Source organism: Chitinophaga sp. YIM B06452, from assembly GCF_039655965.1.
Taxonomy (GTDB): Bacteria; Bacteroidota; Bacteroidia; order Chitinophagales; family Chitinophagaceae; genus Chitinophaga.
Window position 1 is genome coordinate 1 of the sequence record NZ_JAWLKY010000001.1, and the last position, 57,671, is coordinate 57,671.

Annotated in this window: 34 protein-coding genes (1 of these 34 running past the window's edge); 10 read left to right on the forward strand and 24 right to left on the reverse strand. The window is 51.7% G+C overall.

The window, feature by feature from the left end:
• The 5 genes from R3I13_RS00005 to R3I13_RS00025 all read right to left on the reverse strand — a co-directional run.
• Window positions 1-6,050 (reverse strand): DUF11 domain-containing protein (locus R3I13_RS00005; protein WP_346315846.1); only part of this gene is annotated, 6,050 nt, incomplete at its 3' end.
• Between the two features lie 786 nt (window positions 6,051-6,836).
• Entirely contained in the window at window positions 6,837-8,240 is a 1,404-nt protein-coding gene (locus R3I13_RS00010) for a RagB/SusD family nutrient uptake outer membrane protein (RefSeq protein ID WP_346315847.1), read from the reverse strand.
• A 7-nt stretch (window positions 8,241-8,247) separates the two neighbouring features.
• Window positions 8,248-11,766, reverse strand: coding sequence for a SusC/RagA family TonB-linked outer membrane protein (locus R3I13_RS00015; protein ID WP_346315848.1), 3,519 nt, complete (start codon window positions 11,764-11,766; stop codon window positions 8,248-8,250).
• Between the two features lie 17 nt (window positions 11,767-11,783).
• Window positions 11,784-12,818, reverse strand: coding sequence for a FecR domain-containing protein (locus R3I13_RS00020; RefSeq protein ID WP_346315849.1), 1,035 nt, complete (start codon window positions 12,816-12,818; stop codon window positions 11,784-11,786).
• Complete coding sequence (locus tag R3I13_RS00025; RefSeq protein WP_346315850.1) at window positions 12,815-13,537, reverse strand: sigma-70 family RNA polymerase sigma factor; 723 nt, start codon at window positions 13,535-13,537, stop codon at window positions 12,815-12,817. The genes R3I13_RS00020 and R3I13_RS00025 overlap by 4 nt, the downstream gene beginning before the upstream one ends.
• A gap of 437 nt (window positions 13,538-13,974) precedes the next feature.
• Between R3I13_RS00025 and R3I13_RS00030 the strand changes: the two genes are divergently transcribed.
• Together R3I13_RS00030 and R3I13_RS00035 are read left to right on the forward strand one after the other, a co-directional pair.
• Window positions 13,975-16,884 carry a tetratricopeptide repeat protein gene (locus R3I13_RS00030; RefSeq protein WP_346315851.1) on the forward strand — a complete coding sequence of 970 codons (2,910 nt, stop codon included), beginning with the start codon at window positions 13,975-13,977 and terminating at the stop codon, window positions 16,882-16,884.
• Between the two features lie 185 nt (window positions 16,885-17,069).
• Window positions 17,070-19,499, forward strand: coding sequence for a transglycosylase domain-containing protein (locus tag R3I13_RS00035; protein ID WP_346315852.1), 2,430 nt, complete (start codon window positions 17,070-17,072; stop codon window positions 19,497-19,499).
• Between the two features lie 49 nt (window positions 19,500-19,548).
• Here the strand turns inward: R3I13_RS00035 and R3I13_RS00040 are convergent, their stop codons facing one another.
• The 4 genes from R3I13_RS00040 to R3I13_RS00055 all read right to left on the reverse strand — a co-directional run bounded on the left by R3I13_RS00040 (window position 19,549) and on the right by R3I13_RS00055 (window position 25,457).
• Window positions 19,549-20,745 carry an AAA family ATPase gene (locus tag R3I13_RS00040; RefSeq protein ID WP_346315853.1) on the reverse strand — a complete coding sequence of 399 codons (1,197 nt, stop codon included), beginning with the start codon at window positions 20,743-20,745 and terminating at the stop codon, window positions 19,549-19,551.
• 118 nt (window positions 20,746-20,863) lie between these two features.
• Window positions 20,864-21,784 (reverse strand): M20/M25/M40 family metallo-hydrolase, encoded by a 921-nt coding sequence (locus tag R3I13_RS00045; protein WP_346315854.1) that lies wholly within the window; start codon window positions 21,782-21,784, stop codon window positions 20,864-20,866.
• A gap of 56 nt (window positions 21,785-21,840) precedes the next feature.
• The gene (gene yidC / locus R3I13_RS00050) at window positions 21,841-23,682 is read right to left on the reverse strand and encodes a membrane protein insertase YidC (RefSeq protein WP_346315855.1); all 1,842 of its coding nucleotides are present in this window, start codon (window positions 23,680-23,682) and stop codon (window positions 21,841-21,843) included.
• 119 nt (window positions 23,683-23,801) lie between these two features.
• Window positions 23,802-25,457: a CTP synthase gene (locus R3I13_RS00055; protein WP_346315856.1), complete on the reverse strand. Its 1,656-nt coding sequence runs from the start codon at window positions 25,455-25,457 to the stop codon at window positions 23,802-23,804.
• A 341-nt stretch (window positions 25,458-25,798) separates the two neighbouring features.
• Between R3I13_RS00055 and R3I13_RS00060 the strand changes: the two genes are divergently transcribed.
• The gene (locus R3I13_RS00060) at window positions 25,799-26,323 is read left to right on the forward strand and encodes an acyl-CoA thioesterase (protein ID WP_346315857.1); all 525 of its coding nucleotides are present in this window, start codon (window positions 25,799-25,801) and stop codon (window positions 26,321-26,323) included.
• A 153-nt stretch (window positions 26,324-26,476) separates the two neighbouring features.
• On the opposite strand, the gene R3I13_RS00065 is transcribed toward R3I13_RS00060, so the two are convergent.
• The 3 genes from R3I13_RS00065 to R3I13_RS00075 are packed head-to-tail and all read right to left on the reverse strand — an operon-like array spanning window position 26,477 to window position 29,988.
• Window positions 26,477-27,058, reverse strand: coding sequence for a bifunctional precorrin-2 dehydrogenase/sirohydrochlorin ferrochelatase (locus R3I13_RS00065; RefSeq protein WP_346315858.1), 582 nt, complete (start codon window positions 27,056-27,058; stop codon window positions 26,477-26,479).
• A 4-nt stretch (window positions 27,059-27,062) separates the two neighbouring features.
• Complete coding sequence (gene cobA / locus R3I13_RS00070) at window positions 27,063-27,839, reverse strand: uroporphyrinogen-III C-methyltransferase (protein WP_346315859.1); 777 nt, start codon at window positions 27,837-27,839, stop codon at window positions 27,063-27,065.
• Between the two features lie 28 nt (window positions 27,840-27,867).
• Window positions 27,868-29,988, reverse strand: coding sequence for a nitrite reductase (locus tag R3I13_RS00075; protein ID WP_346315860.1), 2,121 nt, complete (start codon window positions 29,986-29,988; stop codon window positions 27,868-27,870).
• A gap of 583 nt (window positions 29,989-30,571) precedes the next feature.
• Here R3I13_RS00075 and hxpB point away from each other — a divergent pair.
• Window positions 30,572-31,231 (forward strand): hexitol phosphatase HxpB, encoded by a 660-nt coding sequence (gene hxpB, locus R3I13_RS00080; protein ID WP_346315861.1) that lies wholly within the window; start codon window positions 30,572-30,574, stop codon window positions 31,229-31,231.
• A gap of 58 nt (window positions 31,232-31,289) precedes the next feature.
• Here the strand turns inward: hxpB and R3I13_RS00085 are convergent, their stop codons facing one another.
• From R3I13_RS00085 to rpsA, 3 genes are all read right to left on the reverse strand, one after another.
• Entirely contained in the window at window positions 31,290-32,825 is a 1,536-nt protein-coding gene (locus tag R3I13_RS00085; protein ID WP_346315862.1) for a SusD/RagB family nutrient-binding outer membrane lipoprotein, read from the reverse strand.
• A gap of 10 nt (window positions 32,826-32,835) precedes the next feature.
• Window positions 32,836-35,985 carry a SusC/RagA family TonB-linked outer membrane protein gene (locus R3I13_RS00090; protein WP_346315863.1) on the reverse strand — a complete coding sequence of 1,050 codons (3,150 nt, stop codon included), beginning with the start codon at window positions 35,983-35,985 and terminating at the stop codon, window positions 32,836-32,838.
• Window positions 35,986-36,276: 291 nt separating this feature from the next.
• Window positions 36,277-38,175 carry a 30S ribosomal protein S1 gene (gene rpsA / locus R3I13_RS00095; protein WP_346315864.1) on the reverse strand — a complete coding sequence of 633 codons (1,899 nt, stop codon included), beginning with the start codon at window positions 38,173-38,175 and terminating at the stop codon, window positions 36,277-36,279.
• A 184-nt stretch (window positions 38,176-38,359) separates the two neighbouring features.
• On the opposite strand from rpsA, the gene R3I13_RS00100 reads away from it, so the two are divergent.
• On the forward strand, window positions 38,360-39,250 hold the full coding sequence (locus tag R3I13_RS00100) for a rhomboid family intramembrane serine protease (protein WP_346315865.1): 891 nt from the start codon (window positions 38,360-38,362) through the stop codon (window positions 39,248-39,250).
• 300 nt (window positions 39,251-39,550) lie between these two features.
• Here the strand turns inward: R3I13_RS00100 and R3I13_RS00105 are convergent, their stop codons facing one another.
• Window positions 39,551-40,051 carry a DUF4251 domain-containing protein gene (locus R3I13_RS00105; protein WP_346315866.1) on the reverse strand — a complete coding sequence of 167 codons (501 nt, stop codon included), beginning with the start codon at window positions 40,049-40,051 and terminating at the stop codon, window positions 39,551-39,553.
• A gap of 47 nt (window positions 40,052-40,098) precedes the next feature.
• On the opposite strand from R3I13_RS00105, the gene R3I13_RS00110 reads away from it, so the two are divergent.
• Entirely contained in the window at window positions 40,099-40,221 is a 123-nt protein-coding gene (locus R3I13_RS00110; RefSeq protein ID WP_346315867.1) for a hypothetical protein, read from the forward strand.
• A complete protein-coding gene (locus R3I13_RS00115; RefSeq protein WP_346315868.1) occupies window positions 40,218-41,447 on the forward strand; it encodes a 4-hydroxy-3-methylbut-2-enyl diphosphate reductase in 1,230 nt (409 codons plus the stop codon). Before R3I13_RS00110 ends, R3I13_RS00115 begins: the two co-directional genes overlap by 4 nt.
• A gap of 601 nt (window positions 41,448-42,048) precedes the next feature.
• Here R3I13_RS00115 and R3I13_RS00120 read toward each other — a convergent pair.
• The 7 genes from R3I13_RS00120 to R3I13_RS00150 form a co-directional block, all read right to left on the reverse strand.
• Window positions 42,049-42,813 carry a LytTR family DNA-binding domain-containing protein gene (locus R3I13_RS00120; protein WP_346315869.1) on the reverse strand — a complete coding sequence of 255 codons (765 nt, stop codon included), beginning with the start codon at window positions 42,811-42,813 and terminating at the stop codon, window positions 42,049-42,051.
• 36 nt (window positions 42,814-42,849) lie between these two features.
• The gene (locus R3I13_RS00125; RefSeq protein WP_346315870.1) at window positions 42,850-44,823 is read right to left on the reverse strand and encodes a tetratricopeptide repeat protein; all 1,974 of its coding nucleotides are present in this window, start codon (window positions 44,821-44,823) and stop codon (window positions 42,850-42,852) included.
• Window positions 44,824-45,416: 593 nt separating this feature from the next.
• Window positions 45,417-46,106 carry a (d)CMP kinase gene (gene cmk / locus R3I13_RS00130; protein WP_346315871.1) on the reverse strand — a complete coding sequence of 230 codons (690 nt, stop codon included), beginning with the start codon at window positions 46,104-46,106 and terminating at the stop codon, window positions 45,417-45,419.
• An 89-nt stretch (window positions 46,107-46,195) separates the two neighbouring features.
• Window positions 46,196-47,791, reverse strand: a complete 1,596-nt coding sequence (locus R3I13_RS00135; RefSeq protein WP_346315872.1) for a T9SS type A sorting domain-containing protein — start codon at window positions 47,789-47,791, stop codon at window positions 46,196-46,198.
• A 13-nt stretch (window positions 47,792-47,804) separates the two neighbouring features.
• On the reverse strand, window positions 47,805-49,349 hold the full coding sequence (locus tag R3I13_RS00140; protein WP_346315873.1) for a hypothetical protein: 1,545 nt from the start codon (window positions 49,347-49,349) through the stop codon (window positions 47,805-47,807).
• A gap of 69 nt (window positions 49,350-49,418) precedes the next feature.
• Entirely contained in the window at window positions 49,419-51,170 is a 1,752-nt protein-coding gene (locus tag R3I13_RS00145) for a hypothetical protein (RefSeq protein ID WP_346315874.1), read from the reverse strand.
• Window positions 51,171-51,664: 494 nt separating this feature from the next.
• Entirely contained in the window at window positions 51,665-54,196 is a 2,532-nt protein-coding gene (locus R3I13_RS00150) for an ATP-dependent Clp protease ATP-binding subunit (protein WP_346315875.1), read from the reverse strand.
• A 270-nt stretch (window positions 54,197-54,466) separates the two neighbouring features.
• Between R3I13_RS00150 and R3I13_RS00155 the strand changes: the two genes are divergently transcribed.
• From R3I13_RS00155 to R3I13_RS00165, 3 genes are all read left to right on the forward strand, one after another.
• Window positions 54,467-54,841, forward strand: a complete 375-nt coding sequence (locus R3I13_RS00155) for an STAS domain-containing protein (protein ID WP_346315876.1) — start codon at window positions 54,467-54,469, stop codon at window positions 54,839-54,841.
• A gap of 17 nt (window positions 54,842-54,858) precedes the next feature.
• Window positions 54,859-55,767, forward strand: coding sequence for a ribonuclease Z (locus R3I13_RS00160; protein ID WP_346315877.1), 909 nt, complete (start codon window positions 54,859-54,861; stop codon window positions 55,765-55,767).
• Between the two features lie 278 nt (window positions 55,768-56,045).
• Window positions 56,046-56,885, forward strand: a complete 840-nt coding sequence (locus R3I13_RS00165) for a hypothetical protein (RefSeq protein WP_346315878.1) — start codon at window positions 56,046-56,048, stop codon at window positions 56,883-56,885.
• A gap of 647 nt (window positions 56,886-57,532) precedes the next feature.
• Here the strand turns inward: R3I13_RS00165 and dapA are convergent.
• Window positions 57,533-57,671 carry the final stretch of a 4-hydroxy-tetrahydrodipicolinate synthase gene (gene dapA / locus R3I13_RS00170; RefSeq protein WP_346315879.1) on the reverse strand. Its footprint extends 764 nt past the window's final position, so only the last 139 of its 903 coding nucleotides appear in the window; its start codon lies beyond the right edge, outside the window — the gene reads right to left on this strand; its stop codon occupies window positions 57,533-57,535.

Here is a 57,671-nt window from a genome sequence, read left to right on the forward strand (position 1 = left end):
GTGGTTGAATTATAGCTACCTGCGGACGCAGTAAAGCCGGAAGCTGTGTACCCGGAAGGCAGCTGGTCGGTGATCTTGAGCGTGTCGCCCGGAGCAACCGCCTTCGTACCCAGGTTCTTCAGCGTGATCATGAAGTCCAGCGGACCGCCGGGAGTAGCGGTGGCGCTGTTCGCCTTCTTGTTCAGCGACAGCTTATAGCTGGTAGTATCACCACCATTATGCTGCTTCACCTTTACGGAAGCGCTGTTACTGTAGGCATAACCTTGATTCGCGTCATAGGGCCTTTTTCCAAAAATCCTGTTGACTAACAAGGTGCCCTTGAAGTTCGGGTCAACAATGCCTTTTACACGAATCGTTGCCGTTTGGTTTTGTGAAAGGTTCAGTCCCGTCCAGGTCCCGGTTTTTTCATCATAATGGCCCATGCCCGGCTCATAGCTAATCAATTTATAACCCTGGGGAATACTGTCGATAATAACAATGGTATCATTGGGCACGATCGGCGTTGCTTTATCATTGGAAAGGGTGACAATAAAATCCAATGAATCACCGGGCGATACTTCCTGTTTGTCTGGCGTCAGTCGCAACGACAAATCATACAGGCTGCCTTTATCTATTATTACTTTCGCCTCTTCCTTGCCTGGCACCAGCGGGATGGGATCTTTATTAGGATCAGTACCGGTCACCCTGTTGGTAAGACTGGTCCCTGTAAAGTTCCTGCTCAGCATGCCATTTACTGTGATAGCTGCGCTGCCGCCGTGTGCCAGCGTAAGTCCTGTCCAATGCCCGGTAGCTGCATTATAACTGCCCTGGCTGGGCTTAAAGCTTACCCCCTCAAGGCCTGCGGGTAATTGATCTTTAACAATGATGATATCGGCCGGCTTTATTGCATCGCCGCCATTGTGATACAATGTGATCTCAAAGCTGAGGGAATCCCCGGGGCTTACCAGTTTCTTTGCAGTTTTTACAATCTTGGCAAGTGCAAGTTGATAAACCGGTTTAACAGGTTCTACTATTACTTCTGACCTGTTTCCAGGCGTATTTTTGATAGGAATTCCCTTGGGATCGAGACCGCCTACCGTATTTACGAGTTTGCCGCTAAAAGTGCTGCTTACCCGGCCTTTCAGCGTCAGGGTAACACTTTGGCCAGCGGGAAGCGTCAGGCTGGTCCATCGGCCTGATTGAAGATCGTAATTGCCATTGCTGACCTGGTAGCTTTCCACGGTATAAGCTGCCGGCAGGGTGTCTTTCACCGTTACGATAGTATCTGCCAGGTTCAGCTTACCGTTATTGGACAAAGTGATCGTATAGGTAAGCGAACCGCCTGCTTTCACGGTGGACTTGTCAGCTTTCTTAATAAGCCGGAGGTTATACTCCGATGCAGGGGGATTTACCCGTACAGTTGCCCGGGCAATATTATCCGCACTTCCCGCAACATGGATAGGCAGGTTATGCTGGTCACGGCCCATGGCCATATTTGTCATTTCGCCCCAGAAGTCACTCCTCACCTGGCCATTCAGCCGGATAATTGCGCTATCCCCGGCCGGAATTTTGAGGCCTGTCCACTTACCGCTTGCGGCGTCGTATTTACCCGTGCTTGTTACTATATCTTCATTCTTAATTACATAACCTTCCGGGGTCATATCCCGTACAGTGATCGTATCTGCCTCGAAAACTTTATCGTCAAGGTTCTTCAGGATAATTACAAAGCCAAGGGAATCTCCGGAAGTAACCTGGTTCTTGCCCACTACTTTGCGCAGCTCCAGCTTATTCATCCGTTTGGTGGTATCAATTTTCACGACGGCGCGTCCATCGATGGTGTCAATGCCAATATCCGTTCCATCCGGCGCTTTGCCGCTCACTTTGTTGACCAGCGAATCTCCCTTAAAGTCAGGGCTAACCCGGCCTTTTACCAGTAGTCTTGCACTTTGGCCGGAAATCAGTTTCAAACCAGTCCAATAGTGTGTTTTCGGATCGTAGGTACCTGCCGACGGTTCAAATCCACCCAGTTCGAATCCGGCCGGCAGTGTGTCCGTAACCGTTATCTTGTCTGACGGTTTAATATCCACTTTCCCCTTATGGCGAAGCGTGATGGTAAATTCTACCGGGAAGCCAGGTCCCACAGGTTCCTGACTATTCGCAACTTTGGCAAGCTGCATCCTGTATTTCACCTCGTTAACAACCGGGGCAGGCACTATTTCATGCCGGGTGCTGTCAGTCATCACTTCCACTTTGTTGCCAATCTCACCGGTCTTATAGTCTTCCCTGATATGCCCTTTTACCAGCAAACTGATTTTCTCCTGCGGGGCCAGGGGAGCTGATGTCTGAAGCGTTAACGTCTTCATGTCATATACACCGGTATTGCCTGTTACGCTAATATTGTCGATAACGTAAAACTCAGAATCCGGTACATCTTTTACATAAATCTTCTGTCCTGCCGGCATTGCATTATTTCCGCTGTTGACAAGCGTGATCGTATAATTCAATGCTTCGCCGGCATTTGCCTTCAGCTTGTCGGGCTGTTTGTCCCCGCTAAGTTTAAAGCCGGGATTGATCACGGGCGAAGGCGTAATATCGATCGGGGTACCATTCTCGGTTCTGCCGGCAACCCTGTTGATAATGGTATCTCCCCTGTAGTTATTGGAGAGGTAACCTCTTACGATCAATCTTATGGAATCTCCGGGTGCCAGTTCCACTCCTGTCAATACAGGTTCATTATATTGGCCTTTACCGTCTGCTACGGAAATTTCCTGTATGATATAATCCCGGGGGGCCATATCGCGGATATACGTTTTGGCGCCCGCAGGCATAGCTTCGGGGCCTTTATTGTACAAGATGATCGCAAAATCCAGCTGGTCGCCGGCCTTCACATCACCTTCACGGCTCATTGCAAACTTGTGCCCGTACAGGGTATACTTTTCCTTTCCGGCGTTCACGGTGGGAGTGGGCTCTACTTCAAGCGGGATGCCGTTTTCATCCGTTGCCATCACATCATTATTGATCGGCCCGCCTTCATACTCCCCGGTCAGGAAACCTTCCACACGTATTTCAACAGTTCCGCCCGCCGGTATTTCGGCACCACGGAGCGTCGAGTCTTCCATCACATAATAACCGCCTGTGGAGCTGCTTTCGGGCACATACATCCTGTCAATCCTGTACCCTTTTTCTCTTGGCACATCTTTGATGTATAGTTTAGAAGCCGCGGGGAAGCGCTCTGTTCCGGTATTCGTGATAATAATGGTGTAGTCCAGTTTCTGAAGCCTGCCTACTTTTAATTGATCAGGCACCTTTTTGACCTTCAGATGGTAATTGGGCGTTATAGGGGGCGCCTGCCTGATGGGGATCTGCTTGCCGCTCATATGCCAGCCCGATACATTGATATTGACCGGCTGCCCGGCATATGTTGGAGGAATGACGCCGCTGATCACCAGGGTCAGTTTTCCGTTGGGCGGAATGGAGTCACCGGTGAATTCTCCGGTGTTCATGTCGAAGCGTCCGCGGCCCGGAACGGCGATGCTGTCTATCCTGAAATTCTTCAGGTTTTCGGGTATGGCCTTTATTTTCAGGCGGGCCGTATCTGGCAGTGTTCGTAAACCGTTGTTGTTTATAGTCAGTACATATCTTATCCTGCTGCCTGGCTCAACTTTGGGATTTTTATCTTCCGTGGTAACTACTCCTTCCAGCATGGGAGAAGGTAATACGTCCACTTTTATCTCCAGCGGTGCTGTGGGATTGTCGCTGCAAGCATTGACCAATGCCTGGAGGTAATAGTATTTTGTTCCGGTAAAGCCCGCGGGGATCTTCGCCACGGCTTCAGGGCCCGTAGCGAAGGGTGTTTTGCCCAGGTCTTCTTCAGTGTACCATTTATAGATCATGCATTCGCCGCGCTTTTCGTCCTTCACTTTCAGGCGCACTTCTTCACCCTGTTCAACCTGCACGGAGAGCTTATCCAGAAAGGTTTCGATCTTTGGCTGCTGAGACTTCCGTGAAATTTCATAAACACGCGTACCATTTATTCCCAGGTCGGCGCCGACCCCGGTAACACTTACCATGACCCGGTCTACCAACTCTGGTACCGGAATGGCAACCCGTTTGAACGCCATACCGCCGCTCACCCAGGGCACTATATTCTGGAGAGCAAACGCTTCTTTCAGGTCTGTATACCCACCCACCTGTTTACCTTTATAATACATGTATACACGTATAGTTCCTATCTGAACACGAAAGGTTGCGTCTTCACTGAACAGGACAACGGCAGAGTCGCCGGCCTTCAGGGGGCTTGAATCAAAATGTGCGTTTACAGCCTGCCACTGCCCCAGTTGAAGGATATCAGTGTCAAAAGCAACAGCTGTTCCCTCATCCCCGTCTCCTGCATATTGAAGGTTTGACGGCTCCGGGAGGCCCCCACCCAAAAGGGTGGTAACAAAATCCTTAGCAGCGTTCCAAATCTTCTCCGCGACTTCGAATGGGTTTAACGTGAGTACCGACTGAAGAATATCCTTCAGTCCGTTGCCCAGTGTAAGAATCGCGCCTACAGGTGATTTGAGAAGGGAACCGATATCGTCCTGTATACTTTTTCCCCATGTGGGATCCAGTGCTGTCTCGTACGTAATACGATCAGGCCTGTTACATGTTCTCTCTTTTGCCGGGCATGTATTTGTATTACCGTTATTACCCGATGTGCTGTCACTTACATTGACAAAAACGAAGGGAGATTCAGTTATCGGTATAGAAAGGCCCAGTTCATCAGACCCTATCGCGCTGTTCCTGAGTATCCCTGCATAGGAAGTATCCACAACGCCCCGTACTTCCAGGCGAATGGTATCTCCCGGATTGAGCGTAACACCTGTCAGCGACCCGGTTGTTTCGTCATACTTTCCGGTCCCGCCTTGCGGAAGCATGATGCGTTGTATCTGGTACCGCTCAACCGGCATTGGTATATCTTTTACATATATCCTGGCGGAGGGCTGAAGTTTGGCCGCTCCTTTATTTACAAGCAGGATGGAATAATCCAGGCGCCCTGTTTCATCTGTACTGCTCACTTTCGTTTTTGAAGGAACTATGCTGCCCAGCAGCTGAGGCCGGGGGTTTACAATCAGATAAACAGGTATTTTGCTTTGCAGCAAACACCCGTCTTTCTCAATGGTTACATAATAAGTATACCGTTGTTCAGTGACAGACGGCAGCACTTCCGGCTTAAAATCATACCCTGTGTAGATGGGTGCCTGATCACGATACCCGTTAAACCACTTAAACCTGTAACCGAGGTTCCGCTTGTCTTCTTTTACCGAGAAGGTGGCGGTTTCGCCATTCCTGACAACAATTTCACTTTTCCTGAGAATACTGTCCATCCTGGGTATGCCCATTACGCCATACACTTCATACACTTTAAGGGCGGTACGCTCATTCGTTACACCCAGGGGAGCGAACAGCTGGCTAACGTCCAGGGCGAGAAGTCCGGATTTCAGCGTGATGCTGACACGATCTACATCGCCGGGAACTGCCTGCCTGAATACGACAAATGGCTGTCCTCCATTCTGCCACTCATTAATATCAAAAAGGGTCCTGCCTTTTATGTCGTAGGTCCCTGCCACCTGGTTGCCATTTTTATACATCGTTACCATAATGACGCCGGCAATATCCAGCTTAAAGGCTGCCGGCATCTCGCACTTAACAACAACAGTATCAGGGACCCCGTCGCGTACCCGGAGCGGCGTACCAAATTCAATGTTCAGCTCAGAGCTGGCATCAAAAGCGCCAACCGGCCCATTGTTTAATGTAGCTGCCGTTTTCATATTACCGTCAATAGCAAATTCCGGGTTGTTGACGGACGTGCTGCCTATCAGTTTGATCCCCCACTGGGTGCCGGATGCCTTTACCGGCCTGCCGCAGTCCTGCTGCGCATAAGCGGCAAAACCTGTAAACATCAATAGCAACCAGAAGGCCACTTTGCCAAAGAGGGGTCCTGCCTTTACAATGCAGTAGTCAAAAATCTTCCGGGATAATTGACGGATGAACATCTGCGAGTTCGACATGTGTAAATGTGTTTCCATGAAACTTGCCTGTTTATTAGTACTTACTATGTTATTTCAAAATGATACTTCCGTTTTTGCAATAGCCATCAATAGCGCATGCAGCATGCACATGAATGTCCATTCCCCTGATCCCATCAGGAGCCTACGTTGTTTTTTGTCCAGGAAATTTTCTCGGAGCGGTTCGGTTGCGGGGCCCGGCAATGCCAGCTTTATCTCAGGACTACCAGGTGTACAAAAAATATATCCCGTTCGCGGTGCAAATTATTGGAATGAAAAAGTCATGTCATTAAAATTGTTTAATAAGTTCCCCCGGAAGTATATTCTATACTCGCTGACGGGAGCCGTAATATGTCATTAAGCGGACATCGTATTAATGTTTTGATAGAAGGAAGGCAGGTGAGAACACCAACCTATATGTTTACTATCAGACTGCCAGGTACCTAGAGAGATGTACATAGTACCTGAAACCATTAATATGACGTTACACCATACAGAAGATACGTCTGCGTAATAATTTTACCCTTCCGAAATGTTATATTTTTTTTGTTTAGGGGGAGACATTACCGTCAGCGCTGTTCCACGTATAAACTCTTGTAGCGTACTCATAGTAGTTAAATGTTGTATACTGTAGAGACCAGCTTTGTTAAAATTTACCCGCCGGCCGGGATACATTCACAACTAAATAACATATCCGCATAAAATCCAGCGCATATCCGGCTTTCACATCAAGCTGGAAAATGCAAGGGGCGCCATTTCCGGTTATACGCTGCAGGTGGACCTGTTCCGAGAAGAAAACCTGGTTGACTACTTCTCGTTTTGCACCATCCTGGGGTTTGCGTCCATTTCGCTCTGGGGTATGAGCAGCACTACCCGCTTATCTGTCGGGAGCACTTCTAATATAACGCCTGAATCAATTGCAGGCCGTATCATAGGCAAGCCGTTGCGGTAATCATCAAATCCGGTATGTCCTTCAAAGCAAAGCTCGAGGCGCCGTTCTTGCATTATATCTTTCTGAAGCTGTGCCCTGTCCGAATAAGACAGTGCCGGCAGGCCCGCCCGGGTGTGAATAACATTAAGGGCATCCAGGGCTTGTGCGGTACTGCCCATTTTAAACAGCGCTTCCGCCTTGTTCAGATAAGTTTCAGCGAGGCGCAGGTGTATAAAAGGAGAGGTTGATTTATATTTTACAGTTACTGTCTCCTGGGTTGATGGTATTTTCCCAAAAAAATGACGGCGATAATCATCTGGCTTAAAAGCCTGCACGAGGGAATTTGCAGCCTTCAGGCCTCCATAACTTATATCTGCGGATATATTATTATAACGATCCTCATAAGTAGACGCGAAAATGATCTCCGGGTTGCCGCGTTCGCGATTATATAGCGTATCATAAGCCTTCCCTTCCAGTAAGTGAAATTTCCCGGCATTAATTACTTTGTCCGCATACAGCAAAGCCTGTTGATTGGCATCCCGGTCCGGTGCGCCAAATGCACCTCCCATATACAGGTAAACTCTTGAAAGTAAGGCCCAGGCGGCCTCCCTGCCTGCATGTACGTTGGCACGGCCAACGTCTGCGGTCATAATACTATCCGCTCCCTTCAGGTCTTTGATGATCTGTGCATATACTTCACTCACCGTACTGCGGCCGGGAATAAAATTTATATCTGTATTGTTCTTAATCATGACGCCAGGGCTCACTTGCGGACGCTGATGATAAGGGCGGCCGAACAGCTTTACCAGGTTGAAGTAGGTATATCCTCTAAGAAAAAGAGTTTCTCCTTTTGCATGCAACAACAACGCTTCCTGCCTGGAGGACAGATTAACAAACTCCATGCTTTTTTCAAAACGCTCCATTCCCTCCAATACATTATTGCAGGCAATGACCAGGGCGTAAGCATCTTTCCAGTAGTCATCCAGTAAGGGAAACTCCGGGTCCTGCTCATAGTTGAAAACACTAAAATACCTTTCATAGTTGCTTCGGGTCATACGAACCGTATTTCCCCGCAGTTCACTGAAGGCAAGCAGATCAGGATTATTATTTCTCAGCAGTATATAGTTACCGTTCACTGCTTCCATAATACCTTCAAAGGAAGACAGCTGCCCTTCGCTTTCCCTTAGATCATCGGTACTTACAACAAAGTCCAGTTGCCTGCCGCAAGCGGAAAAAAACAGTACCATGAAGAAGAGATAACAGTAGAATGCCTTATTCATTAACTTTTTATTTAAAGTTAAAGCGCAGACTTGCCAGGTAACGCTTCGGTAAACCAAGACCACCTCCCACACCACTAAAGGAACTGAACTGGTCCCCTCCTACATACGCACCTTCAGGGTCAGTCTGCGTGAAATACTTACTGGTAAATGTATAAAGATTGTCAACACTCAGGCAGATTTCCGCTCTTTCTATGAAGCGGCCCAGCCAATTTTCCGGGAGCCGGTAATTCAGCTGGATATTACGTATTCTCAGGAAGCTGTTGTTCTCATAGAAATAGGAATTCCTGATATCAAAAAAGTTAATTCGGGTTGCTTCATATATCGAGGGCATATTCGCCTCCTTATCCCCGGGGTAACGCCAGGGGTGCTGGAATGGAGCATATGCTACCCTGTTTGTCGCTGCAAATTGAACAGGTATGCCATCCCCGGCCTGAAATTCCGCGCGCTCAAAGTTCAGCGAGCGTGTTCCATATACAAATTCAGCCAGCATACTTAATGTAAAGTTCCCATACTTCAGCGTATTCGAAATGCCTCCGTTAAATTTAGGGGTTTTGGTGCCCAACGTTTGGTGGCCTTTTCCATCGGGCCCCAGGGCCTCTTGTATGCTGCCTGTTTTTTCTATGCTGATGATATTCCCATCCCCGTCTCTCACCGGCTTCTCGAACAAAGGCTTGCCGGTTGCCGGGTCTACGCCCGCATAGATAACCCCTTTTAGCGTATTGATGTCTTCCCCCGGGTATAAGTAATACTTCCTCACAGCGCCCTGGGCATTTGCAACATTTCCGCCATAGCCTACTGCCAGCGCGCCACCCTGTACACTGATGATCCGGTTCCTGTTAAAGGCAATATTGAAGCTGCTGGACCAGCTGAATTTATTAGTGGAGATGTTCTGTGTATTCAGGGTTATTTCCAGCCCGTAATTACCGAGTACGCCTGTATTACTAAATTGCCTGGACAGGTTGCCGGCGGCCGCCGACTGAGGCAGTTCCTGGATCAAATTGAAGGAGCGCTTCCGGTAATAGTCCAAACTGATGGCGATACGGTCCAGCAAACCCATATCCATTCCTATATTTAACGTGCGCGTAGTCTCCCAGGTCAATTGCGGATTCCCTGTCTGAAGCGGGTAAACTCCCAGCTCTCCGTAATACCTGTCGTCAGGCAAGCCCTGCGTGCTGTTCAGTCCATAAATGGTCTTGGTAAGGACCCGGTTTCCCATCTGTGAACCGCTCGTGCCGGCATTCACCCTTAGCTTCAACAGGTTGATCGCACGCCGGGCCTGCATAAACGGTTCCTTATTAACCAACCAGGATGCACCTGCCGACCAAAAAGCCGCATTCCGGTTGCCGGGACTAAACTCAGATGAGGCGTCGTTGCGAAGGGAGGCACTGATAAAATATTTATTCCGGTAGCTATAGGCTGCTTCACTAAATAAAGAAAACATCCGGGACTTTCTTTTTCCACCATAAATATCCATCCAGGTCAGGGGAAAATTATGATCGGGGAGCAACGGCAGCTCCCGTGCTGCAACGTCAGAGAGTGTGTTGATGCTTCCCGGTATTAACGCCTCCAGGTTCAAACCTTTCTTTTTACCCAGGAACTGTTGGAATTCCTGCCCGGCTAAAAGCCGGAGCCAGTGTTTTTCATATCTCCGTTCAAGGGTCATTGTGTTTGACGTAATGAAATAATCAAGATCATCCCCGCCGGTTAGCAGGAACCCATTATTGTCCGCACTTAAAAACTTACCCAAAAGAGAACGCGCATCTGCGTTATACTCGCCGGCGCCCCGCATAATATTGCCCGCATTGGCAGATGAAACGCTGAGCCAGTCGGTAAGCCGCCAGGTCAGTTTCATATTCCCCGAAAGATTTTTCTGCCGGTAACGCTTGCTGTTATATTGCCTTTCAAATAAAAAATTAAGCAGTTGTACACCAGGCACGCCTATCAGGCTTAGCGACGGCCTCAGTTCTCCATTTTCGTCATAAGGCGATATCCAGGAGGGCAGTTCGTGCAGACCCGGCGGGACTACCGGCTGCGTTTCATGGTCAAATATGCCATTAAGGCCTATCTTTAGCGAAAGTGCCTTGCTAAGTTCCTGGTCAAAGTTCAGGCGAAAGGACATGCGCCTGAGGCTGTTGTCTCTCAGGGTTCCCTGTTCATAATAGTGACTTGCTGCGAGGTAGTAACGGCTTCGGGCATTACCGCCGCTGGCAGATATATTTATTTCCTGTAAACGGGAACGCACATAATAATATTTGGTCCAGTCAAACGAATGCGCCATCTCCTCCCGGGTTGGTAATGCTTTATTCAACAATTCCGGGAGAGAACTGACATCAAACGAGGCTTTCCATACGTTTCCGTATTCGGCCCATCCCTGCGTGAAAAGTTCCGTTCTTGCATCATATAACTCGTTTGCGTCCATCCACCTGAATTTGCCCCGGTTGGGAGAATTAAGCCCTGCTTTTGCTTCCAGGCTGAACCGCATCTTCCCCCGCCGGCCGCGCCGGGTAACAATCTCGATAACACCCCCCGCGGATCTTGAGCCATAGATGGCCGTGGCCGCCGCGTCTTTCAATACTCTCAGTTCTTCAATATCCTCCGGGTTCACAGCATCTTTCAGGTCAGAATAGGGTGTGATCATCCCGTCAACCACTATCAAAGGCCCCAATACGACATTGGGAGATGCAGGGAAAACAGCATAATTCCTGTTCGTCGGCTGGGTTTGCTGTGTTCCCAGCAGGGAGCTCTGCCCTCTCATCAGTATTTTTCCACCTGCTCCGGCAGGGTTGGCTGAAAGCTGTTCCGTAATATACAGGCCACTCCCTTTTCCTTTGATCATAGACGTGGCATCAGCGCTGGTTACGCCATGCCTCACATCTTCTCCCTTCAATTTCGATAACGCGCCGGTAAGTTCCTCTGCACGTTTAATAGTATACCCGGTTACGACGGTCGTCCCGAGATTTACGACATTTTCTTCTAAAACGACTGCCGGGGGCATTTTCCGGCCGGCCGACACCTGCCGGGCTCTATAACCCATAAGGCTAAAGCTGAGTTGATCGCCGGGAAAGACATGAATGCGATATTCTCCTTTTTCCCCGGTAACACTGCCGGCGCCATTGTTATGATCGCGTACGGTAACGCCCGCCAGGGGTGTTCCCTCATTGTCCAACACCCGGCCAACGAGCAGGAATCCGGTTTCAGCAGGAATCTTCCGTTCTGGTGAGAGTAAAGGAGTGCGTACTGTCACTGTTTTTCCCTGAAGCTCATATTGAAGGCGGGTTTCCTTCCTGAGAAGGTCCAGCATTTCAGGCAGGGTTCTCTTTTTTGGGGGTAAAGTGACCTTTATCCCGGTCGCCATTACTTCAGGCGGATATAACAAAGTAACATTGTACTTTTCCCCGACACGGAGAAAGACCTCTTCAAGGCCGGCTGCGTTGAAGCCCAGCGATAACCGATCCTGCGCCATCGTTTGCCGGGAAAAGAACAGGCCAAGGGTAATGAACGACCAACATGATAAACTTTTAATCATATCATATGATGAAGGGGCTACTTCTGCATACCGGCGATCTCAAACTCATCTCCTTTCTTGGTTACTTTCATATTCAATGCGGCGGAAAGGGCTGTTTCCAGTTCCTCCACGGGAGGGGCCGTTAGTGTTGCGGAGATCCTGTAACGGAATAGGGCAGTATCCTTTACAGTTATTGTGCAACCGTAAAAATCCTCAATCTGCTGCAACGCCAGATTTAAGGGGGTATTGGAAAAAACGAAACGTTTATTTCTCCATGAACTGATGTTAAGCGAATCTACGGCTTTATGCAATACAGGTGCTTTGCCTGGTGTGAATTCCAGCATTTCGCCGGGTTTAAGCAGCTGGTCCTCATATTGCCCGTCCCGGAAGTGGACGCGAACGCTGCCATGTGCTAACATCACATGGGTGGCAGAGCGGCGGGTGTTTACATTAAAGGCGGTGCCCAATACCTCCAGGTCAAGTTGGGGCGTATGTACAACAAAACGGCGGGGAGCGGCGGAAGCCCCCTCCGCAATATGTTTAACATTAAAATAAGCCTCTCCTTTTAACCATACTTCCCGTTTAGATGCACGGTTAAAGTTCTTATGATAAACCAGGCTGCTATTTGCGTTCAAGGTCACGGTTGACTGATCGGCCAGCACAAGATCCTGCACATCAGCCCGGCCTGTCTGCATTGTAAGTTCCCTGCTGTTCAGCCACCACGTTCCCAGCGATAGCACGATCAGCACAGAAGCAGCGGCAGATATCCATATCCTTCTCATCGATATCCGGCGCACAGGCGTTTCAGGCGCTTCCGCAGCAGATTGTATATTTTCCCAGATACGCTGGTACCGCGTATGGTCGGGGGGCGTTTCGACAAACTTTAACCTGCTAAGCAGCCTGTGCGCTTCCCGCACTTCCTGCTCTTTATGAGGATAAGCGTGCAAAAAACTTTGCCAGAATTCCCTATCCTCTGGAAGATCCTTTTTTACCCACTTGAGGAAATTATCGTCCGCCAGGAAATCATCCAGCCCATATCCCGCGTAGGTTCCTATTGAATGATCATTTTTCATAAACCTCTCCTGGTACCATCATTCGAAGGTACAATTTTATGCATTTTATAAAAAAGACAACCCGCCGCAGATATTTTACCCATTGAAAGCTGCAGTTCTTTAAAAATATATATCCCCCCAACGGAAAGAAGCAACAGCAGTGTGATGACCACCATTTCCCTCAGTTTCTCCAGGCCCCTGAAAACCGTTTTATAGGTAGCTCTCACCGAAATGCCCATAATAGCCGCTATTTCATCATATGAAGCATCTGTATAAAAACGCAGGTACAAGGCTTCCTTTTGCCTGGCAGGCAATTGGTGCCAGGCGGTTTTTAATTTTTCATCCACCTCAACTGAACGCTCTTCCATGATCAATTGTGCTTCGAAAGAAGGTTCAGCGCCAGATACCCGTTCCTCTTCCAGCTCACTATGAGCCCTTTTACCTCTTTGGGTTAACTTTCTGAGCAGGATATTCCTGAAGGATTTGATCAGGTAATACTCAACTGCATTAGGGACTGTTAAATTCTCTCGTTTTTGCCAGATGCGAATGAAAAGGTCCTGTATGGCATCGTCAATCAAATCATCTTCCCTGGTGATCCTTTGCCCATAATTAAATATGAGGTGCACATATTTATTATAGAAATAGGCTAAAGCACTCATATCGCCATTTTGTAACATCCTCCATTGCAGCTGCTCCTCAATGTTTTGACTTTTAGACATTGATAATGAGTAAGTTTTCATATAAAGCTAATGAATTTTGACCTATACGGCCAAATAGCTGGTCATCCAATTAACAAAATACAAGGACCTTTGCCCCGTAAAAAGTCTCCGGGCCGGCTTGTGCCTGTTTCGGAGATGGCTTTTTCCTGCTGAAATAAGGTTTAGAGGGTTCTTAACAAACGCCAGGGCTCCGCTTCTTTTCATTAGCGAAAGTTATAATATCCTCGGCTATCCGGAACAAAGTTTGTAAATTGGCCTTTAGTTCTGAAAAAGAAACTTTCCTATCTTTAAAATATTTTTTTCTCTAACAGAGTTATACATAGATTAGTAGTTTTTACTGACCCTGGCTTTACATGAATTGTTCTAGATCCTTATATATACGCGCCTGTGTGTTAAGTGTGGTTTTGTGTTCAGGTGCCCTGGCGGTATTTGGTCAAAATCAGACTGGCGGCAAACCTGTGAAAAAGGAAGACCGCCGCCCCCCTTCCGAAAAAATGCTCGAGAAGCCCTTTTCCGTCACCAGGAGGGTGGTTCAGAACACTGTGACCCGTTACAACTACTATTATCACGCGAAACTCAGGCTGGAAAAGGTGCTTGCCGGCATCAACGCCCAGCGCCAGGACAATTACAATGTATTCCTTCCCTTCTACCCCTTTACCGTAGAAAAGCTCAATCTCAACTCCGGCGAGCTGGATTCCGTAATCCAGAAAGCGTCTGTAGCCGTGCAGATCCACGACCCGCGCGGCCGCTGGATAGACGACTGCTTCCTGCTCATCGGCAAGGCCTACTATTACAAAGGCGACTGGGAGAATGCCAACAATACTTTCCAGTACATCAACACCACCTTCGCCCCTAAAAAGAAATCAGAATACAATACCGTGGTGGGGCGCAGCGAAGACGACCGGCTGTCTATCTCCACCCGGGAAAAACAAAAGAACTGGTTCAGCCGCCAATTCCGGCACAAATCCGCCCGCAATGACGCTTTTCTCTGGCAGGCCCGCGCTTTCCTGGAACAAGGCAAACACGACGAGGCCCAGTCGCTGCTGAACATCCTCGTATCCGACCCTTATTTCCCGAAGCGGCTGAACGGCCAGCTGGCGGAATTGCAGGCATGGCGCTTTTACAAACAGGGCAACTATGCCCAAACCATCGCCCCGCTTGAAGAAGCCATTAAAAAGTCCAACAGCGGCCGCGCCCAGAAAGCGCGCATGAACTTCATACTCGGCCAGCTCTATGCCTCACAGGACCGGCAGGATTCCGCCATCAGCGCCTTCCGCCATGTGATAGCCCTGAAGCCCGACGCTACGATGGACTTCAACGCCCGCGTGCAGATCGCCAAGGCCAACGTAAAAGCCAACGGCGGCAGCCTCGAAGAAAGCATCGCCGCCCTGCAGCGCATGCTGCGCAAAGAAAGGTTCATCCCCTTCCGCGACGCGATATATTACCAGATGGCCGCCCTCTGCGCCAACGAACAGCCCGAACGTGCCATCGCATTCCTGGAAAAATCGCTGAAGGTGGAAAGCGCCAACATGCTCCAGAAAACCCTGACCTACAAAGGCATGGCGGACATTTATTACGCGCGCAAAGATTACGCCTCCGCACAAAAATATTACGACAGCACCTCCCTGGTCATGGGGACTGATTTTGAAGAAGCCAAGCTCGTGGCCGCCCGCAAAGAAGCGCTGGCAGAAGTAACGGAAAAGCTGCGCATCATGCACCTGGAAGACAGCCTGCAAACCCTCGCCGCACTTTCTCCGGCCCTGCGCGACTCCATGCTGGCCAAACAGGTGGCTGCCATCAAAGCCGCCAAAGCCGCTCCTGAAAAGGGCAAAGGCGGCGGCACCACTGACAATGGCGATTCGCAGCCTAAGTTTACCACCAACAGCGGCTACAGCAGCCCCTCCTTCGGCCCCGCTCCCGACGCCGGCGGAGATTGGTATTTCTATAATGCCAGCACCAAAAGCACCGGTTATTCAGAATTCAAACGCCGCTGGGGCAACCGTGCGCTGGCAGACAACTGGCGCCGCAGCCAGAGCCGCAACCTGCTGGCCGCCGGCAACAATGCGGCCGTGCCCGAAACCGCCCCGGAAACCGATCCTGCGGCCGCTATAGCCAGCCTCCCGGCAGACAGCATCAACACCTCGCTGCTGGCAGAAAACCTGCCCAATACGCCTGAAAAGCTGGCAGAATCGCGTACCCGCCAGCTGGAAGCATGGTACGACCTTGGCAAGATCTACAACGACAAGCTGGACGATCCCCGCGAGGCCATTATCACCTACGATTCCCTGCTGGATAAATTCCCCGACAACCCGCGCAGGATCGAAGAATTGTATTCCCTCTACATCTGGCACAACCGGCTGAACCACACCCAGGAAGCCACCCGTTACAAACAGCTCATCCTCACCCAATACCCCGGCACCAACTTCGCCAACATCCTGCAATTCGGCCTGCCGAAAGACGAGGACAAGGCCAAGACCAGCGCCGTGAGCGCCATTTACGAAGCCGCCTACAATGCATACCGCGCGGGCAATTACGATACCGTGGCCGTGCTCCGCAAATACGCCGATTCCGCTTACGGTTACAGCTCCCTGCAAGCCAAATTCGATATGCTGGAGGCCATGACCATCGTTAAAACGGCCTCGGAAGATTCCGGCAAAGCCGCTATAGCAGGGATCATCGCCAAATATCCCGGCGACCTGCCCATCCTGGAGCAGGCCAAGGCCATCCAGGAAGTGCTGAACCGCCGCCAGCAGATCACGGAATACCTCGCACAGCTGCAGGTAACGAGAGACAGCAGCAGCACCGCTGCTGTAGACGAGAATATCAGCATCCGTTATCCCTGGCAAACGCCCAAGCCCAACCTGCCCGATTCTGCTGCAACCGTGGCGAAAGGCGCGGATTCAACGGTAACAACAGGCACGGATTCAGCAGCAGTGGCCGCTGCGGCCCCACCACCGCCACCGCCGCCGCCTGTTACACCTTACGTACTGGGAGACGAAAAGGCAGCCATTCCCCATTTCGTGGTGATGTATTTCAACCGTGTGTCTAAAGTGCTGATAGACGAAGCCGTGGCCCAGTTTTCCAAATACAATGCGGAGAAGCACCCGGCAGACAAGCTGGAAGCCAGCAGCTTCGTACTCACCCCGGCGGAGATCATGGTCATCGTACGGCTTTTCCCGGACGAGGACAAGGCACTGACCTATTTCGATGAAATAGTGCGGCAGGCCCCCACGGACATTGTTCCGCGCATCAAACCCACTGAGTACAAATTCTTTATCATATCCCGGGAAAATTTCATCCTGCTGAACAATACCAAGGACATAGAAGGCTACAAGAAATTCTTCGGCGTGAATTACATAACGGAATAATATTTGCACTCCAATGGAGGAGCACTATGCCTCCCGGCCTATGAAACCCGGGGAAAACTGCATAATTTTGCATTAAACAGACTGTTTCACATATTTTAACATATAAAACCGAGCTTAATAGGATGCCCAGGTCTTAGGATTCTGCGAGGTTTCATCTGTCCATCAAGTAGACGAAAAATATACTAATGAGAAAATCCGTAAAAATATTATGGTATGCCTTTGGCGCCGGCGTGGCTGCATTCCTGCTGCTCCTGCTGCTCATCAACCTCCGGCTGATCGGGCATATGCCCAGCATGGAGGAGCTGGAGAACCCAAGGACGTCCCTCGCCTCCCAGGTAATAGCTGAAGACGGCACCCTGATGGGAAAATATTTATCGATAGACCGTTCCAACGTAGACTACAAGGATATTTCCAAGAACGTGATCAATGCCCTGCTGGCCACGGAAGACCGCAACTTCTACAGCCACTCCGGCATCGACGCCAAAGCCACTGCTGCGGTACCGTTTTACCTGCTCATCGGCAAAAAACGCGGTTCCAGCACCATCACCCAGCAGCTGGCGCTCAACCTCCAGCAGGATACCGAGGGCAAGACCCGCGCCCGCAACGTATTCGTGCGCGGCTTTCAAAAGCTGTCTGAATGGGTGATCGCCATTAAGCTGGAAAGGAACCTCACCAAAAAAGAGATCATCACGCTGTACCTCAACACCGTACCCTTCGGCGATAACGTATACGGCATCGAGAACGGCGCCAGGACCTTCTTCAGCAAAGACCCCGCGCGCCTCTCCGTTGAAGAAGCAGCCACGCTGGTAGGCATGCTGAAAGGCTCCACCCAGTACAATCCCCGCCGGAACCCGCAAATGGCGCGCGACAGGCGGAATACCGTGATCAACAACATGGTGGATGAAGGATACATTACCTCAGCTGAAGGCGAAGCGGCGAAAAGCCGGCCCATCGTGCTGCGTTACAACAAGATCGATCATAACAAAGGTCTTGCCCCCTACTTCCGCGAAGTGCTGCGCGCCGAGCTGAAAACCTGGTGCAAGGAGCACAAAAAAGCAGACGGCACCGAATACAATCTTTACCGCGACGGCCTGAAAATATATACCACCATCAACCCGCGCATGCAGCTGTATGCTGAAGAAGCCGTGGCCAAACACCTGAAAGACCTGCAAAAGGCCTTCCAGCAGCAGGCTAACATCAAAACCGGCAAGATATGGAAAGACCCGCTGGCTGTGAAGGACCTGCCTGTTTTCATGAGAGAAAGCGACCGCTACCGCCAGATGAAGGAAGATGAAGCCACCGACGAAGAGATAGAAAAGGCATTCAACACCCCTACCAAAATGCAGGTGTTTGCCTGGAAAAGCTTTACCGAACCGGACCTCAACGTGACCGATACCGTGATGACCCCGCTGGATTCCATTAAATATTCCAGGGCCATCCTGCAAACGGGCTTCATGGCCATGGACCCGGAAAGCGGTGAGGTGAAAGCATGGGTGGGCGGGCCTGACTTCCGTTATTTCAAGAACGACCACGTATCCAAAACACTGCGCCAGGTAGGTTCTACGTTCAAGCCATTCCTTTATTGTTTTGCGCTGATGAACGGTTTCAACCCCAACACCATGCTGCCGAACGAACCCATCACCATCGGCGACTGGACGCTGACCACCAACTCGGAAGGCAGCGTGGGCGGTTCTATTTCCATGGCGGGCGCGCTGGCTAAATCGCTGAACCTGGTGAGCGCTTACCTTATCAAACAATTCGGCGCGAAAGCTTTTGCCAACTTCGCCAATACCAAGATCGGCTTCCAGTCCAACAAGATAGAACCTTACCCCTCCATCGCGCTGGGTACTTCCACCCTCTCCCTGTTCGACATGCTGAGGGCTTACACCATGTTCCCGGCCAGGGGCGTGATCACCACGCCGATCTATATCACCCGCATCGAAGACCGCAACGGCAACATCCTGGAAACAAATGTGCCGGAGAAAAAAGAAGTGATCAGTGAAATTGATGCCTACACCATGGTGAAGATGATGGAAGGCGTAACCACCACCGGCGGTACCGGGGCAAGGCTGCGTTTCCGTTACAACATCCCCGGTGAAGTGGCCGGCAAGACCGGTACCACCAACAGCAATACAGACGGCTGGTTCATCGGCTACACGCCGCAGCTGCTGGCAGGCGCGTGGGTAGGCTGCGACAACAACTACCTCCGTTTCAACAGCACTGCTCTCGGCCAGGGCGCCAACACCGGCCTGCCCATCTGGGCGCTGTTCATGCAGAAAGTATATGCGGATAAAACGCTGGGCATCGACCCCAACTCCAAATTCCCCATCCCCGCCAATATGCACAACGACCTGTACTTTAACTACGACAGCAACGTGCAACCCGGCGCAGAAGCGGAAGACTACGGCAACGGCGACGCCAGCGACTACGAAACCATAGACCTGCGCGACTACGGCGAACCCACCGAACCTGCAAAGGAAACACCGAAGGACCAGCCGAAAGATCAGCCTAAAGACAATAAAGAAAAAGAGAAAAAGAAAGATGAACCGGCTGCATCTCCCGCCCAGCAAGGGAATCCGAAGGCAGTAATGCCCGCGAAGCCGAAGGGTAATTGATTTTTCTCCTGACGATATTACTGAAAAGGCCGGCGTTCTGCCGGCCTTTTCAGTATAAGAACCCAAATAACCAGAGCGGTACTTTGTTCAAGGCTCCCGCTTCAATATCATCTGAAACAATCCAGGAATGATCAGTGTCTTTAATTTGCACATTCGATTTACCCCTGCCTCCTATTTCGAAAGTATAACGCTCATCTACCAGGAAATCGCCCGCCGGCGGCAAGTCTGCCTGATGACCGGCATTATAAAGCTGATTAAGGAAAAAGGATTCTCTCAGCGTTCCCTTGTCGATATTTTCTACTGACAACACATACTGCAAATTGGTATTTTCCAGGAATATTTTATCCGGCTTTTGCAGGGTACTAATGCTTTTTCCCGCTGCGGTAAGCGTATTAATAAGCCGCGCTTTTTCGAGGTAGTGCATATATTGTACAAGTGTGGCCCTGTTAATGCCTGTTTTCTCGCTGAGCTTGGCAATATTGGGCTTGAAAGGCACATTGGTCGCGAGAATATATAATAATTGATAAACTTTCCTGCTATTATGCGGGTCAAAGCCTTCAATGAATTGCAGATCGTTTTCAATAATCAATTTTACAACCTGCTCCAGCCTGATAAAGTAAGTATCCTTATTTTCAGAAAAAAATGGATAATAACCATACTTCAGGTAATCATTAAAATGCTGCAAAGGCCTGAACTTCGTAAGCCAGTCATTTGCCAGCTGCACATGCTTCTTCAGCACATCTTTCAGCGTTACGGGCGGAATATCCACTACACCCGTAAATGCAAGAAATTCCCTGTAAGAAAGTCCGCACAGTTCGTATTGCACTGCCCTCCTGCTCAGATCAGCATTTTGCCTCAGCAGGTCGGTAACGGAAGACCCCGTAAAAACGATATGCAGGTCCTTATAAAAATCATACAGGTTTTTAATCTCCCGGGCCCAGGCCGGATACTTATGCACCTCATCAATAAAAAGTATTTTACCACCTGTCTGGCGAAACTTCTCTGCAAAATCTACCAACCTGTTTTCTGTAAAATAAATATCATCTAAGGTGATATATACCGCCTCATTTCCAACGCCAAAATGTTGTTTAATGTATTGAAGGAGCAAAGTGGTTTTACCGGTCCCACGCGCGCCCAGGATTCCAATCAGCCTGTCTTTCCAATCAATCTTAAAGGCTAACGAACGGATAAACGTCGTCTCTTGCCCCATAACCAGCAGGTTAGACTTAGCTATAATTTTCTCCATATGTTGAACCATTTCAACAAAAATAGCAAATTTTGTTAGTTGTAACTAACAAAAAACAACAAAAATGCTTATCGAAACTAACAATATCGACTTTCCAGGGAATAACTTCTGATCACATTTATTCCCCCTTATACTCCAGCTTCCCCACCTTCATCGCGTTATTGATCAGCTGCACGGCGATCTCCAATATCCCCGCTTCTTCCTTTGCTTTCACTTTCGGCGCGTCGTCGGTGGGTTTGTGGTAGTCGTCGTGGCCGCCGGTGTGGAAGAATAATACCGGTACGCCGGCCACGTAAAAGCTGTGATGGTCCGAGCCGCCTTTGCCTGCGGCGTCGGTAAAGAATTTAATGCCTTCATATTGCACACCTTTGAAGATCTCCGGCCATTCGGCGGCGGAGCCATACCCGCCGATGCCCACGCCGCGCTCCGGGTTATAGCGGCCTATCATATCCATGTTCAGCATGAAGTGCACATTTTCCAGCGAATCGACGGGGTTTTTCGTGTAGTATTTGGAACCCTGCAGCCCCAGCTCTTCACCGCCGAAAGCGATGAACAGGAAATTGAAAGGTTCTTTTTCAGTATTGGAAGTGTAGTAGCGCGCCAGCTCCAGCAGGCCTGCGATGCCGGAAGCGTTGTCGTCCGCACCGTTGTGTATCTGCCCTGCAGGGTATTTGCCGTCGAACAGGCCGGCGGTGCCAAGGTGATCGTAATGCGCGCCGATAATGATCGTATAGGCGGCGGCGTTGTCAAGGAAACCGATCACGTTGCGGCTGCGCAGGTTGTTATGTTTACCGCGGCTGAAAGTGAAGTCCTGGTACCATTCGCCGTGATTGCCAGGCTCGAGGCCCAGCCCGCGGAATTGTTTCATCACGAATCCGCTGGCTTTTTTCCCGCCTTTTTCTTCTGTTCCGCGGCCTTTCAGTTTGTCTGACGATAAATACTTCACTGTCTCAGTGATCCGCTCTGCTGATGGCCTGTATGGCTGTGCAAAGCTGCTGGCAGCTGCCAGTAATAATCCCGCTAGTAATACAACTCTCATATCATTCGTAAAATAAAAAGGCTCCCTTTCGCGGAGCCTTTTTTAGGATAATTATTTTATTTCTTTTTCGGTTGTTTCTGCATTTCCTGCTGGCGTTTCTGCATCTCTTCCAGCCGCTCAGCCCACTTGCTTTTGGTCACCGGCTTGGCTTTGTTCGCCTGGATCTTAGCGTGGATCTTGTCGTGGTTGATGATGAATGTCTGTATCACCCATTGCAGCAGGATGCTGATCACGTTGCTCAGGAAGTAATAGTACGTGAGCGCCGCGGCCAGTTTGTTGAAGATACCCAGCAGCATTACCGGGAATACATATGGCATGTATTTCATCACAGGGTTGCTCTGGTCCGTCATACCGCGGTTGTAGAACGCCAGTATAAGGCTGGTGATGGTCATCAGGATGGTGAAAAGGCTGATGTGATCGCCGTATAAAGGAATGTCGAAGCCAAAGTTGTAGATGGAATCGTAGGTGGAAAGGTCTTTCGCCCACAGGAAACTTTCCTGCCGCAGCTCAATGGAAGAGGGGAAGAAAGAGTACATCGCCACGAGGATGGGCAGCTGCAGCAGTGCGGGCAAACATCCGCCGAGGGGGTTCACGCCTGCGCTGCGGAAGAGCTTCATCTGCTCCATGCCGAATGCCTGCTGGTCGTCTTTATATTTCGCGCGCAGCTCATCCAGCTCGGGTTTCAGCACTTTCATCTTGGCCGCTGATACATAGCTCTGGTAAGTGAAAGGAGCGATGATGAGGCGGATAAAAATGGTGAGCAGCAAAATGATGAGGCCGTAATTGCTGGTAAGGCCGCCCAGGAAGTCGAACACGGGGATGATGATCCAGATGTTCACATACTTCACGAAAGCAAAGATGCCGGAACCGAGGGGGATGATCTTTTGGAGACCAATGTCCATGGCTTTGAGGGTCTTGTACTTATTGGGACCGTAATACACTTCCACGGGGAAGCTGTAGTTGGATGCGCCGTTGTACGGGATGCTCAGGGTGGTCATCTGCTGGCCTACGATATTGCCGCTTTGCGGTACTTTGGTATGTATTTCCGCTGCTGCGAACTTGTCTTTTTTGGCGATGTACGTGATGTTGAAGAACTGCTGCTTGAAGCTGAGCCACTGGATGGGCTTGCTGAGCTTTTCCTCGCTCCTGTTCTGCAGGGTGAAGTAGTCGTGCCCTTCATCCTCAAAGCGGTAATGCACCTGGTTGTTCATGCGCTCCTGCTCCATGTTGTGCTCCTGGCGGTCGGCCTGGCTGTTCCATTGCAGGTTCAGGTTGCCTTTCGGCAGGATGTTCTGCATGTTCACCAGGTTGATCGTATAATCCACCAGGTAGCTGTCGTTCTTCAGCATGTACTGGTACTCGATGTACTGGTTAGGGCCGGCGGCAAGGCGGTAGCTGATGCTCTGGCTGCCGTCGGGATGTTTTTCCAGCTGGCCGGGGGTGAAGTATACGTCTGAGGTATTGATCGTCTGGTTATTGGGCAGGGGGATCTTCAGGCCGGTCCTGTTAAAGGAGCCTTGTTGCAGGAAGAGGGGCTTGCCGTCGGAGGATTTGAACTCCGTGAGCTGGATCAGCCTGGGTTCGCCGCCTTTATTGCTGAAGGTGATCTTTACGAGCTTGTTTTCCAGGGTGGCAGTGGTTTCAGTGCCGGTAGCGCCTGCTGCAAACGGGCCGTATTCGGCGCTGTAGCGCGCGGAATCAGGCGTAGCGGCGGCGGTGGAATCGTTCAGCGTTGCCACGGGTTTTGCCTGTTCCTCCTTGGGCTTGTTCAGGTTGGCGATGGAATCCTGGCGGGCCTTTTCCAGTCTTGCGTTCTCAGAGCTTTTCTGGTTCCAGAAAATATACCCGATCAGTAAAGCGCCTAATAACACAAAACCGATGACCGAATTTCTATCCATGTCGAAAATTAAAATTTAAGGAGCAAAGGTAATATTTACGGCATAATGATGCACGATTTCTGCCAAAGGAAACTGTTAAATCTCCTCCTGCAGCGACCGTGCATCACTTTAAAATTATTTTATTCATGTATCACTTTCTCTTCGGCCTGTTTAGCCTTGCCGTTTTTGTTTTCGGCAAAGTTCTTGGCGGCTTCAATGAAGCTCACGAAGAGGGGGGCCGGGCTTTCCACCGTGCTTTTCAGCTCGGGGTGGAACTGGCCGCCTACAAAGAAGGGATGGCCGGGCAATTCGATCATTTCCACGAGGCCGGTTTCCGGGTTCTTGCCGGAGGCTACCATGCCTGCCTGTTCCATCTGCTCAAGGAAGTCGTTGTTGAACTCGTAACGGTGTCTGTGGCGCTCGCTGATGGCCGTTGTGCCGCCGTAGATCGCTGAGGCCTGTGAGCCTGGCTTCAGGTCGCAGGCATAGGCGCCGAGGCGCATGGTGCCGCCCATTTTGGTCACCTTTTTCTGTTCTTCCATGAGGTTGATCACCGGGTAAGGCGTTTCGGGGTTCATTTCGGTGGAATGCGCTTCGCGCAGGCCCAGCACGTTGCGGGCATATTCCACCACCGCCATTTGCATGCCCAGGCAGATGCCGAAGAAAGGCAGGTTGTTCTCACGGGCATACTGGATAGCCGTGATCTTGCCTTCAATGCCGCGGTGGCCGAAGCCGGGAGCAACCAGCAAACCATCGAGGTTCTTCAGTTTCTCGCACACGTTTTCAGGCGTAATATGTTCAGAGTGAATATTTTGTACGATCACCTTGCATTCGTTCACCGCGCCTGCATGGATAAATGATTCCAGGATGGATTTGTAAGCGTCCTGCAGTTCCACGTATTTGCCGATGAGGCCGATGGTCACTTTGGACTTGGGATATTTCAGCTTGTCCAGGAACTCGCGCCATTTCACCAGCTCGGGCTCTTTCTCCACGGGCAGGTTCATCTTTTTGAGGCAGATCACGTCCAGCTTTTCGCGCATCATTTCCAGCGGCACTTCGTAGATGGTTCCCACGTCGTTCGCTTCTATCACCGCGTCTACCTGCACGTTGCAGAACAGCGCGATCTTCTTTTTCAGTTCGCGGTACATGGGCTCTTCGGTGCGGCACACGATGATGTCAGGATGTACGCCGTTTTCGCTGAGCAGCCTTACAGAGTGCTGTGTGGGCTTGGTTTTCAGCTCTTTCGCCGCACGCAGGTACGGGATCAGCGTGAGGTGCACCACCAGGCAGTCTTCTTCGCCCAGCTCCCATTGCAGCTGGCGTACAGCCTCGATGTAGGGCAGCGACTCAATGTCGCCCACGGTGCCGCCCAGCTCGGTGATCACGATATCATATTTGCCGTCTTTTCCCAGGAGCAGGATGCGGCGTTTAATTTCGTCTGTAATGTGGGGGATCACCTGCACCGTTTTACCAAGGTAAGCGCCTTCGCGCTCTTTGTTGATCACGGTCTGGTAAATGCGGCCGGTGGTAACGTTGTTGGCCTGGGAAGTGGGCGTATTCAGGAAACGCTCGTAGTGGCCAAGGTCCAGGTCGGTTTCGGCGCCATCTTCGGTTACATAACATTCCCCATGCTCGTAAGGGTTCAATGTACCCGGATCCACATTGATATATGGATCAAATTTCTGAATTGTCACTTTAAAGCCGCGCGCCTGCAATAGCTTAGCGAGGGACGCTGCGATAATTCCTTTACCCAATGAGGAAGTAACACCTCCCGTAACGAAGATATATTTTGCCATAAAAACTAAGTTCCTGAAATTTTTACTTGACCAAAGAGGAAGTGCTGCCGGGACTGTTTGGTGTATCCTGTCAAGTAATTTACTTCCATAAGGTCATGCAAAGATACACAAATTTGCCTCGCACCCAAGTTCAATTTCCCGGGGCACATTCCAAAACCGGCTACAATTCAATACAGCAAAGCGTTTCAGAAAATTAACGAAAAAATAGCGGGTTGTACTTTTCATGCAACGGCAGCATTCTGCCCGTCCTGCCCCCATGGCGGAGCGGCAACGTACCCGGTGCATTGCAGCGGGAATTATCACGGCATTCCCGTAATTTTGCCTCCTGAAATATATTTAATATGACCTTAACGCCAAAAAAGGCACAAGAATCCCTGATCCAGATGACGGAGCTGGTGCTCCCCAACGATACCAACACTTTTGGCAACCTCATGGGCGGAAGGTTGATGTACTGGATGGACATTGCCGCCGCCCTCGCCTGCATGAAACACTGCGCGGCGCCGGTGGTAACTGCTTCGGTAGACAACATTTCTTTCGAAAACCCCATCAAGCTGGGCAACGTGGTGCACATCGAAGCCATCGTGACCCGCGCCTTCAATACATCCATCGAAGTGCATATGAAGGTTTGGGGCGAAGACCCGGTGCTGCAGTACCGCTATAAATCCAATGAAGCGTTCATGACCTTCGTGGCGCTGGACCCCAACGGCAAATCGCGGCCCGTGCCGCCGGTAGTGGCCGAATCGGAAGAAGAAAAGAAACTTTTCGAAGGCGCGCTGCGCCGCCGCCAGCTAAGGCTGATCCTGGGCGGGAAAATGAAGCCCGCCGATGCAGGCGAACTGAAAGCACTCTTTTACGAACAGCAATAAAACGGACTGGCGGGCCTCTTAAAAGCCCGCCGGTTCTTTCTGAAACGTACACTCCTCCCCTCAGTCCCGGACAGCTTCCATCAAAAACGAAGGCTGACCCAAAGCCGGGAAGCCTCAGGTCAGCCTTTTATATGAATCGATCTATCAATCAGTTCAGTCCCTGCTCACCAGCACGCTGGTCAGCTCGTTGAGTTTTTTTACTTTCTCCGCAAAGTCCCCCTTCAGCCGGTCGCGGATGGCCTGCAGGTGATGCAGCACGTTTTCCAGCTGTTCCGGGATCGCCTCGTTCAGCACTTCTTTCAGCCTTTTGGCAATGGTGGGCGATTTGCCGTTGGTGCTGATGGCGATCTTGAGGTTGCCTTTCTGCACCACGGACCCCAGGTAAAAATCACAGAGGGCGGGCGTATCCGCCACATTGATCAGCACTTTGGAGGCCTTGGCCTTTTCCCAGATGCAGCTGTTCAGCTCTTTATCCGCGGTGGCAGCTATCACCAGGTCTTTCCCGAAAAGGTCCCCGCAGGAGAATTCTTTCTGCACCAGCGTTACATTGCCGAAACCTTCGGTGATGATGGCCATTTCAGGGGCAAACCAGGTGGCTACAACGGTTACGCGGGCGGCAGGACAGTTCTGCAGGATGGCGGACACTTTCTCGCAACCTACGTTGCCGCCGCCCACTACCAGCACCTGGAGGTGCTCCAGCTTAAAAAAAACGGGAAACAAGTGATTCTGTTCCATGAGATCAAACGGCTAGTTTATAATTATCGGCCAGTTTGGTCTGCAGTTCCTGGAATGCTTCATGGAAACGCACCACCTCGCCGATCACGATGATCGCGGGGTTCTTCAGCCCTTGCTCTTCCGCAAATACCGGCAGGTCCTGCGCTACGCCTACGCCTATCTTCTGTGAAGGCAGCGTTCCGTTCTGGATAATGGCAGCAGGCACCTGGCCTTTGCCGAGCTTGGCATATATTTCCGCAATCTCCTGCAATTTACTCATCCCCATGAGAATAACCACGGTAGTATCTGCCTGGATAGCATATTCCAGGTCGCGGCTCAGCTTGCCGTCCTGCGTGGTGCCGGTGATCACCCAAAACCCTTCGCTGACATTCCTTGCGGTAACGGGTATTTTATTGACCCCGGGAACGGAGATGGCGCTGCTGATGCCGGGGATCACTTCCGTGTCGATGCCGTACTGCTGCGCAGCTGCCAGCTCTTCCTGGCCGCGGCCGAACACGAAAGAGTCTCCGCCTTTCAGGCGTACTACGCTGCCGTATGTCAAAGCATATTTAACGATCATGCGGTTGATCTCCGCCTGGGTATACACGTGCATGCCGGCGCGCTTTCCTACGAAGCGTTTCAGGCAGTTCTGCGGTGCATGGTCGAGGAGCTCGTTGTTAGACAGGGCGTCGTAAAGGATCACGCGTGCCTGCTGGATGGCCTTCAGGCCTTTCACGGTGATCAATTCCGGGTCACCGGGCCCAGCCCCTACCAGCGTCACTTTCGGTTGTTGTGTTTGCATGATCGTACAATTTTTATGGTTGGGTATATCAGGCATTGGCACTTGCGGCCTGCTTCTCCGTGCGGTATTGCTGCGCTTTGTCGTAGAAGGCTTTTGCCTGTTGGTAATATTGTTTTGCGAAGCTCTCGGTAGGCTCGTGCTGGTTGATCTGCAGCACCAGGCTCTTGAAGCTTTCAGCGGGTACTTTGAATTTGCCGGTTTCGACAAAATGTTTGTCGAAATCGTTCATGATGCCATGCTGTGTGTTACAGTTCACGTTCTCGTCCAGCAGGATGCTTTTGGCCGTCTGGATAAGGCAGGCGTAGGAATGGTAGATGCCGTCGGCCCACGCGTTGTTCGCAAAGCTCTGCGCGGCCCATTCCAGCTTTTCTTCTGCTTCAAACAGCAGGGTGGCGATCAGGTCTATCATCACGCCGGCGCATTCGCCCACGCCGATCGCAGTGCTGAATCCTTCGGCCTGGCCCCAGTCGATGAAGTCGCCGTCTTTCAGGCTGGTGAGGTCCGCCAGGGGCTTCAGCAGCTCGTAGAAATATTTTTCGCCGTTGCGGTCGTAGTAGTCGTTGAACAGTTCCTTGTCCTTCGCGTTGGCTTCGTAATCGTGCAGCAGGGTGCGCAGTACGTCAGGACCGCGGCGGCTGGGCACTTTCAGCACTTTGTCGGAGATCCTTCCCGCGCCGTCGGTCAGCACACCGCCGCCAAGCAGTACCTGCAATGCGGGCAGCACTTTACCGCCGCTCTTCAGGGACGAGCCGTGGAAGCCGATGTGGGCAAGACCATGCTGGCCGCAGGAATTCATACAGCCGCTGATCTTGATCTTGATATCGTTGTTGTAGATGAGGTCCGGGAACTCTTCGTGGATCACGCTTTCCAGGGCAGCGGCAATGCCGGTGCTGCTGGAGATGCCGAGGTTGCAGGTGTCTGTGCCCGGGCATGCGGTGATGTCTGCCACGCTGTCGAATCCTGCTGCGGCGAATCCTGCTTCTTCGAGCAGGGAAAAGATGTAAGGCAGGTTCTCTTCACGCACGAATTTCAGCAGCAGGCCCTGGTTCACGGTCACGCGGACATCATCTGCCACCACGGGGCGCAGCCTTTCGAGCAGCCAGCGGCTGGTATGCGATTTGATGTCGCCCAGCGGCACGCGGATGTAAGCGCCGAAATAATCTTTCTGCTTCTGTTCGAAGGTGTTGGTCTTTTTCCAGGCGTCGAACTGCTGCTGGTTTTTGATGGTGTATGCAGGAGCCGTGAAACCATCCGCCGGTACTACATCTGCAGGCCATGCGACGTAGTCGATGGCTACGGTCTTGGATTTGATGGCTTTGTATTCTTCTTTCACAAGGCGCTCAAATTCTTCCATGCCGATCTTCTGGATGAGGAACTTGATGCGCGCTTTATGACGGCTGGCCCTTTCGCCATGACGGTCAAACACGCGGAGCACGCTTTCAATGTAAGGGATCAGCTGGTCTGCCTCCAGGAACTCGAAGGCAGTTTTGGCGAGGTAAGGCTGGGCGCCGAGACCGCCGCCTACCAATACTTTGAAGCCGCGCACTTCCTTGCCGTCCACGATGCGGATCTTAGGGATCACGCCGAGGTCGTGCATGAAGGTGAGCGCTGTATCTTTTTCGCTGGAGGAAAAGGCCATTTTGAATTTACGGCCCATGTCCTGGCAGATGGGATTACGCAGGAAATAACGGAAGGTGGCATCAGCATAAGGCGTGATGTCGAACGGTTCTTCCGGGTCTACGCCTGCTTTATCGGATGCGGTCACGTTGCGCACGGTGTTGCCGCAGGCTTCGCGGAGGGTGATATCGTCCAGTTCCAGTTTGGCCCACAGCTCAGGCGTCCTGTCCAGAGACACGAAGTGTATCTGGATGTCCTGCCGGGTAGTGAGGTGGAGGTTACCGGTGGAATATTCGTCTGAAATATCGGCAATGCGCTTCCATTGCTGGAGGGTCATTTTACCGTAGGGCAGCTTGATGCGCACCATTTGCACACCTTGCTGGCGTTGACCGTACACGCCGCGCGCAAGGCGGAGGCTGCGGAATTTCTCGTCAGACATTTTGCCTTCGCGAAACAACCTGATCTTTTGTTCCAGTTCAATAATGTCCCTTTCTACGATCGGATTTTCCAGTTCGGTTCTGAAACTTTGCATGATAAATTGAATTGCTCGTTATTTAATTGGTGTTCATAACACTTCCGGCACAGGCCTATAAAAACACAGCCTCCGTTTTGCATGTCGGAGGCTGTTCGTTGTATGATTCTGAATTCAGATAATTCATATGTAGCGTCCTCCTCAGTCGGTTGAGACTGACCAACAGCACATGCGCATGTTCATTCTTCTTACTGATGTCGTATTGCCCATATTCCTATAGAATTTGTAGAGTAATACAAAGGTATAGGTCCGGCATGTAAACTCAAAACTTTTTTTTATAAAAAACGGGGATGAATTTTAGAAAATTTCTAACGGGCGGGGCCCGGCGGGGGAAATCCTGCCCGGCTGCCGTTGCGTCGCACTCTTCAGCGGCGGGAGCGCGGAACCGGGCGGGATTCCTCCCCTGCGTCAGCTGGTGCTGGCTGCCGGCGCTTTTCCACCCCGGCGTTCGGGCTGCTGTAGATCTTTTTGCTGCTCCCCAGCTCAGGGAGCTTCGCCCGGCAAAGCGCATCAGCGGGCCATTTCCAGGTACGGCTACACCTTTCCCCGCCTATCCGTACCTTTGCGGCGCAAAAAGTACGATATGATCAACACGGTGATTTTTGATATGGATGGCCTGCTGGTGGATTCTGAGCCCCTTTGGGGCATTGCCATGCGGGAAGTATTCTCCACAGTAGGCGTTTCCCTTTCCCCTGAACTAACCCACCTCACTACCGGGCTGAGAACCAAGGAAGTAGTCAGCTATTGGCACAACCATTTCAACTGGAACAGCAAAAGCCCCGAACAGGTCACCATTGAGATCATAGACAGTGTGACGGACAAGATCCTGCACAACGGCCAGGGCATGGAAGGCCTTCATTACATCCTGGATTTCTTCCATAGCCGCAACTTCAAGATCGGCCTGGCCTCCTCCTCTCCTATGCGCCTCATCCAGTCTGTACTCAACCACCTGGATATCGGTTCCGCCTTCAATGCCGTTGTTTCCGCCGAATATGAACCTTACGGCAAACCCCATCCCGCCGTATACCTGGCCTGCGCCGGCGAGCTCGGCGCCGATCCCCTGGACTGCCTTGCTTTCGAGGATTCCGTTACCGGCATGATCGCCGCCAAGGCCGCCCGCATGAAAGTAGTCGTAGTGCCCGAAGCCCACAAAAGGACCGAACCAAAGTTCGTGCTGGCAGACATGAAGTTGGATTCCCTCCTCCAATTCGGCGAAGAGCAGCTGGAATTGCTGCGCAGGTAAAAAAAACGGCAGGAACTCCCGCTCCTGCCGCTTGTCTATCAATAGTTAACATGGCTGTTTACTTGTCCCACCAAACCTTGGTATCCAGCCTGTCGTTGCCTTGTGCGGCTACCGCGGCCTGGTAATTCTCCCGGTTCACCGTCTGCTCTTTTTGCGGGTAATAGATCCTGTCAGGGATCGCAGTGCCCACCAGCGGGATGAATTGCCTGTTCCTTGCTTCTCCCGGCGCAGCGGGCCATACCACATCGCCGGCCTTCACGAGGAAGCGGGGATAACCCGTCCTGCGGATATCGGCCCATGCCTCGTTGCCCTGCATGTACAGCGCAAGGTATTTCTGCGACAGCACGGTTTCCTGCGTGGCAGGCGGCAGCAGCGCCAGGTAGGCTGTAGTGGCCACCGGGTCCGCCCCCCATTTTTCCAGGGAAGCCCGCACGCCTTTCACATAATCCGCCTGGTTCCAGTTGCGGTATTCAGACAACAGGAAATTCACTTCCGCATATTCGAGCAGCACTTCTGCGTAATCCGCAGCATTCACCGCGGTGCCCGGCAGGCTGATGTCTTCGGCCTTCAGGATGGAAGCCACAGTTGCGTTAAGGCCGTAAGGCTGGCCTACGTATTCATTGTTTTTGTTCACGCGGGCATAGATCTTCAAACGCGGGTCAGGCGCTGTGAAAGGCCCTGTCTGCCCCTTCAGCACGTTGATCAGCAGGTGCGACACGGAAAAATCGCGGCGGTTCTCTGTCACGGTAATGCGGTACAGCGGTGCTTCGTTGGGCGCTTTGGCTTCGTATTTCAGCACGGCGTTTTCCGCGTTGCTCTGTATAAGCCCGCCCGCAATCGCTTCCTGGATATGCGTTTCAGCCAGCTGCGGCAGCTTGGCGCGCACGCGGATGGCTGCACGCAGGCGCAGTGAGTTGGCAAAACGTTTCCAGAGATCGGCCCGGCCTTTATAAATGCCGTCGTAATTGCCGAAAGTATTGGCGTTCACGTCCAGCTGGGCGGCCGCTTCTTTCAGTTCCTTCAGGATGTCTGTATAGATCTTTTCCTGCGAAGCATATTTCGGTTTCACGATGGCCGGGTTCAGCTTCAGCGCCTGGAAGTCAGGATCGCTGCTGCCATAGGAGCTGTAAGGCACATCGCCGAAAGCGTCTGTAAGGGAAATGAACGCGTACGATTTCAGGATGCGCGCAATCGCGATCTGGTTGGCGTTCGGCCCTACGTTTACGGACACCTTCACCTGCGTGAGCGGGTCGGAATTGAGGCGGATGATCTCTTCCAGGTTGTTCAGCGCTTTGTAAGCATTGTCCCAGTAAGCGTCTGAATTAGCCCTGGGCAGGTCGTACCGGCTTTCATTGGTGTACTGGTTCTGCGAAAAATACTGGGCAAACAGCATGCTGCCGCGGAAGTTGCCCGCAGAGCCGCGGATATTATCCAGCAGCTGCTTCTGTGCCTGGGAAAGAATGGTAGTGGTAGGCACATCGGAAGGCCGGTTAGGGTCCTTGTTGATGTCCTCGAACTTGTCGTCGCTGCAGGCGGCCAGGAACAATACGGCTCCTAACGCCAACGTATATATTTTAGAAAGTTGTTGTTTCATGATAGATCAGTTAAAATTTCACCTGTACGTTGAACCCGAATGTTGCAGGTATCGGCAGGTTCCCCCCTTCGATGCCCTGGATGTTGCCGCCGCTGTTGGTCAGCTCCGGATCAATGTAATCGTTCACGGTATAAATGTTCCAGAGGTTCCTCCCGTATGCGGATACGCGTACCTGGCGCACGATGCTGCTTTTGGAGAAAGGAATGGTATAACCGGCGGTCAGCTCGCGGAGCTTCACGTAAGTGCCGTCGAATATGCTCTGCGTGGTAGGCCCGTTGGAGAAGCCCAATGCCCAGTCCATCGCGGAAATGCGGGTGCTGTTCGCTTTCGTGTTAGACACGGTGTAACTGCCGTCAGGATTGAAGGTCACCGCGCCGTTCACGCCGTCCAGCACAAGCCCGTTTTCACGGATGCTGTTCTCTGCGGTCGGTTTCAGCACGCCGGTTTGCATGCCCACTTTGTAGGTCTGTGAAAACACTTTCCCGCCAACACGCCCGTCTACGAGGATTCCTGCATCCCAACGTTTGTAGGTGAACCGCTGCCCGATGCCGAATTGCCATTTGGGAAGGATGCTTCCCAGCGGCACCATCTGCTCCGTGCGCAGGTATGCGCCGTTGGCGCCGATCACTTTATTGCCTTCGTTGTCGTACACGAAGTCATATCCCAGGAACTGGCCGTAGGACTCGCCTTCGCGGGCCACGAGCGTAATGAGCGTACCGGTAGGATCGTTGATGGGATAGCTGGAGGCGTCGTCTGTAAGTTTTTTCACTTCGTTGCGGTTCGTGCTCCAGTTGAGGTTCACATCCCAGTTGAAATCTTTATTGGTGATGGGCACCACGTTCAGGCTTATTTCCACGCCTTTGTTGTTGATCTTGCCGGCGTTGATGAACCTGGATTCATAACCGAAAGCGGTGGAAACGGGAATGTTGATGATCTGGTTGCGGCTGTCGTTGGTATACACGGTTACATCCAGCCCAAGCCTGTTGCGGAATGCTTTAAAGCTCACGCCCGCCTCAAAGGAGGAAGTGATCTCCGGCTTCAGGTTCTCATTCGGGAAAACGTTGGGAAGTTTGTATCCCGCGTTGCCGTTGAACGCCTGCGTGGCTTCGTAGGCCTTCAGCAGCTGGTAAGGATCGGTGTCGTTACCCACCTGCGCCCAGCTGAGGCGGAGCTTCAGGAGGTTGATCCAGTCAGAGGATTTCAGTTCGCCCAGCTCGCTGATCACGAAAGAAGTAGATACGGAAGGATAAGCAAATGAGTTCTTATCCAGCGGCAGCGTGCTGCTCCAGTCGTTGCGCAGCGTTCCGTCCAGGAAGAGGAAGCTCTTGTATCCCAGCGATACGCTTCCGAAGAGGGAATAAATGCTCTTGTGGAATGAGTTGGATTCATTCAGCACGCTGTTCGCATTCTTCAGGTTGTAATAGTTCGGGATGATGAGCCCGCCCTGCGTGGCTGCATTGCTGATGCGGCGTTTCTGGTTCATGATGTTGCCGCCTGCGAATGCGGAAAGCGAAAGATCATTCCAGCGTTTTTTCGCGTTGGCGATGAACTCGTAGTTGAATTCGCTGAAGTTATTGCCGTATTCGATATAGTTGCTCTGGCTGCGGGAAAACACCGCGATCCTGTCCTGGCTTTGGTAATCGTAAACGTCTGCATTCACTTTGGAACTCAGCTGCAGCCAGCTGTTCACGTCGTAAGAGAGGCCGATGTTGCCGTAAAAGCGGTCGCGGTCTTCTTCGAGGTAGCTTTCGTAGGCAGACCAGAAGGGATTGTCGATGTATTTGGTGGCGCGGCCTGCGGCGGTGTTTTCATAGCTGTTGCGGTTCCAGGCGCGGGGCGTGCCGTCAGGACGTTTGTACTCGCGCAGTTTATCGTAGTCTACCTGCACCTGTCCCCACTGGTATGCTTCCAGCATAATGTTGCGGTTGCTGGCGCCGGTCCAGGGTCTGCCGGTGCTTTGGTTCTTCACGTAATTGACGTTCGCGGTGGCGAGGAATTTCCCGAAGCGGGAAGAACCGGAAAGGTTCACGGTATTCCTGTGCAGGCTGGAGTTCGGGATGGTGCCGCGCACGGCGCGGTTGGTATAGGAGAGCCTGAAGGTCTGGTTCTCGTTGCCGCCGCTGATGGAGATGTTGTTGCTGGAGGCGAGGCCTGTGCGGAAGAAGTCTTCCACGTCAGATTTGGGGTAAGACCAGGGCTGCAGTTTCAGGTAGTCGTCCGCATATTCGGGATCGAGGTTGTACCAGTGCAGTACGGGCGTGCCGTCCAGCTTGGGCCCCCAGCTTTCGTCCATGCCATAATCCACGATGTTGTAAGTGGTGCCGTTGATGGTAGCGGTCTGGAAAGTATTGCTTTTACCGCCGCCATACAGGTGCTGGCGTTCGGGCAGGCGGGTGAGGCGTTCAAATTCAAGGCCTGAATTGAGCGTTACATCGAAGCCTTTGCCGGCGCGGCCTTTTTTGGTGGTGATCACGAACACGCCGTTGGCCGCGCGGGTGCCGTATAATGCAGCAGCGGCGGGACCTTTCAGCACGTTGATGCTTTCGATATCGTCAGGGTTCAGGTCCTGGATCATATTGCCCACGTCTTTACCCGCGGAAGAGTTGATCGTGCTTTTGGTGTTCATGTCCGTGTTGTCGATGGTAATACCGTCCACCACGAACAGCGGCTGATTGTTGCCGGAAATGGAGTTGATGCCGCGGAGCAGCACCCTGTTGGAGCCGCCCATGTTGCCGCCGGAGGAGATCACCTGGAGGCCGGCCACTTTGCCTGAAAGCGAGGCCAGTGCATTAGTGGGGCGGGTTTGCAGTTCCGCGCTCTTCACTTCCTGCACGGCATAACCGAGCGCTTTGGTGGCGCGGGAAATGCCGAGTGCGGTCACCACTACTTCCTGCAGTTGTCTATCGCTGGTTTTGAGCGTTACGTTGTAGGAAGAGAGGCCGCTGAGCGGTTGTGTGAATGTTTCCATCCCGATGAGGGAGAAAGTGAGCTCGGTCGCGGACTCCGGGACGTCGAGGCTGTAGCTGCCATCGCCGGCGGTGATGGTGCCGGTGGCAGTGCCTTTGATGAAAACGGTTACGCCGGGTAGCGGCTGTCCGTCTGCGGTAGAAACTTTACCGGTGATCTTCCTGCTTTGTGCGTAGATAGTCAGGTGTGCCATAAGCAAAAGCAGGGTAAGCTTGAAGAAGTGTCGCATGGTAATTACCCTATTATATTTATAGACTAAATAGGTTGCGAAGGTATAGGAAGTGTTAAAACTATCCTAATAAATTTTCGCTATAGCAGCATAAGCAGGCTGGGAAGCTTATGAATAAAGGGTTCCAGGAGATGCATAGTTGCAGGCGCAACTACTTTCGAAAACGTTTTCGTTATATCATTGCGGGAAGTAACAGCAAAAAAAATCCCCCGGCTCACACCGGGGGACCTTTTATTTTTAAAACAAATCCGTCAATTATTCACCTTTCTTTTCTTCACCACCTTCGGATTGTTTCAGTTTTTCTCTCAGTTCGGCCAGCGCGCCCAGGTCGCCCAGGGTGGCTTTTTCTACCTTAGACTGGATGTTTTTCACCGTTTTGCGGGTCTTTTCAGCTTCAGCGCGTTGTTCTTTCTTCACAGCATCTTTCTCGTCTGCTTTCGCTTGTTCCCAAACTTTGGTGTGAGATACCAGGATGCGTTTTTCGTTGCGGTCGAATTCAATGATCTGGAATTCTTTCACATCTTCAACAGCGATCGGTTTCTCGTCTTCAGTGCGCAGGTGACGGGCGGGAGCGTAAGCTTCCAGGCCGTATTGCAGCTGCACGGTAGCGCCTTTGTCGTCTTTCTTCACTACGGTACCTTCATGGATAGAACCAATCGGGAAGATAGTTTCGAAAGTGTTCCAGGGATCTTCTTCGATCTGTTTGTGGCCGAGGCTCAGTTTGCGGTTGTCTTTATCAATGCCCAGGATCACAACTTCGATCTCGTTGCCCACTTTCGTGTATTCGCTCGGGTGATTGAAGCGTTTGATCCAGCTCAGGTCGGAGATGTGGATCATGCCGCCGATGCCGGTTTCCAGCTCAACGAATACGCCATAAGGAGTGATGTTTTTCACGATGCCTTTGTGACGGCTGTCCAGCGGGAATTTGGTTTCGATGGTAGACCAGGGATCTTCGGTGAGTTGTTTGATAGACAGGCTCATTTTACGCTCGTCTTTGCTCAGGGTAACTACCACTGCTTCGTACTCTTCGCCCAGTTTGAAGAACTCTTTGGCGTTGATCGGGGTGGAAGCCCATGAGATCTCGGATACGTGCACCAGGCCTTCTACGCCAGGCAGGATTTCCAGGAATGCACCGTAATCTTCGATATTTACAACTTTCCCTTTTACTTTGGCGCCTTCGGTGATGGTTGCAGGCAGGGTATCCCACGGATGCGGGGTCAGCTGCTTGTAACCTAAGCTGATACGTTTCTTCTCGTCGTCGAAGTCCAGTACCACCACGTTGATCTTCTGATCCATCTGGAGTACTTCGCTCGGATGGGAGATACGGCCCCAGCTGATATCGGTGATATACAGCAAGCCGTCCAGGCCACCCAGGTCGATGAACGCACCGAAGTCTGTAATGTTTTTGATAGTACCTTCCAATACCTGGCCTTTTTCCAGTTTGGAAATAATGTCCACACGCTGCTGCTCGATATCGCTTTCGATGAGCGCTTTGTGGGAAACCACTGCGTTGCGGATAGCCTCGTTCACCTTCACTACCTTGAACTCCATGGTTTTGCCTACAAACTGGTCGTAGTCAGTAACCGGCTTAACGTCGATCTGGGAACCCGGCAGGAACGTTTCCATACCGTACACGTCCACGATCAGGCCGCCTTTGGTTTTGCTGGTAACAGTACCGGTAACCACTTCGCCGGTTTTGTACACTTCCACGATACGTTCCCATGCACGCTGCATACGAGCCTGTTTGCGGCTCAGGTGCAGGTTGCCGTCGCGGTCTTCTTTTTCAACCACGAGCACTTCCACCTCGTCGCCGATCTTCAGCTGGGGAAGGTCGCGGAATTCGTTGAGGGAGATCAGGCCATCGGATTTGAAGCCGATGTTCAGCACCACGTCGGTTTTGGTGAGACCTACTACAGTACCGGTAAGCAGACCGTTCTCTTCGATCACTTTGAAAGTACTTTCGTAAGTTGCGTCGTACTTTTCTTTCTCCGCTTTGGAGTAAGAAGATACGTTACGTTTGTCCACGCTCCAGTCGAAATCGTCGTGAGCGGTGGCAACAGGAGCATTTGTTGTCGCTGTTTCCACGGTAGCAGCTTCTGCTACGGGAGCCTGTTGTTCAGCGTTTTGTTCGTTAATAATGTTGTTTTCTTCCAATGTAAAATGATTTAAGGGGGCAAAGATACGGAGATAATCCCTTCCGGGCAACTTTATTTAAGCCCGGATACAGTTGTAAACGAACAGATTACATATTTTTTTGATGGCCATACGCTTACGCCGCGCGCCGGTCATTTCTCGCTGAAATGCAGGCGGGCAACCAATTTTTCTTTAATTTTCCGGTATGAACGGAACTTCCCTTACATCGGACTTCAAACACTGGGTAAAACAAGGCAACTCGGTTACTATCCTCATCGTTATTAACATTGTTATTTTCCTGATATTCGCTCTTTCGGACTTCGTTTCCGCCGCCGGATCCTCCGCTATAGGCGCTTTCCTGTACGACAACCTTTCCCTCCATACCCTCCCTTCTATCCTTATCAGGAAACCATGGGGAATGATAACCACAGCATTTACACATACATACATCTGGCATATATTGGGCAATATGCTCATCTTTTTCTTCTTCGGCAACCTCTTCCGGTCCGAATTGGGGAATAAACGCGTGGTGCCCCTCTACCTGCTCAGCGGACTCTTATGCTCCTTTGTGCTCGTGCTTTTTTACAACCTGTTGCCCGGCCTGCGCGGCACCGACACCACCGGCATAGGCGCTTCGGGCGCTGTGATGTGCTTCCTTGTAGCTGCCGCTACCCTGATGCCCAACCTGGAGATCGCCATTTTCTTCATCATCAATGTGCGGATCAAATGGGTGGCAGCTGCGATAGTACTGATAGACCTGGTATCGCTCCCGCACAACAACAACTTCGGCGGCCATATTGCCCACCTGGCCGGCGCTGCCTTCGGGTACCTCTACGTCCGCCAGCTGCAGCAGGGGCGCGACCTCGTGGCGCCCATCTCCCGCTTCTTTGACTGGGCAGGGGGCCTTTTCACCGAAAAAGAACCCGCCGCCCGCAAATTCAAACCGAAAAAATCCCCCCTCCGCGTAGTGCGCAACAACGAGCCCAGCCACGCTTCCCGCCTGGATCAGTTGCTGGATAAGATCAATGAAAAAGGATATAACAGCCTTACCAGTGAGGAAAAGTCCTGGCTGCGCAAATACAGCGACGAGAAATAAATCCTGCAAATCTCCTGGGAAACAAGCACCTGCCCGTTTATTAAAAAGCTAAGCCCCGGAGAACCGGGGCCTGATCAGATAGTTTATCAGTAAACGTAAAATCCAATTTTCGTGGCAGACCTTCAGGATCTGCAACAGGCGGCGTTTTCACGGCCAGCCTGGTTTGAATGATGATGTATGAGCCGGGAAGATAATGCGGCAATCACATAAAGCGTATGGTATATGCAAAACAAAAGACGGCATGCGGATAATGGATTCCGGGCCGGTTCACTGTTTTGTCTGCCTACGGTCATGCACTCTCTATTCCCTCTCTGCGATATTTCCCTGGTAGGAGATCGGTTGTTTGTTCCTCGGCGTAAGGTGAAGGGTGGCGGAACCGTCTTTCAGCACATTCAGCACGATCAAACTCACATTGGTCGAGTTATGCAGCGGGATGGTCACGTCCCACCCGCCTCTTTTCCTTTCCTTTACCGTATAATCGATATTACCTGCTTTGAAATTGAAACCCACCTGGCTATAGTCTGTCACTGCGGTATGGCTGCGCCCGACATAAGGCAGGTTTAGCTGCACGCTGTCTGTTTTTATGCGGAAAGTATAATTCTCCCCCGCCATGGGCACCGAGGTACCGCCGGGAGCCATCACCGATTGAACGAAGAAAATAAACTGCCTGCCGTCTATCAACTGCTTCACTGCCCGGGCAATGAGGGAATCCCTGAAATATTTGGGACTTTGAGCCCGGGTAACGGATACTGCAAAGAGCAGGCACAAGCCTGTCAGCAAGATTTTGGATGATGTCTTCACACATAGGTTTTTAAGACAAATACAAGATAAGTATAAAATGCGGGAATATGAAAAAAGGATTTTGGCGCAATGGATACATGGCGCTATTGCGCGATGGATATTTATATCTTTGGCACCAAAGCGCTAATTTTGCAATAAACCCGGCTGCCGGGGCAGCCTTTGAAGCATGAAAACATTCAACGTACCCATCATATACCGCAGCCCGCTGATCTCCGCCATCAAGCAGAAAAGGAAACAGCAGGACCGCATGAAGAAAGACTTCAGCCCTACCCTCCTGGATTTCGGCCCCCTCCGCATCCTGCTCGCCCGGCATTTCGGGTTCTGCTACGGCGTGGAAAATGCGATCGAGATCGCCTTCAGGACCGTGGAGGAAAACGAGGGCAGGCGCATTTTCCTGCTCAGCGAAATGATCCACAACCCGCAGGTGAATGCAGACCTGCTTTCGCGCGGGGTGCGTTTCCTGATGGATACCTCCGGCAAACAGCTCATTCCCTGGGAAGACCTGCGGCCTGATGACATCGTGATCATCCCCGCCTTTGGCACTACCCTCGAGATAGAATCCAGGCTGCAATCGATGGGCATTACTCCTTTGCAGTACAATACCACCTGCCCCTTCGTGGAAAGGGTGTGGAACAAGGCCGAGCAGATCGGCGCGAAAGAATATACCGTGATCGTGCACGGCAAGCCGAAGCATGAGGAAACCCGGGCCACCTTTTCCCATAGCCGCTCCCATACGCCCACGGTGGTGGTGAAGGATATGGAGCAGACCCACCGCCTGGCCGCCTATATCCGGGGCGAAGCGCCGGCGGAAGGTTTTTATGAAGAATTCAAAGGCCAGTATTCCGAAGGTTTCGATGTGAACAAGCACCTGGAGCGTGTGGGCGTGGTGAACCAGACCACCATGCTGGCGTCTGAAACCCAGGCCATTGCGGATTATGTGAAGCAGGCCATCCAGGAAAAATATGCGCTGGCCGAAGACCGCATCTCCGAAAGGTTTGCCGATACCCGCGATACACTCTGCTATGCCACCAACGACAACCAGACGGCCGTGACCGGCATGCTGGAATCCGCGGCAGACCTTGCCATCGTGGTAGGCGGGTACAACAGTTCCAATACCTCCCACCTGGTGGAACTGTGTGAAGAAAAACTCCCCACTTACTTTATATCATCCGGGGAAAAGCTTATTTCACGGAACGAGCTGTTTCACTACGACTTCCATCACAGCCAGGAACTGCACAGCCTGAGCTTCCTGCCAGAAAAAGAACCGGTTACCCTGCTGCTCACCAGTGGCGCCAGCTGCCCGGACGCAATCGTGGAAGCGGTGATCCGGAAGCTCCTTTCATTTTACGGCCTGGAAGAAAAAGTGGAGGAAGCGGCGGCATCCTTCGCTGACTAACCGATCGTTTTTACAGGCTACCGATGAAACAGAAATCGGTTGCAAGCCCCCAGGGCCGTCATTGCGAGAAGCAGCGGAGCTAAAGCGGGTGGGGCGACGAAGCAATCTTATTCATTAAATGACGGCACTCCAATACCAAGGAGGAGATTGCTTCGTCGCGGCTCCTGCACAAAAGCCTCCGCGGCTCCTGGCAATGACGTCTCAACCGCCGGATAACCGGCGGATTTTTCTTTTTAACTGGCGGAAAAAAGGTTGATGAAGCAGCGGCGCCCGCCGGATGACCCGGCCCGCAAATTCTTTTTTGATCCCCTGGCTATTCAGACAAGCGGCGGTGTTACCACCGGCCGTCGTATGCCCTAAAACCCGCCACAGGACTGATAAAAACAAAAAAGACACCAGAAGGTGCCTTTTTCCTTTGGGGCTAATCAAACGCTAGTAATGCAGAGAAAATTCTTATTCTTTAACAAACAATCGACTTTCTTTTTGTGTGATACAAAAGTAATACGCCCCAAAGGAGGTTGCAACCGGAATTTAATATCTGGTATCGTATAGGCGATAACTGGCAAGATCGGGCATAAAATCGGATGCGCCTTTACAGCATTCAGAAATGCATCGCCTTTTTCAGGAATTCCGCTTTACGCCGGCGTGACACTTCCACCTGCGTGCCGTCACTCATCAGCGCGAAGCCGCCCTCGCCCTGCAGGTACGATTCCATTTGTTGCAGGTTGATCAGGTGGGAATTATGCACACGGAAAAAATCCACATCCGTCAGCAGCTCCTCGAACTCCTTTAAAGGTTTGGATACCAGCAGCTGCTTCTTGTCTGTAAAAAATATCTTCGTGTAATTGCCCGTGCTTTCGCAGCGTACAATATTTTGCACAGGCATGAACACCAGGCCGTTGATAGTTGGCAGCGCGATCTTTTTGTTCGTCTGCTGCAAAGTTTTCATGTTCTGCAAAAACACTTCCAGCGGCGCGATAGAGGAATTATTCTGCTTTTGCATGCGCCTTTCATAATATTTGCGCAGCGCTTCCTGCAGCTCCTGCACGCTGAAAGGTTTGAGCAAATAGTCCAGCGCGTTGAATTTGATGGCTTTCAACGCATATTGTTCGTACGCGGTCGTGAATATCACGTCGAACGTCACCTTGTCGAACAGTTTCAGTAACTCGAAGCCATTCTGGTGCGGCATTTCCACGTCAAGGAACACCAGGTCCGGCTGCAGCTCGTCTATCAGCTGCCTGGCTTCTCTTACGCTGTTTACCCCGGCCAATACGGTCACCTCCGGGCATTTCTTTTGCAGCATCGCCTGCAACGCATCAATACAGTGCTGCTCATCGTCAACGATAATAGCTTTGATCTCGCTCATGTGTGATGGTATTTATTTTTCTCTGCAACCTTGATTTTAAAAAAGGAATTCGGCCGGCAGCACGATCTTCACCTGTGTGCCGGCAGCCTGCCCCCCATGATCCTGCAGGTCCAGGATCTCTACGTTCGCATCTTTGGTATTATTGATCTTGCGGATCAGGGCAATGCGCCCTTCCGTTACTTTCATGCCCATGGAATTATGCATGCGGTCTTTCTTCTCCTTGATCTCCATCGCCATCTTGCGGCCAATGCCATTGTCTGTCACCACCACTTCCAGCACCTTTCCCCGCAGCGACACAGCTATTTCCAGCCGGCCCTTTTCCTGCCGGTGCACCAGCCCGTGCCAGATGGCATTCTCCACGTACGGCTGGATGATCATCGGCGGGATGAGCACTTCCTCTTCGTTGATATTTTCTCCCACGCTGATGTGATAATCAAACATATTGTTGCAGCGCAGGGCCTCCAGGTCCAGGTAAAGGCGGAGGGAATCGAGCTCTTTATTGAGGGGGATGAAGGTATGCTGGCTGTTGTCCAGTATCATGCGCATGAGCTTGGAGAACTTGGTGAGGTAGTCGCTGGCCTCTTCCTGGTTGTTGCTCCAGATGTAGCGGTGAATGGAACTGAGGGAGTTGAAGATGAAGTGCGGGTTCATCTGCGAACGCAGCGAACGCAGCTCCAGCTGCAATGTTTGCCGGTTGGCCTGCAGGTTGCGGTGGCGGATGTAGAAGAAGCCGCCCACGATCAGCATAAACAGGAAACCCGCCAAAGCTATGGCCAGAGCCAGGTTGCGGCGGATGCGCAGCTGGTTCAGGTCCTGCGCCTGCTGCAATTCTTTGATCTGGTTATCTTTCCGGTACACTTCGTGCATGGCCTTCATCTGTGCAAACTCAATGCTGGAGCGCTCTTCCAGGATGCTGTCCTTATACTGGAGGGAAAGATTGGTATTGTCCAGCGATTGCTCATAATCCCCTTCTCTTTTGTAATTATCCGCCATGGCCTTGTAACCGTCCATCAGCACGCTTTTGAAGCCCCATTTATGCCCGAGGTCCAGCGCCTGCTGGATATAATGCCGCGCATTTTCATGTTTGCCTTCTTCGTTCAGCAGGCGGCCGATGCTGAGGTAGCTCTCGGCCACATGTATCTTGTCATCCACCCGGTCGTTCACTTCCAGCGCTTTTTGCAGGTAGTCCATGGCGAGGGGATAGTTTTTCTTTTTCTGGTAGGCCGTGCCCAGGCAGGTGTAGCAGATGGACATGCCGGTGGAATTGCCCAGCCGCTGGTTCACGGCGAGGGACCGTTCGTAATAATCAATGGCGAGGTCCAGCTTGCCGAGGTTTTCGTAAGCGTAGCCCAGGTTGCCTAGATTAATGGCCACGCCAAGGTCGTTGTCACTCTCCTGCTCCAGGCGCAGGCTGCGGGTGAATTCACGGATGGCGTCCTGGTATTTGCCGTCGCTGAGGTTGATGTTGCCGATGGAATTGGTGGCGATGGTGATGTTGCGCACGTCGTTGATCTTCTCAGACAGCTTCAGGGCGCGGAAGTGAAAGTCGAAAGCTTTTTCGAGCATGTCCCTGCGGCGGTAATCTACGCCTATGTTGTTGAGCGACACGGCGATAAGACGGTCTATGCGGCTGTCTTCCGCGGCTTTCAGCGCTTTTTCGTGGTATTCGGTGGCGAGGATGTACTGGCTTTTGTTGCGTTTGGACGTGCCCATTTCGTTATACGCGTCCGCAAGGCCTTTATTGTATTTTATACGCGAAGAAAGGGCGATGGCTTCCTGGAGGAAGGGATTTTCCTCGTTCTTCCGGTCGAAATACCGGTAAAAGCTTTTGGATTTGGCCATCAGGGTGCTCACCTTGAGGGTATCGTCCGCCATTTTTCTGACGGAATCGAGGCTGCGGTATACCAATATGGAATCCTGCGCGGAGGAGCTTCCGCGGATGAGGAATATCAGGCATACCAGGAAAATGAGCCCTCTTTTAGACATGGTATCAGGTGCAACAGCCTTCACAAGGTAAAATTTAATTGCGACATGTGCGCCGGTTCTATACGGTTTAAAAAAGCGAAGGGGCGAAAGAATTCGCCCCTTTCCTATTAACCGAATACACCTACTGAAAATATGAAACAGGGCGTCTTGGCCCATATTCCACATTACGTTTACAACAACCCGGGCGCCAGTGCCCAGGGGATGTCTGATTTATATCACAGTTCGTTTATAGACGGTTAATAGCATGGTCTTTTATTGCGTGATACAATCCGGATATGGCTTCAAAAGCCTTTGGACTAACACAGGAACCAACGTGTTGCGTCGGGAAAGTTACCGGGTCGGCAATGCGCAATCCGGCAGCTCTTGTCAAAAACGCTGTGTTTTTGACGGCAACAAAGTTCAGGTTCTTTTCCAGGTTACAGGTTTCGTTCTGGTCCAATAGTATCAGCGGCATGTATCTACTACTATCCATTGTATCATGGAATGCAGGGCAAAGACCATTAAATAGCAGGAATTTCTGAGGATGAGGTTATTATTACTAGAAAAGCTAACACACAGGGAGGCGGGCTCCCTTAGCCATTCAAAGATAATAACGTTTTTTGATATACAAAAAAAATTCAAGAAGAATGTGCCATAATCGCGTCTTCCACCCACTGCAGCACCAGGTCCAGCTGTTCCGGCATGGTCAGCTGGCTGTTGTCCAGGATGATGGCGTCCTCTGCTTTGCGCAGGGGGCTCACCTCGCGGTTGGAATCGATATAGTCCCTCAGTTCGAGGTTCTCTTTCACTTCATGCAGCGTGATGTTCGGGTTCTTCGCATACAGCTCCTTGAACCTGCGTTCCACGCGGATGGCGGGGTCCGCCGTCATGAATATTTTCAGCTCGGCATGCGGGAACACGACGGTGCCAATGTCGCGCCCGTCCATTACGATCCCCTTATCCTTCCCCATTTTTTGCTGCTGCGCCACGGCAAACTCCCGCACTTCGCGGACGGCGGCCACTTCGCTCACCTTTTCCGCTACCAGCATTTCACGGATCATGGGCTCTACGTTCTCGTCGTTGAGATACATATCGCTCTGGCCGGAGATCTGGTTGTGGATGAATTCGAGGTGAATGCTTTGCAGGGCCTGCTTTACGGTTTCCGCATCATTCCAGTTAATGCTATGCTGAATAAAATAAAGGGTGATAGCGCGGTACATCGCCCCGCTGTCTATATACAGGTAGTTCAGCCGCCTGGCCAGCTGTTTGGCCAGGGTGCTCTTCCCGCAGGAGGAATATCCGTCTATCGTAATGATTATTTTCTTCAAGCCCTGGTTTTTTTTGGATGTGCATTGCATTTGGCTGGGTCGCCTCTGCAAAGTTGCCTTAAATCCCGGAAAAATCAAAGAGAAATTGCCTATCTGTCTATCACCACTACTTTATGGGTGCGCATCAGGCGGTTGGTGCCTTTTTCGTAGAATACGAGGAGGTATGTGCCTTTCGCCAGCGCATCAATGCGCAGGTCGCGCGCTCCTTCGATGGTGAACTGCTCTATGAGCTGGCCCAGGCTGTTCACGAGGTGCATGGTGATAGCGGTCTGCTCCCCGCGGACCCGTACGGTAAACTGGCCGCGGTTGGGGTTCGGGAATACTTCTATCCGCAGGAACGGCGGCACGGCTTTGATATCCGAATAGCTCACGCGCCCGTTGCTGCGGGCCACCGCTTTGATGCGGTAATAGCTCCAGCCGTCGTAATTATTCGGGTCCACGTAGCGGTAATCCAGGCGGGTGTTGATATTGCCGTTCGGCGCCATGGTGCCTATCTGTCCTACTTTCACGAAACCGGTATCGGTATCCAGGCGGCGCTCTATCTCAAAATAGGCATTGTTCAGCTCGCGCGAAACGGACCATTCCAGCTGTGCGAAGTTTTCGTTCAGGCGCCAGGCGTTAAAGTAAATAAAAACAGCAGGCGCATACGGCCCGTACAGGATAGAGGCCTTCGTGAAATATTCGTTGTTGCGGATACCGTCGCGGAAGCGGCGGACGTGCATGGTGGCATTTCTTAGTGTAGCCGTTGTAGTTAGATTGCCCGCTGTCGGGAAGGTTTCAGGTTCCATGTAATCCCAGGCGTTGTTCACAAAACGGGTCACATAGCTGGAAGCGCGGTGGGAAGAATAGTCCCGCCCTTCATCCGCATCCATGTGCTGCAGGGTAAGATTGGCCTCGGCGGCGTCTGTTCTGCCGCGGGCCATGTTCCAGGTTTTGTTGGTGAAGTCCAGCTTGTTGACCAGGCCGGAGATGGCGAACTGGTACACACTGTCGAACACCCTGGCCCTGAAATCATCTGCCGCGCCTACATATTCAACCGCCGCGGGCGCGTAGGTGGCGGGTGAGGTGCCGATCGGGAATACCACGCGGCCCGCGGCTGCGTTCACCTGTTCGCGGTATACAAACCCGCCGGCAATGCTGGAGCCGGTGATGATAAAGGATTGTTCGCTGTAACCCGTGATGGTGCCGGGATTGCCGTTGCCTACCACCAGGTTCCAGCCGTTGAGGAACAGGTGGCCGGTGGAAAAATTCAGGTTGTTGCGCACCTTCATGTCGCTCAGGTCCGAAAGCAGGATGCCCAGGCGGTTGTTCACCTCGAAGTTCGGGAAAGTGGCGCCCAGGCGGCTGCTTACGTTGTAGCCGCCGAAGAGTTGCTGTGCCCCGAGGTTGCCGTACAGAGGGTTGTTGCCCGAGAAGCGGAACAGTCCTCCCCTGCCGGAGAAGCCGTTGGCGCTTTCGTCAGGCAGGGTGGCGCCGGTGCCGTTGCTCCAGCTTTTGCCGAAGAAGTTGATCACTGCTGACTGGTTCGATCCGAAACCGCCGTCGTTCACTACATTACCGTATATAGACACTACTTCGCCGGAAGATACCTGGATGCGGGCGCCCGGGGCAATGTACACTCCCTGCTGCGCGCGCATCAGCAGCGGCAGGAGGAGTAGGGATAATAAGTGGATGACGTGTTTCAACTTCAACCCGGTTTTAATATTGTGATAAAATGATCCATTGATTCGCGCTCACAGCCTGCAGGGTAATCACGGAAATATTGTTCTCACCAAAGCCGGTACCGATCCGGTAAGTGGTATTTATTCCGTCAAAGTCGATCTGGTCGGAGCCTGTCACATCCAGGTCAATATCCCGGTTAGCGGTAAAAAGCTTTTTAAAGACCAGTACCCGGCCGATATTGGTGGAGGCATCCGGTAAAGTAACGGTGATTGTACCGGTACCGGTGAGGTTCGTGAACACTAATGTATAGTCCTCTGGTTTTACTACGTAGTCGTCAGTAACTATGGTCACGGCCATCGTAATGCCGGAATTTATTTTCATCAGGCCATTCCCGGTAATCGTCATCCGGTTCGCATCATTCGTGTAAAAGGAAATGCTTTTGTTGCCGGCGTGGTTGAACTGGATGGTATCGTTATTTTTCGAAGCTGCAAATTGCTCTGATGCAGGGATGCTCAGGAACTTGTACCAGGTGCTGGTAGCAACATCTGCTTTTTCCCCGCCGCGGAAGTAGGCATTATGATCGTTCAAATTGAACTGCCCGAAATACCGCGAGCCCACGGCCTGCATCATCATGCTGAACCATGCACCCTCGTTGGGGATCGGGTTCAGCGGCGCCCCCAGCACGTCCGTCTGTATAATCGCACTGCCATTATTGAGATAACTGTTGTAGTTGCGCACTACTTCCCCATCCCGCGCACCCGCCGTGGTAGCAATATACAGGGGCACGCCGCTGCGCTGTTTGCCGGACACCACCCAGTCTGTGCCATTGCTCACAAGGCGAACAGAATAACCCGGTGCAACATACCCCACAGGATTGGTCCCGGTAGCCTGTGATCTTACATTCGCTCCGGCGAAGAATACCGAATCGGCGCCGTAAGAAATTATTTCGATAGCCCGCCCCGCCTGGCCTGCGGCTGTTTGCAGGGTAAGGGTGGCCTGGGATGTATTGTTCATGATGATCACGCTGTTGGAATCGGCCATGGCAAAGTTGCCGGCGGCAGTGGCCACATTCGTGCCGGTAGAACCGTTCACATGCAGCAGTGTGGTGGGTGCAGCAGTGCCGATGCCGATCCTCCCATTGGCGGCAATACGTGCGGCTTCGGTGTTGTTGGTCTTGAATATTAAAGGCTGGGCGTTGGAAGAGCCCAAATAATTTATAGCGGGGTTAATGTTGTTGTTGCCGGTGAACGACCAGGTGGCGCCGGCGCCGGAAACTTCCTGCAGGGCTACCCATGCACTGGTAGAAGGACCTGTTTTTTTCCGGATGTAAATGCTGTTGTCTGTCTGGTTGTAGATCATCATGCCGGGAGCGGCGGTATCCAAAGGAGGTGCGGCAAGCGCAGTTGCGTTGATACGGGGAAGGAGGAAACCTTTTTTGGTGGAGCTTAGCTCCAGGATGGCGTCAGCACGGTAGTCTGACGTACCGCCGAATTTCATCTGGGCGGTGGCGGGGATAACGGCCAGGCCAAGGAAAAAGAGAAGTATGGCCGTCTTCCATATTTTGGTGTAGCAATAGGTCATGGGATAGTATTTGGATTATAAAGGAACGGTTATGGTTATACGCATAACCGTTCCTTTCAATCGAAATGATTATAAAGTGGCAGCAGACCTGCTGAGAACGGACCAGCTGGTGCCGTCAGAAAGGAAAGTCACGGAGAAGTGAGGCGCATCGATATTGATAGCGCTCTGGCCGTTGATCGTAGAGCCGCCTGCAGCGGAAATTGCTACGATGCTGTCTTCCTCAACCACAGAACCTCCCTGGGGAATTCTTTTTACGATATAGATCCTGCCTTTGTTGGTAGCAGCGGGAGTAGGCAATGTAACGCCAACAGTGCTGGTTCCAGCGCCTGCAACGAGTACGATGTAATCGTTGTCGGCAATAGCGCCGCCACCGCCGGGCAGTGTACGTACGTTCACAGATACAGAGCCGTTGATGGAAAGGCTGGCTGTCTGGCCCGCGCCGCCCACGCTCAGGTTGGTGCTGGCCACTACCTGGTTGGCGAATGTTTTAACGCCGCCTAAAGTCTGTGCACCGGTTGTGATCACACCACGGTTAGTGGCATTTGCATCAGGAATGTTGAAGGTCATGATATTGGTACCTGCTACGATATTAAAGTCTGTACCGGCAGTGCCCGTCAGCATACCTACTTTACCATCGGTAGTGGATTCAGCCGAAGCATTGGCGGGATCGGTCAGTGCGGAGATGCCACCCAGTTTTTTGGGATTCAGGTCCACTTCTTTAATTTCTGCGCCCGTACCTTCTTTAACGAGCACTTTATAGCTGGTTGCAGCAGGATCCGCGGCATCTGTAGTACCGATAGACAGTTTGCCTGCAGTGGTCAGGCTACCGGTGCTGCCTGCGTAGTTATTCTGGATCTCGATATCGCCGTCGAATATTTTCTTGCCTGCAAAGGTCTGGTCACCTACTGTTACCACACCAGGGTTCTGATCCGTAGCGGGGAACAGGGAAAGAGACCACCTGCCTTCGTTGCCTGCAGTGGCGTTCGGCACGAACTTACCGGCGAAGTTACCGGCTTCAGCCGGCGTAGTGGTAATATCGGCAACGGTAAGACCATTAGCGGTAGCGATGCGGTTAAAGCGGTCCCAGTCGGCTTTGGTGATGAAACCGTAGGTCTGCCCGGCGGTGCCCATCATGGTCGGGATGTTCAGCGTTAAGTTCTGGCCTGCGGTGGTAGCCGTGATGGTAGTCGCCGCGGGTGAAGCAACAGCGCCCAATATCGCGTCTCCCTTCAATGCGTTCAATGAAGTAACGGAAGTGAGCGAAAGATTTTGTTTTTGCACTTTACCATCCGTACCGATCATCAGCACATCATTTACACCTGCGCCTGCCACGTCTATGTTGGCGTAAGGGATCGTCAAACGGCCGTCTGTGGCGAATGACATAGCAGGGTTGTTGTTCACTTTAAATGCCAGCGGCTGGGAAATGGTGGTACCAATGAAACTGTTTGCATCTGCGTTGTTGTTACCGCCCAGTTTCCAGGGTCCGCCGCCTACGCCGTCATCTCCCGCCATCTTCACCCAGTCCGCGTCCGTATTACCGGTGCCTGTTTTAAAGTAGAAGCCTGCGCCATTCGGGTGGGCGCCCGCTTTCAGGTATACGACCATACCCTGGGTGACGGTCCTGGTTTTCAGGAAGGTAAATCCTGCCGCATCTAAACGGGGAAGCAGGAAACCTTTGCGGTTGCTCTCCAGTTCGAGGATAGCGTTCGGGTCAACTACCGCGGGATCGCCCCCGATCTTGACCTGCGCTTTGAGGCTGTTGTAAGAAAAGAACAACAGGGTTGCCATTATGAGGCTGGCAATACGTAACGACTTTCTCATAGGTAATAGGTTAAAAAATATGACTTGTTAGTTTTAAGAGATTATGATATGAATGTTGAAAATTGATTTCCCATGTTGTTGCGTGTTCACTTCCCGTTGTACACAGAAGCTGCCAGGTCCAGGATTTTTGCCTTTGTTTTTCTTAACTTCCGAGTACAGGGTAACAATGCTGACACAATATTACATATATATTTTGATTAATACGTTATTTCTATAATGTTTTTATTTAATTTAATATTTAAGAAAGGCGGATACTGCACCAGCAAAGGATTATAGGCTGATTATCAAGTATGTGAGTTACTTGACAGGCGAAAATAATTGGGGTATTTTTTACATAAATCCAACTCATGAAAAAGGCAGGACAATCACTGATTATCATGCCTTTTTTATAGATATGCTTAAACTGGTTAACTTTTTTGTGCGAAAGTGGCCGGCACAAAAAAAAGGCCGCCCGGGAACACCGGGACGGCCTCAAGTTTTATTTCACTTAAAAATTATGCTTCTGATTTTTCTGATTTACTCTTCGACGGATTTTTCAGGGAGAACACCAGTTTCTGGTTTTCCTTGTCCAGGTCGGCGATCAGGATATCCCCGTTATGAATGTTCATATTGAGGATCTCTTCTGCCAGCGGATCTTCCAGGTATTTCTGGATGGCCCTGTGCAGCGGGCGGGCGCCGAACTGCTGGTCGTAACCTTTTTCTGCCAGGAAGCCTTTCGCCTCGTCTGTCAGTTCCAGGCTGAAGCCCAGCGTCTGCAACCTTGCCAGCACTCCTTTCATCGTGATATCTATGATGGTATAGATATGCTCTTTGGAAAGGGAGTTAAAGATGATCACGTCGTCGATACGGTTCAGGAACTCGGGGGAGAAGGTGCGTTTCAGCGCCTTTTCGATCACGGCCTTGGTGTTGTCTTCTTCGCTCACCGCTCTTGAAGTGGTGGTGAAGCCTACGCCTGCGCCAAAGTCTTTCAGCTGGCGCACACCGATGTTGGAGGTCATGATGATCAGGGTGTTCTTGAAGTCCACCTTGCGGCCCAGGCCGTCCGTCAGGATACCATCGTCGAGCACCTGCAGCAGGATGTTGTAGATATCCGGGTGTGCTTTTTCGATCTCGTCCAGCAGGATCACAGAGTAAGGTTTGCGGCGTACCTTTTCGGTAAGCTGACCGCCTTCTTCGTAACCGACATATCCGGGAGGCGCGCCGATAAGGCGGCTTACGGAGAATTTCTCCATGTATTCGGACATGTCTATACGGATGAGCGCATCTTCGGAATCGAACATGTACTTGGCAAGCGCTTTGGCCAGCTCGGTTTTACCCACACCGGTGGGACCGAGGAAGATGAAGGTACCGATCGGCTTCTTGGGATCTTTCAGGCCCACGCGGTTACGCTGGATAGCTTTGGTCACCTTGGAGATGGCCTCGTCCTGCCCTACCACAGCGCCTTTCAGGTCTTCGCCCATGCGGCGCAGCTTTTCGTTTTCCGCCTGCACCATCCGTTTCACGGGGATGCCGGTCATCATGCTCACCACTTCCGCTATCGCCTCTTCATCGATGGGATAACGTTTGTGCTTCACTTCTTCTTCCCATACGGCTTTGGCCTTTTCGAGGTCTTCGCCGAGTTTCTTTTCGGTATCGCGGAGGGCGGCGGCTTCTTCGAAGCGCTGGCTCTTCACGACCTTATTTTTTTCCTGCTTGATGTCTTCGATCTGTTTTTCCAGGTCGAGGATATTCTGCGGAACATTGATGTTCTTCAGGTGCACGCGTGCGCCCACTTCGTCGAGCACGTCGATGGCCTTGTCAGGCAGCAGGCGGTCCGTCATGTAACGGTCGCTGAGCTTCACGCAGGCGTCGATCGCGTCGTCTGTGTAGGATACATTGTGGTATTCCTCGTAACGCGGCTTGATGTTGTTGAGGATCTGGATGGTTTCATCCACGGTGGGAGGATCTACCATTACCTTCTGGAACCTGCGGTCGAGCGCGCCGTCTTTCTCGATGTACATGCGGTACTCATCGAGGGTGGATGCGCCGATGCATTGGAGTTCCCCTCTTGCGAGGGCCGGTTTGAAGATATTGGAAGCGTCCAGCGAACCGGAAGCGCCGCCTGCGCCAACGATGGTATGGATCTCGTCGATGAACAGGATCACGTCCCGGTTCTTTTCGAGCTCATTCATGATGGCTTTCATCCTTTCCTCGAACTGACCGCGGTATTTGGTACCGGCCACGAGAGCTGCAAGGTCGAGGCTTACCACGCGTTTGTCGAACAGCACGCGGGAAACCTTGCGCTGCACGATGCGGAGGGCGAGGCCTTCCACGATAGCGGTCTTACCAACACCCGGCTCCCCGATGAGGATGGGATTGTTCTTCTTACGGCGCGAGAGGATCTGGGAGACGCGTTCGATCTCCTGTTCACGTCCCACGATAGGGTCAAGGCTGCCAGATTCGGCCAGCTTGGTAATGTCCCTGCCAAAATTGTCGAGTACAGGTGTTTTAGACTTCGTGTTGGTTTGTTTTGCTTTAGAAGCATAACTCTTCCGTTCGTCTTCAAACTCCTCTTCTCCGGGGTCATCGAATTCCGCTTTAGGGTCTGCAGATTTTACGAAGCCCAATTCGTTTTTAAAAGTATCGTAGTCCACGTCAAACTGTTGAAGGATTTGAGTACATACGTTTTCTTTATTCTTCAGGATGGACAGCATCAGGTGCTCTGTTTCCACGGTGGGACTTTTAAGCGCCTTTGCTTCCAGCACGGTTACACGGATCACTTTCTCTGCCTGTCGGGTCAGCGGGAGGCTGTTGATATTCGCGATATTCTTACCGGTCTTATCTTTAATAGCCAGTTCCACTTCTTTTCTCAATTCATAAAGATCAACGTTCAGCGCTTGTAAAATTTTTACAGCTGTTCCCTCACCTTCACGAATAATACCCAATAGCAGGTGTTCCGTACCGATGAAATCATTCCCCAGGCGCAATGCTTCTTCCCTGCTAAACGAAATGATCTCCTTTACTTGCGGTGAAAAATTCTGATCCATTGTTGATGATTTTTGTTAAACCCTTACGGGGGCTTGCTTATACAATATTACCAAATAAATTTTGGATTTACTTTGGATTTAGTTTTTATACTTGTACATTCTTGGTTAAGATTTACTTTTGCGGTGAAGGGCCTTGTGAGGTAAATATACTTACGAGAAGAGGGATGTTTTTGATTTGTGCTGCTTACTTCTGCAAGGATTTTTATCGGACCGGTTTCCTTTTCGTGCGTGTCCTTTTTTTATTATGTTAAAAATATAACATCCGGCAATATGCAATTCAAAATTGATACCAAAGAAAAAATAGTGTTATTACGGCTGGAGGAGGAAACGCTGGATGCTAAAATGTCAGATGCGTTTGTGAACGCTGCTGCCGCCATGGATGAACTGGAAGAGAAGAACCTTATACTGGACCTGCATTCCCTCCAATCCGCCGACGATGCCGGGCTCAAAGCCATTTTTACAGTGTACACGCGCCAGTACGATCGCGGCCTGAGTGCGGCAGTGGCCTGCCTTAACAGTACTTTAACGCAAAAACTCTCCGCTGCGTATCCCGAAATGCTCAATATCGTGCCCACCGAATCGGAAGCGATCGATATGGTGATGATGGAAGACTTCGAACGTGAGCTGGACCTTGATGAGGAATAAATGTCTATTTTCGCCATATGTTCGCGGTAACGATCTTAGGGAATAATTCAGCCATACCCACGCCAGACCGGCATCCCACGGCCCAGGTCGTGACCTTCAACGAGCAGCTGATGCTGGTAGACTGCGGGGAAGGCACCCAGATGCAGCTTAGCCGTTACAAAGTGCGCCGCAGCCGGATCCGGTACATTTTCATCAGCCACCTTCATGGCGACCACTACTTCGGCCTCATCGGGCTGATCAACAGCATGAGCCTTCTTGGCCGTACCGAGCCCCTCTCCGTTTACGGGCCGCCCGAGCTGGAAGAGATATTAATGCTTCAGCTCCGCGTAGCCGCCACGACCCTGCGTTTCGAGCTTCAGTTCCATGCCCTGCTGCCGCATACCACCGGCCTGCTTCTCCGTGATAAAGACATGGAAGTGAGTTACTTCCCCGTCAAGCACCGCATTCCCTGCTACGGCTTTTCTTTTAGCATGCAGCGCCGCAAGCGGCGCATCATACCAGAGCAGGCACGCGCCTACGAAATTCCCGCCGCGTTCTATTCCAGGCTCCAGGAAGGAGATGATTACCAGGACAAAACCGGCAAGGTCATAAAAAACGACTGGGTGACCCTGCCGCCGCCCCGCCCGAAGCGGTACGTGTATTGCGCGGACAGCATTTACGACGAAGACCTTATCCCTTACATGCAGGACGCGGACCTCGTGTATCATGAGACCACTTACCTGCACGATCTTCACCAGCGTGCCGCTGAAAGGTATCACAGCACCACCGTACAGGCGGCCGGCCTGGCTGCCCGCGCAAACGTCAAACGCTTGCTGATCGGGCACTTCAGCTCCAAATATACCGAGCTGGAACCTTTCCTGGACGAAAGCAGGCCTGTCTTCGCGAATACCGATCTGGCGCTGGAGGGAGTGACTTACATTTTGTAAGTAATCCTACCGACCTCATTCTTCTTTGACAATACGATCCCTCATTCCCGGAGGTTGCCCCCTCATGTATCTTAACCCTGTCTTTCAAAGAAATCGCCCGGAGTGGGCGGAAAAGGTCTTTCACCTTTTTCTTATGATGATACCACTTTCCATTTTCCATAACCCGCTCCTCGTTCAACTGGCTTTAACTTATTTACGCATAAAAAAATACTTAAAAATTAGTATTGCCTGATATAATTCAGCCATCTAATTTTACGCATTAAATAATTCCTATAACTATGCACCGAACTTTACTGTTTGTCTCAGCAGCGCTATGCCTGAACTTTAGCCTGAGCGCGCAGACCGTCACCGACACCTCAGCAACGCGCCCGCCGGGCATGGAAGAAATGGCTACGGCGGAAAAGCCTTCCAAACGTAACGGGCCTTATTACAAGAACATCATCAAGACCAACCTTTCCACCATTGCGCTTGGTAACTACGGGCTTACCTACGAGCGCATGCTTACCCGCAAGATATCCGCTTCCATCGGTTACCGGTTCATGCCTTCCACGAACATTACTAAAAGCCCGCTGGGCGAAAAAGTGATGGATATTGTGGCGGAAGAAGGGGACGATATCGCCCAGCAGCTGGACAAGCTGAAGATGAGCGGCAATGCCGTAACGCTGGAATTCCGCGTGTATACCGGCCGCAGGCCGGGCGCGAAAGGCTTCTATGCGGGCCTCTATGGCCGTTACTCGACCTTTAAGTACGATTACCCTTACGATTTTGAGGCGCCTTCCGGCAACACGGTGGTGCCGCTGAAGGGAGATTCCAAAGGCATCGGCGGCGGCGTTATCCTGGGCGGGCAGTTCATGATCGCCAAACGCGTGGTGGTAGACCTGTTTATCATCGGCGGCCACTATGGCAGGATGACCGGCAAGGCGGAAGGCCTTACCGACCTCAGCGACCTGGACGAAGCGGACCGTGCCGAACTGAAAGCTGACATTGAAGGCCTGGTAGACCTTGGCGGCGACAATGGCATCAAAGCCGACGTTCGCGACGACGGCGTTCGCGCAGACATCAAGCTGCCGTTCCTTGGCGTTCGCGGCCTGGGCCTTACCGTTGGTTTTGCCTTCTAAACCGGCCTTTTATTCTATCCCCATACTACAGGCCGCCCTTTATCCGGGGCGGCCTTTTTACGCCCCGGGTCAGCCGCCTCAGTCCCATATCAGACCCGTATCATCCGTGTATCAAACCCGTGGATAAAGGTACTTTAATGCGTGTCCCGTATCACTTTTGTACCGGGTGGTATCACTTCTGATACCGGGTCATGTCACTTTTGGCAGGTTATATCACTTTTGATCCCCGGGAACGTATTTTCCGGCCTTGGGAGGCACAAAAGTGATACGACTGAAACATTCCCCAGGTCTGGATCGGAGCTAGATCGGAGTTAGACCGGGCCACGAACGCTTTTACCCCGGGATTAGATCGGAACTAGACCGGGTTACGAACGCTTTTACCCCGGAGTTAGACCGGGTTATGAACGCTTTTACCCCGGGGTTAGATCGGAACTAGACCGGGTCGCGAAGGCTTTTACCCAGGATCAGATCGGAGTTAGACCGGGTTATGAACGTTTTTACCTGGAGTCAGATAGCAATAAGACCTGGGTCAGACGTAAGCTGGACTTGATGAAGAGACAGAAAACGGGACAAGGACCTGTATCAAAACAAAAGCCGGCTGGAGAGTTTCTCCAACCGGCCTGCTATATTTTCCACGGATCAGGTAGTTACACCAGCGATCCTGCTTTGTTGTATGCTTTCAGGTAAGCGTTGATCCTGCTTTGCAGCGCGGCGGTAACAGGCACTACCGGCAGGCGGAACACGTTTTCCACCAGTTTGTCGTAGTGCAGGAATGCTTTGATGCCG

Excerpts from the sequence above, each read along its gene's own strand:
- R3I13_RS00010 (WP_346315847.1), bottom strand. The coding sequence starts at position 8,240 with ATGAATAAGGCATTCTACTGTTATCTCTTCTTCATGGTACTGTTTTTT.
- R3I13_RS00015 (WP_346315848.1), bottom strand. The coding sequence starts at position 11,766 with ATGATTAAAAGTTTATCATGTTGGTCGTTCATTACCCTTGGCCTGTTC.
- R3I13_RS00020 (WP_346315849.1), bottom strand. The coding sequence starts at position 12,818 with ATGAAAAATGATCATTCAATAGGAACCTACGCGGGATATGGGCTGGAT.
- R3I13_RS00025 (WP_346315850.1), bottom strand. The coding sequence starts at position 13,537 with ATGAAAACTTACTCATTATCAATGTCTAAAAGTCAAAACATTGAGGAG.
- R3I13_RS00035 (WP_346315852.1), top strand. The coding sequence starts at position 17,070 with ATGAGAAAATCCGTAAAAATATTATGGTATGCCTTTGGCGCCGGCGTG.
- R3I13_RS00040 (WP_346315853.1), bottom strand. The coding sequence starts at position 20,745 with ATGGAGAAAATTATAGCTAAGTCTAACCTGCTGGTTATGGGGCAAGAG.
- R3I13_RS00045 (WP_346315854.1), bottom strand. The coding sequence starts at position 21,784 with ATGAGAGTTGTATTACTAGCGGGATTATTACTGGCAGCTGCCAGCAGC.
- yidC (WP_346315855.1), bottom strand. The coding sequence starts at position 23,682 with ATGGATAGAAATTCGGTCATCGGTTTTGTGTTATTAGGCGCTTTACTG.
- R3I13_RS00055 (WP_346315856.1), bottom strand. The coding sequence starts at position 25,457 with ATGGCAAAATATATCTTCGTTACGGGAGGTGTTACTTCCTCATTGGGT.
- R3I13_RS00060 (WP_346315857.1), top strand. The coding sequence starts at position 25,799 with ATGACCTTAACGCCAAAAAAGGCACAAGAATCCCTGATCCAGATGACG.
- R3I13_RS00065 (WP_346315858.1), bottom strand. The coding sequence starts at position 27,058 with ATGGAACAGAATCACTTGTTTCCCGTTTTTTTTAAGCTGGAGCACCTC.
- cobA (WP_346315859.1), bottom strand. The coding sequence starts at position 27,839 with ATGCAAACACAACAACCGAAAGTGACGCTGGTAGGGGCTGGGCCCGGT.
- R3I13_RS00075 (WP_346315860.1), bottom strand. The coding sequence starts at position 29,988 with ATGCAAAGTTTCAGAACCGAACTGGAAAATCCGATCGTAGAAAGGGAC.
- hxpB (WP_346315861.1), top strand. The coding sequence starts at position 30,572 with ATGATCAACACGGTGATTTTTGATATGGATGGCCTGCTGGTGGATTCT.
- R3I13_RS00085 (WP_346315862.1), bottom strand. The coding sequence starts at position 32,825 with ATGAAACAACAACTTTCTAAAATATATACGTTGGCGTTAGGAGCCGTA.
- R3I13_RS00090 (WP_346315863.1), bottom strand. The coding sequence starts at position 35,985 with ATGGCACACCTGACTATCTACGCACAAAGCAGGAAGATCACCGGTAAA.
- R3I13_RS00100 (WP_346315865.1), top strand. The coding sequence starts at position 38,360 with ATGAACGGAACTTCCCTTACATCGGACTTCAAACACTGGGTAAAACAA.
- R3I13_RS00110 (WP_346315867.1), top strand. The coding sequence starts at position 40,099 with ATGAAAAAAGGATTTTGGCGCAATGGATACATGGCGCTATTGCGCGAT.
- R3I13_RS00115 (WP_346315868.1), top strand. The coding sequence starts at position 40,218 with ATGAAAACATTCAACGTACCCATCATATACCGCAGCCCGCTGATCTCC.
- R3I13_RS00120 (WP_346315869.1), bottom strand. The coding sequence starts at position 42,813 with ATGAGCGAGATCAAAGCTATTATCGTTGACGATGAGCAGCACTGTATT.
- R3I13_RS00140 (WP_346315873.1), bottom strand. The coding sequence starts at position 49,349 with ATGACCTATTGCTACACCAAAATATGGAAGACGGCCATACTTCTCTTT.
- R3I13_RS00145 (WP_346315874.1), bottom strand. The coding sequence starts at position 51,170 with ATGAGAAAGTCGTTACGTATTGCCAGCCTCATAATGGCAACCCTGTTG.
- R3I13_RS00150 (WP_346315875.1), bottom strand. The coding sequence starts at position 54,196 with ATGGATCAGAATTTTTCACCGCAAGTAAAGGAGATCATTTCGTTTAGC.
- R3I13_RS00155 (WP_346315876.1), top strand. The coding sequence starts at position 54,467 with ATGCAATTCAAAATTGATACCAAAGAAAAAATAGTGTTATTACGGCTG.
- R3I13_RS00160 (WP_346315877.1), top strand. The coding sequence starts at position 54,859 with ATGTTCGCGGTAACGATCTTAGGGAATAATTCAGCCATACCCACGCCA.
- R3I13_RS00165 (WP_346315878.1), top strand. The coding sequence starts at position 56,046 with ATGCACCGAACTTTACTGTTTGTCTCAGCAGCGCTATGCCTGAACTTT.